Source organism: Bradyrhizobium retamae, assembly GCF_001440415.1.
Classification (GTDB): domain Bacteria; phylum Pseudomonadota; class Alphaproteobacteria; order Rhizobiales; family Xanthobacteraceae; genus Bradyrhizobium; species Bradyrhizobium retamae.
In genome coordinates this window covers 1-53,718 of record NZ_LLYA01000164.1, presented here as the reverse complement: position 1 = coordinate 53,718, position 53,718 = coordinate 1, and the positions used below count along the sequence as shown (strand labels likewise).

60 protein-coding genes and 1 pseudogene (1 of these 61 only partly in view) are annotated in these 53,718 nt (G+C 63.3%); 29 read left to right on the top strand and 32 right to left on the bottom strand.

Annotated features, from left to right (window positions below; all coding sequences use genetic code 11):
* Positions 1-1,336, top strand: partial view of an FAD-binding oxidoreductase gene (locus CQ13_RS23570; protein WP_057845223.1) — the 3' portion only. It extends 50 nt beyond the left edge of the window; the window shows 1,336 of its 1,386 coding nt (coding positions 51-1,386); its start codon lies beyond the left edge, outside the window; the stop codon is at positions 1,334-1,336.
* A 210-nt stretch (positions 1,337-1,546) separates the two neighbouring features.
* A complete protein-coding gene (gene aat, locus CQ13_RS23565) occupies positions 1,547-2,221 on the top strand; it encodes a leucyl/phenylalanyl-tRNA--protein transferase (RefSeq protein WP_057845222.1) in 675 nt (224 codons plus the stop codon).
* A 76-nt stretch (positions 2,222-2,297) separates the two neighbouring features.
* Here the strand turns inward: aat and CQ13_RS23560 are convergent, their stop codons facing one another.
* Together CQ13_RS23560 and CQ13_RS23555 are read right to left on the bottom strand one after the other, a co-directional pair.
* On the bottom strand, positions 2,298-3,332 hold the full coding sequence (locus CQ13_RS23560; RefSeq protein ID WP_057845221.1) for an aldo/keto reductase: 1,035 nt from the start codon (positions 3,330-3,332) through the stop codon (positions 2,298-2,300).
* 28 nt (positions 3,333-3,360) lie between these two features.
* Positions 3,361-4,542, bottom strand: a complete 1,182-nt coding sequence (locus CQ13_RS23555; RefSeq protein WP_057845220.1) for an MFS transporter — start codon at positions 4,540-4,542, stop codon at positions 3,361-3,363.
* Positions 4,543-4,645: 103 nt separating this feature from the next.
* Between CQ13_RS23555 and CQ13_RS23550 the strand changes: the two genes are divergently transcribed.
* A complete protein-coding gene (locus CQ13_RS23550) occupies positions 4,646-5,605 on the top strand; it encodes a LysR family transcriptional regulator (RefSeq protein WP_057845219.1) in 960 nt (319 codons plus the stop codon).
* Between the two features lie 34 nt (positions 5,606-5,639).
* Here the strand turns inward: CQ13_RS23550 and CQ13_RS23545 are convergent, their stop codons facing one another.
* Positions 5,640-6,620, bottom strand: coding sequence for a DUF2155 domain-containing protein (locus CQ13_RS23545; protein WP_057845218.1), 981 nt, complete (start codon positions 6,618-6,620; stop codon positions 5,640-5,642).
* A 285-nt stretch (positions 6,621-6,905) separates the two neighbouring features.
* Between CQ13_RS23545 and CQ13_RS23540 the strand changes: the two genes are divergently transcribed.
* From CQ13_RS23540 to CQ13_RS23520, 6 genes and pseudogenes are all read left to right on the top strand, one after another.
* A complete protein-coding gene (locus tag CQ13_RS23540; RefSeq protein ID WP_057845217.1) occupies positions 6,906-7,685 on the top strand; it encodes an SDR family NAD(P)-dependent oxidoreductase in 780 nt (259 codons plus the stop codon).
* A gap of 94 nt (positions 7,686-7,779) precedes the next feature.
* Positions 7,780-8,727, top strand: coding sequence for an alpha/beta hydrolase (locus tag CQ13_RS23535; protein WP_057845216.1), 948 nt, complete (start codon positions 7,780-7,782; stop codon positions 8,725-8,727).
* Positions 8,728-8,734: 7 nt separating this feature from the next.
* A pseudogene (locus tag CQ13_RS45825) lies at positions 8,735-9,059 on the top strand (citrate transporter); the annotation flags it as partial.
* A 155-nt stretch (positions 9,060-9,214) separates the two neighbouring features.
* Positions 9,215-10,096 (top strand): hypothetical protein, encoded by an 882-nt coding sequence (locus CQ13_RS23530; RefSeq protein ID WP_057845215.1) that lies wholly within the window; start codon positions 9,215-9,217, stop codon positions 10,094-10,096.
* Positions 10,097-10,196: 100 nt separating this feature from the next.
* Positions 10,197-11,039 carry an endonuclease/exonuclease/phosphatase family protein gene (locus CQ13_RS23525; protein ID WP_057845214.1) on the top strand — a complete coding sequence of 281 codons (843 nt, stop codon included), beginning with the start codon at positions 10,197-10,199 and terminating at the stop codon, positions 11,037-11,039.
* Positions 11,040-11,216: 177 nt separating this feature from the next.
* Positions 11,217-11,702: a hypothetical protein gene (locus CQ13_RS23520; protein ID WP_057845213.1), complete on the top strand. Its 486-nt coding sequence runs from the start codon at positions 11,217-11,219 to the stop codon at positions 11,700-11,702.
* 14 nt (positions 11,703-11,716) lie between these two features.
* Here CQ13_RS23520 and CQ13_RS23515 read toward each other — a convergent pair whose 3' ends face one another.
* Complete coding sequence (locus CQ13_RS23515; protein WP_057845243.1) at positions 11,717-12,655, bottom strand: GlxA family transcriptional regulator; 939 nt, start codon at positions 12,653-12,655, stop codon at positions 11,717-11,719.
* Between the two features lie 141 nt (positions 12,656-12,796).
* Between CQ13_RS23515 and CQ13_RS23510 the strand changes: the two genes are divergently transcribed.
* Complete coding sequence (locus CQ13_RS23510) at positions 12,797-13,501, top strand: DJ-1/PfpI family protein (RefSeq protein ID WP_057845242.1); 705 nt, start codon at positions 12,797-12,799, stop codon at positions 13,499-13,501.
* 486 nt (positions 13,502-13,987) lie between these two features.
* Here CQ13_RS23510 and CQ13_RS23505 read toward each other — a convergent pair whose 3' ends face one another.
* The 3 genes from CQ13_RS23505 to CQ13_RS23495 form a co-directional block, all read right to left on the bottom strand.
* The gene (locus tag CQ13_RS23505; protein WP_057845212.1) at positions 13,988-14,692 is read right to left on the bottom strand and encodes a hypothetical protein; all 705 of its coding nucleotides are present in this window, start codon (positions 14,690-14,692) and stop codon (positions 13,988-13,990) included.
* 51 nt (positions 14,693-14,743) lie between these two features.
* A complete protein-coding gene (locus CQ13_RS23500; protein WP_057845211.1) occupies positions 14,744-15,187 on the bottom strand; it encodes a MarR family winged helix-turn-helix transcriptional regulator in 444 nt (147 codons plus the stop codon).
* 74 nt (positions 15,188-15,261) lie between these two features.
* On the bottom strand, positions 15,262-15,672 hold the full coding sequence (locus tag CQ13_RS23495; RefSeq protein WP_028346327.1) for an NADH:ubiquinone oxidoreductase subunit NDUFA12: 411 nt from the start codon (positions 15,670-15,672) through the stop codon (positions 15,262-15,264).
* 256 nt (positions 15,673-15,928) lie between these two features.
* Here CQ13_RS23495 and CQ13_RS41380 point away from each other — a divergent pair, with 256 nt between their 5' ends.
* Entirely contained in the window at positions 15,929-16,633 is a 705-nt protein-coding gene (locus CQ13_RS41380) for a BA14K family protein (protein WP_082637600.1), read from the top strand.
* Between the two features lie 65 nt (positions 16,634-16,698).
* Here the strand turns inward: CQ13_RS41380 and CQ13_RS23485 are convergent, their stop codons facing one another.
* Positions 16,699-17,604: a DMT family transporter gene (locus CQ13_RS23485; RefSeq protein WP_057845209.1), complete on the bottom strand. Its 906-nt coding sequence runs from the start codon at positions 17,602-17,604 to the stop codon at positions 16,699-16,701.
* Between the two features lie 177 nt (positions 17,605-17,781).
* Between CQ13_RS23485 and CQ13_RS23480 the strand changes: the two genes are divergently transcribed.
* From CQ13_RS23480 to CQ13_RS23470, 3 genes are all read left to right on the top strand, one after another.
* Positions 17,782-18,189 (top strand): response regulator, encoded by a 408-nt coding sequence (locus CQ13_RS23480; RefSeq protein WP_057845241.1) that lies wholly within the window; start codon positions 17,782-17,784, stop codon positions 18,187-18,189.
* Positions 18,190-18,204: 15 nt separating this feature from the next.
* Positions 18,205-20,439, top strand: coding sequence for a CHASE3 domain-containing protein (locus tag CQ13_RS23475; RefSeq protein ID WP_057845208.1), 2,235 nt, complete (start codon positions 18,205-18,207; stop codon positions 20,437-20,439).
* A gap of 102 nt (positions 20,440-20,541) precedes the next feature.
* Positions 20,542-20,880 (top strand): HNH endonuclease, encoded by a 339-nt coding sequence (locus CQ13_RS23470; RefSeq protein ID WP_057845207.1) that lies wholly within the window; start codon positions 20,542-20,544, stop codon positions 20,878-20,880.
* Positions 20,881-20,956: 76 nt separating this feature from the next.
* Here CQ13_RS23470 and CQ13_RS23465 read toward each other — a convergent pair whose 3' ends face one another.
* A complete protein-coding gene (locus CQ13_RS23465) occupies positions 20,957-22,021 on the bottom strand; it encodes a ketopantoate reductase family protein (RefSeq protein WP_057845206.1) in 1,065 nt (354 codons plus the stop codon).
* Positions 22,022-22,189: 168 nt separating this feature from the next.
* A complete protein-coding gene (locus CQ13_RS23460) occupies positions 22,190-23,089 on the bottom strand; it encodes a DMT family transporter (RefSeq protein ID WP_057845240.1) in 900 nt (299 codons plus the stop codon).
* A gap of 789 nt (positions 23,090-23,878) precedes the next feature.
* Here CQ13_RS23460 and CQ13_RS23455 point away from each other — a divergent pair.
* From CQ13_RS23455 to CQ13_RS23445, 3 genes are all read left to right on the top strand, one after another.
* Complete coding sequence (locus CQ13_RS23455) at positions 23,879-27,625, top strand: vitamin B12-dependent ribonucleotide reductase (protein ID WP_057845205.1); 3,747 nt, start codon at positions 23,879-23,881, stop codon at positions 27,623-27,625.
* Positions 27,626-27,721: 96 nt separating this feature from the next.
* Complete coding sequence (locus CQ13_RS23450; RefSeq protein WP_156433831.1) at positions 27,722-28,642, top strand: hypothetical protein; 921 nt, start codon at positions 27,722-27,724, stop codon at positions 28,640-28,642.
* Positions 28,643-28,982: 340 nt separating this feature from the next.
* On the top strand, positions 28,983-30,164 hold the full coding sequence (locus CQ13_RS23445; protein WP_057845203.1) for a calcium-binding protein: 1,182 nt from the start codon (positions 28,983-28,985) through the stop codon (positions 30,162-30,164).
* Positions 30,165-30,554: 390 nt separating this feature from the next.
* Here CQ13_RS23445 and CQ13_RS23440 read toward each other — a convergent pair whose 3' ends face one another.
* From CQ13_RS23440 to CQ13_RS23425, 4 genes are all read right to left on the bottom strand, one after another.
* Positions 30,555-30,917, bottom strand: a complete 363-nt coding sequence (locus CQ13_RS23440; RefSeq protein WP_057845202.1) for a hypothetical protein — start codon at positions 30,915-30,917, stop codon at positions 30,555-30,557.
* Positions 30,918-31,030: 113 nt separating this feature from the next.
* Positions 31,031-31,951 carry a DMT family transporter gene (locus CQ13_RS23435; protein WP_057845201.1) on the bottom strand — a complete coding sequence of 307 codons (921 nt, stop codon included), beginning with the start codon at positions 31,949-31,951 and terminating at the stop codon, positions 31,031-31,033.
* Positions 31,952-32,298: 347 nt separating this feature from the next.
* Positions 32,299-32,604 (bottom strand): type 2 periplasmic-binding domain-containing protein, encoded by a 306-nt coding sequence (locus CQ13_RS23430; protein WP_156433830.1) that lies wholly within the window; start codon positions 32,602-32,604, stop codon positions 32,299-32,301.
* Entirely contained in the window at positions 32,559-32,954 is a 396-nt protein-coding gene (locus CQ13_RS23425) for a hypothetical protein (protein WP_156433829.1), read from the bottom strand. Before CQ13_RS23425 ends, CQ13_RS23430 begins: the two co-directional genes overlap by 46 nt.
* A 146-nt stretch (positions 32,955-33,100) precedes the next feature.
* Between CQ13_RS23425 and CQ13_RS23420 the strand changes: the two genes are divergently transcribed.
* The gene (locus CQ13_RS23420) at positions 33,101-35,170 is read left to right on the top strand and encodes an ATP-dependent helicase (RefSeq protein WP_057845199.1); all 2,070 of its coding nucleotides are present in this window, start codon (positions 33,101-33,103) and stop codon (positions 35,168-35,170) included.
* Between the two features lie 68 nt (positions 35,171-35,238).
* Here the strand turns inward: CQ13_RS23420 and CQ13_RS23415 are convergent, their stop codons facing one another.
* From CQ13_RS23415 to CQ13_RS23375, 9 genes are all read right to left on the bottom strand, one after another.
* Positions 35,239-35,499: a PepSY domain-containing protein gene (locus CQ13_RS23415; RefSeq protein WP_057845198.1), complete on the bottom strand. Its 261-nt coding sequence runs from the start codon at positions 35,497-35,499 to the stop codon at positions 35,239-35,241.
* Between the two features lie 238 nt (positions 35,500-35,737).
* Complete coding sequence (locus CQ13_RS23410) at positions 35,738-36,787, bottom strand: SH3 domain-containing protein (protein ID WP_057845197.1); 1,050 nt, start codon at positions 36,785-36,787, stop codon at positions 35,738-35,740.
* 200 nt (positions 36,788-36,987) lie between these two features.
* Entirely contained in the window at positions 36,988-37,995 is a 1,008-nt protein-coding gene (locus tag CQ13_RS23405) for a Bug family tripartite tricarboxylate transporter substrate binding protein (RefSeq protein WP_057845196.1), read from the bottom strand.
* A 572-nt stretch (positions 37,996-38,567) separates the two neighbouring features.
* Complete coding sequence (locus tag CQ13_RS23395) at positions 38,568-39,281, bottom strand: ROK family protein (RefSeq protein WP_057845194.1); 714 nt, start codon at positions 39,279-39,281, stop codon at positions 38,568-38,570.
* 219 nt (positions 39,282-39,500) lie between these two features.
* Positions 39,501-40,145 (bottom strand): FMN-binding negative transcriptional regulator, encoded by a 645-nt coding sequence (locus CQ13_RS23390; RefSeq protein ID WP_057845193.1) that lies wholly within the window; start codon positions 40,143-40,145, stop codon positions 39,501-39,503.
* Positions 40,146-40,453: 308 nt separating this feature from the next.
* Positions 40,454-40,723: a hypothetical protein gene (locus CQ13_RS23385; protein WP_057845192.1), complete on the bottom strand. Its 270-nt coding sequence runs from the start codon at positions 40,721-40,723 to the stop codon at positions 40,454-40,456.
* Positions 40,724-41,083: 360 nt separating this feature from the next.
* Positions 41,084-41,260 (bottom strand): hypothetical protein, encoded by a 177-nt coding sequence (locus CQ13_RS43275; RefSeq protein WP_156433828.1) that lies wholly within the window; start codon positions 41,258-41,260, stop codon positions 41,084-41,086.
* A gap of 27 nt (positions 41,261-41,287) precedes the next feature.
* Positions 41,288-42,262, bottom strand: coding sequence for an ABC transporter permease family protein (locus CQ13_RS23380; RefSeq protein ID WP_057845191.1), 975 nt, complete (start codon positions 42,260-42,262; stop codon positions 41,288-41,290).
* Positions 42,263-42,462: 200 nt separating this feature from the next.
* Positions 42,463-42,732, bottom strand: coding sequence for a DUF2312 domain-containing protein (locus CQ13_RS23375; RefSeq protein ID WP_057845190.1), 270 nt, complete (start codon positions 42,730-42,732; stop codon positions 42,463-42,465).
* Between the two features lie 109 nt (positions 42,733-42,841).
* On the opposite strand from CQ13_RS23375, the gene pdxY reads away from it, so the two are divergent.
* Positions 42,842-43,690 carry a pyridoxal kinase PdxY gene (gene pdxY, locus CQ13_RS23370; RefSeq protein ID WP_057845189.1) on the top strand — a complete coding sequence of 283 codons (849 nt, stop codon included), beginning with the start codon at positions 42,842-42,844 and terminating at the stop codon, positions 43,688-43,690.
* A 3-nt stretch (positions 43,691-43,693) separates the two neighbouring features.
* On the opposite strand, the gene CQ13_RS23365 is transcribed toward pdxY, so the two are convergent.
* Positions 43,694-44,284 (bottom strand): septal ring lytic transglycosylase RlpA family protein, encoded by a 591-nt coding sequence (locus tag CQ13_RS23365; RefSeq protein ID WP_082637599.1) that lies wholly within the window; start codon positions 44,282-44,284, stop codon positions 43,694-43,696.
* Between the two features lie 228 nt (positions 44,285-44,512).
* On the opposite strand from CQ13_RS23365, the gene CQ13_RS23360 reads away from it, so the two are divergent.
* Complete coding sequence (locus CQ13_RS23360) at positions 44,513-45,421, top strand: ketopantoate reductase family protein (RefSeq protein WP_057845188.1); 909 nt, start codon at positions 44,513-44,515, stop codon at positions 45,419-45,421.
* A gap of 19 nt (positions 45,422-45,440) precedes the next feature.
* Here CQ13_RS23360 and CQ13_RS23355 read toward each other — a convergent pair whose 3' ends face one another.
* A complete protein-coding gene (locus tag CQ13_RS23355) occupies positions 45,441-45,620 on the bottom strand; it encodes a hypothetical protein (RefSeq protein WP_245309278.1) in 180 nt (59 codons plus the stop codon).
* A 124-nt stretch (positions 45,621-45,744) separates the two neighbouring features.
* On the opposite strand from CQ13_RS23355, the gene CQ13_RS23350 reads away from it, so the two are divergent.
* Positions 45,745-45,969, top strand: coding sequence for a hypothetical protein (locus tag CQ13_RS23350; RefSeq protein WP_057845187.1), 225 nt, complete (start codon positions 45,745-45,747; stop codon positions 45,967-45,969).
* Positions 45,970-46,085: 116 nt separating this feature from the next.
* Here the strand turns inward: CQ13_RS23350 and CQ13_RS23345 are convergent, their stop codons facing one another.
* The 3 genes from CQ13_RS23345 to CQ13_RS23335 form a co-directional block, all read right to left on the bottom strand.
* Positions 46,086-46,265 carry a hypothetical protein gene (locus tag CQ13_RS23345; RefSeq protein WP_028346363.1) on the bottom strand — a complete coding sequence of 60 codons (180 nt, stop codon included), beginning with the start codon at positions 46,263-46,265 and terminating at the stop codon, positions 46,086-46,088.
* 120 nt (positions 46,266-46,385) lie between these two features.
* Positions 46,386-46,739 carry a hypothetical protein gene (locus CQ13_RS23340; protein WP_057845186.1) on the bottom strand — a complete coding sequence of 118 codons (354 nt, stop codon included), beginning with the start codon at positions 46,737-46,739 and terminating at the stop codon, positions 46,386-46,388.
* A 149-nt stretch (positions 46,740-46,888) separates the two neighbouring features.
* Positions 46,889-47,479, bottom strand: coding sequence for an NADPH-dependent FMN reductase (locus tag CQ13_RS23335; RefSeq protein ID WP_057845185.1), 591 nt, complete (start codon positions 47,477-47,479; stop codon positions 46,889-46,891).
* 42 nt (positions 47,480-47,521) lie between these two features.
* On the opposite strand from CQ13_RS23335, the gene CQ13_RS23330 reads away from it, so the two are divergent.
* Positions 47,522-47,716 (top strand): hypothetical protein, encoded by a 195-nt coding sequence (locus tag CQ13_RS23330; protein ID WP_057845184.1) that lies wholly within the window; start codon positions 47,522-47,524, stop codon positions 47,714-47,716.
* On the opposite strand, the gene CQ13_RS23325 is transcribed toward CQ13_RS23330, so the two are convergent.
* Complete coding sequence (locus CQ13_RS23325) at positions 47,707-48,060, bottom strand: hypothetical protein (protein WP_057845183.1); 354 nt, start codon at positions 48,058-48,060, stop codon at positions 47,707-47,709. The two genes, CQ13_RS23330 and CQ13_RS23325, sit on opposite strands and share 10 nt — an antisense overlap.
* Before the next feature lie 342 nt (positions 48,061-48,402).
* Between CQ13_RS23325 and CQ13_RS23320 the strand changes: the two genes are divergently transcribed.
* The 3 genes from CQ13_RS23320 (at position 48,403) to CQ13_RS23315 (ending at position 50,157) form a co-directional block, all read left to right on the top strand.
* Positions 48,403-48,636, top strand: a complete 234-nt coding sequence (locus CQ13_RS23320; protein ID WP_057845182.1) for a DUF6894 family protein — start codon at positions 48,403-48,405, stop codon at positions 48,634-48,636.
* A gap of 9 nt (positions 48,637-48,645) precedes the next feature.
* The gene (locus CQ13_RS44545; protein ID WP_197427409.1) at positions 48,646-48,801 is read left to right on the top strand and encodes a hypothetical protein; all 156 of its coding nucleotides are present in this window, start codon (positions 48,646-48,648) and stop codon (positions 48,799-48,801) included.
* A 285-nt stretch (positions 48,802-49,086) separates the two neighbouring features.
* The gene (locus tag CQ13_RS23315) at positions 49,087-50,157 is read left to right on the top strand and encodes a hypothetical protein (protein ID WP_057845181.1); all 1,071 of its coding nucleotides are present in this window, start codon (positions 49,087-49,089) and stop codon (positions 50,155-50,157) included.
* Positions 50,158-50,214: 57 nt separating this feature from the next.
* Here CQ13_RS23315 and CQ13_RS23310 read toward each other — a convergent pair whose 3' ends face one another.
* Positions 50,215-50,400, bottom strand: coding sequence for a hypothetical protein (locus tag CQ13_RS23310; protein ID WP_028346367.1), 186 nt, complete (start codon positions 50,398-50,400; stop codon positions 50,215-50,217).
* A 252-nt stretch (positions 50,401-50,652) separates the two neighbouring features.
* Between CQ13_RS23310 and CQ13_RS23305 the strand changes: the two genes are divergently transcribed.
* Complete coding sequence (locus tag CQ13_RS23305; protein ID WP_057845180.1) at positions 50,653-50,886, top strand: DUF6894 family protein; 234 nt, start codon at positions 50,653-50,655, stop codon at positions 50,884-50,886.
* 9 nt (positions 50,887-50,895) lie between these two features.
* On the top strand, positions 50,896-51,066 hold the full coding sequence (locus CQ13_RS44540) for a hypothetical protein (RefSeq protein ID WP_197427408.1): 171 nt from the start codon (positions 50,896-50,898) through the stop codon (positions 51,064-51,066).
* A 141-nt stretch (positions 51,067-51,207) separates the two neighbouring features.
* Here CQ13_RS44540 and CQ13_RS23300 read toward each other — a convergent pair whose 3' ends face one another.
* Positions 51,208-51,996 carry an SDR family NAD(P)-dependent oxidoreductase gene (locus tag CQ13_RS23300; protein WP_057845179.1) on the bottom strand — a complete coding sequence of 263 codons (789 nt, stop codon included), beginning with the start codon at positions 51,994-51,996 and terminating at the stop codon, positions 51,208-51,210.
* A gap of 153 nt (positions 51,997-52,149) precedes the next feature.
* Between CQ13_RS23300 and CQ13_RS23295 the strand changes: the two genes are divergently transcribed.
* Positions 52,150-52,581 (top strand): hypothetical protein, encoded by a 432-nt coding sequence (locus tag CQ13_RS23295; protein WP_057845178.1) that lies wholly within the window; start codon positions 52,150-52,152, stop codon positions 52,579-52,581.
* Between the two features lie 19 nt (positions 52,582-52,600).
* On the opposite strand, the gene CQ13_RS23290 is transcribed toward CQ13_RS23295, so the two are convergent.
* Positions 52,601-52,840: a hypothetical protein gene (locus CQ13_RS23290; protein ID WP_156433825.1), complete on the bottom strand. Its 240-nt coding sequence runs from the start codon at positions 52,838-52,840 to the stop codon at positions 52,601-52,603.
* 218 nt (positions 52,841-53,058) lie between these two features.
* Between CQ13_RS23290 and CQ13_RS23285 the strand changes: the two genes are divergently transcribed.
* A complete protein-coding gene (locus CQ13_RS23285) occupies positions 53,059-53,322 on the top strand; it encodes a hypothetical protein (RefSeq protein WP_057845176.1) in 264 nt (87 codons plus the stop codon).
* The last annotated feature ends 396 nt before the right edge of the window (positions 53,323-53,718 follow it).

The window sequence follows — 53,718 nt, the reverse complement described above, 5'->3', positions numbered from 1 at the left end:
CATCAGGCAAACGGATGCCGATTATGATGGTGTGCGGAGCCTCTACAACGGGATGATCGATAAGAATCCCGTGATCATTGCGCGATGCACCGACGTCGCTGATGTTGTCACTGCGGTCAATTTTGCAAGGCAGAACGATCTCCGGGTCGCGATCCGCGGAGGCGGGCACAACGGGCCGGGCCTCGGCAGCGTCGACGACGGGCTGATGATCGACATGTCGCTGATGAAAGGCGTGCGGGTCAATCCCACCGCACGCACTGTCCGCGTTGGTCCCGGCTGCACGCAGGGCGATGTCGACCACGCTACGCACATATACGGGCTCGCCGTGCCGGCCGGCATTATCTCGACGACCGGTATTGCCGGCCTCACGCTTGGCGGCGGCACCGGATACCTCACCCGCCAGCTTGGCCTCACCGCCGACAATCTGCTCGAGGCGGATGTCGTGCTTGCCGACGGTCGCATTGTCACCGCCAACAAGTCAGAGAATGCTGACCTCTACTGGGGCTTGCGCGGTGGCGGCGGCAATTTCGGCATTGTCACGAGCTTCCTGTTCCAAGCTCATCCGGTCAATATGGTCTATGCCGGTCCAATCTTCTGGGATCTCAAAGATGCCCGGACTGTCATGCAGACGTACCGGGATTTCCTGCCCGGCGCGCCCGAAGAGCTTGGGGCCTTTGTCGGGTTGAAGACCGTTCCGCCGGTAGACCCGTTCCCGGCGGAGCATCAGGGCAAGCGCGCCTGCGCGATCATCGCTTGCTACAATGGCCCGACAGAAGACGGTCAAGCCGTCATGGCCAAGTTGCTCGGAACGTTGCCCCCCGCGCTCTTTAATTGGATGGGAGAGATGCCTTATCCAACCCTCCAATCCATGTTCGATCCGTTCTTCCCGAAAGGCCTGCAATGGTACTGGCGCGGCGATTTTGTGAAAGAACTGACTGACGAAGCGATTGATGCCCATATCGCACAGGCTCAGAAACTGCCGAGCGCGCTCTCGCTCATGCATCTTTATCCGATCGACGGCGCTGTTCGTCGTATCGGCAAGAGCGACACCGCCTGGAATACGCGCGACGCGACCTGGTCGATGGTCATCGCCGGCATCGATCCCAATCCGCAAAAGGCGGGCGAAATCACCCGCTGGACCAAGGGATATTGGGAGGCCGTGCATCCTTACTCGGCTGAGGGCGGCTATGTAAACTTCATGATGGACGATGGAGATGACAACAGACTCAAGGCCACTTACGGTGACAATTACGATCGTCTCGTCGCCTTGAAAGCCAAATACGACCCGACGAATTTCTTCCGCGTGAACCAGAACATCAGGCCGCTGCACTCGTAAACGATCACGTCCGCGCGGTTCGAGTATGTCCAAGGATCGGAGCGTTCTTTCGTTTTATGGAACGAAGGAACGCTCAGGCTTCCCCCAACCATTTGCATCGGCGGCCCAATCTGATTGAGTTTTGACGGAAGGAACCCGCCGCAGCGATTCGGCCGTGGTCGTCGTTTCGGCACGTAGCGCGGGCGCGCTGCCTCCTGCTATCATCGACACATGACCTCGCGCGAGTCTGCTGCTTCCGAAATCACGCCCGAAGTGCTGCTGCGGGCCTATGCCTGCGGCATCTTCCCGATGGCCGAGAGTGCCGGCGATCCGACGCTGTTCTGGGTCGAGCCGGAAATGCGCGGCGTCATTCCGCTCGACGGCTTCCGCATCGCCTCGCGGCTTGCCCGCACCGTGCGTTCGGACACTTTCCGCGTTACCGTCGATACCGCCTTCAAGGCGGTCATCGCGGGCTGCGCGGCGCCGCAGCCCGGCCGCGACGACACCTGGATCAACAAGCGTATCCGCGATCTCTATCTCGGGCTTCACGAGCTCGGCCACTGCCACAGCGTCGAGGTCTGGCAGGACGGCGACCTCGCAGGCGGCCTCTACGGTGTCAGCCTGGGGCGGGCCTTCTTTGGCGAGAGCATGTTTCACCGCGCCCGCGACGCTTCCAAGGTGGCGCTGGTGCATCTGGTGGCGCGGATGATCGCAGGCGGGTTCGAGCTGCTCGACACGCAATATGTCACCGAACATCTGCGCAGCTTCGGCGCGGTCGAAATTCCAAGGCGCCGCTATCGCGCCTTGCTCGACAAGGCGATTGCGGGAGAGCCAGCGGACTTTACGCGTTTGCCGCCCAGCGTCAGCGGTGCCGACGCACTCGCGATCATCGCCAAACGCAATTGATTTGGTCCACCTTGTGCGCGCGGCGCCGGGCGATCGAGAGCTACTGGGCTCGTTGTGTCGCCCGCTTCCAATTGGCTCAAACCGGCGGCGGGTTTAACCGCGCAAAGCCTTCTTGGACACGATAAGGATAGTAGGGATAGCATGGCATCACCGCGCTCGCTTTGTCCAGGAGCGCGACCTGCTCGGCGGTCAGCGACCAGCCGACGGCGCCGAGATTGTCGCGCAGTTGCGCTTCGTGGCGCGCGCCGATGATCACGGACGACACGCTTGGGCGGGTGAGTAGCCATGCGATCGCGACCTGCGGCACAGTGCGACCGGTCTCGGTGGCGACGGCATCCAGGACATCGACGACGCGATAGAGCCGCTCCTCGTCGACTGGTGGACCGAACTGCGCCGTCTCGCGCAGGCGGCTACCAGCCGGCAGCGGCTGGCCGCGTCGTATCCTGCCGGTGAGACGCCCCCAACCCAGCGGGCTCCAGACCAGCGCGCCGACGCCCTGATCAAGGCCGAGCGGCATCAGCTCCCACTCATAGTCGCGGCCGACAAGCGAATAATAGACTTGGTGCGCCACATGGCGCGTCCAGCCGTGACGTTCGGCAATGGCGAGCGACTTCATCAACTGCCAGCCCGAGAAGTTGGAGGCGCCGATATAGCGCAACTTGCCGCCACGGACGAGCCCATCAAGCGTCGACAGCACTTCCTCGATCGGCGTGAAGGCATCGAAGGCATGGAGCTGCAGCAAGTCAATGTAGTCGGTTCCGAGCCGCCGCAAGGCAGCGTCCACCGCCGACACGAGACGATGTCGCGATGAGCCGGCGTCGAATGGACCGTCACCCGTCGGCAAGCTTGTCTTGGTAGAGATCAGCACGCTGTCGCGGCGGCCTTTGATCGCGGCGCCGAGAATCGCTTCCGACGCGCCGTTCGAATAGACATCGGCGGTGTCGAACAGGTTGACGCCGGCCTCGAGGCAGATGTCGATTAGCCGCCTCGCCTCCTCGGCGCCACTCCGGCCCCAGGCCGAAAATAGCGGCCCCTGTCCGCCGAACGTGCCAGTACCGAAACTGATAACGGGGACCTTCAGGCCCGAGGCGCCGAGGTTGCGATATTCCATCGTTGTGCTCCCTTTTGATCCTTTGCTTTCATTCCGCCGGGCACGCCGCAGCGGAAGGTACTGGACGGTCCAAATGCATGCTCCATAGCGCCAGCAGGAGTCCCGCCGCGGTGATCGCCGCCGCGACGAGTGGAAGCGCGGCAAGGCCCAAGCCGCGATCGATCGTAAGCCCGCCGGCCCATGCGCCGAGCGCATTGCCAAGATTGAAGGCCGCGATGTTGAGGCTGGATGCGAGCGTGCGCCCGTCGGCGCCGGCCGCTTCGAGCACGCGAAGCTGCAGCGGCGCCACGGTGGCGAAGGCGGCGATGCCGAGCAGAAAGATGAAGGCCACGGCGAGACCCTTGATCGACAGCACCGCCGCAAGCGCGACGAGGACGAGCGCAAGCGCGGCAAGCGTGCCGATCAAGGCGCGTCCGAGACCACGGTCGGCGAGCCGCCCACCCGCAACGTTGCCGATCGACAGGCCGACGCCAAACACGAGAAGGATCGGCGAGACCGCCGCTTCAGAGAAGCCGGTCAGCCGCGTCAGGATCGGCTGGACATAGGTAACGACGACGAACAGGCCGGCAAAACCGAACACCGTCATGGCGAGGCCGAGAAGGACCCGCGGACGGCCGACCACCGCCAGCTCCTCGCGCAGCGAAGTGGCTTTCTCATTGCCGCCCACGTTGCCGGGAACCAGAACGACCAATACGGCGAAGGCGACCAGCCCAATCACGGTCACCGCCCAGAACGCGGCACGCCATCCCAGCATCAGGCCGAACCACGCACCAAAGGGCACGCCGAGCAGAGTAGCCACCGTCAGTCCGATGAACATGGTGGCAATTGCGGAGGCACGCTTGTCCTCAGTGACCAGGCTCGTCGCCACCACCGATCCGACGCCAAAAAATGTGCCATGGGCGAGAGAGGTGAGGATCCGCGCCGCCATCAACAGCCGGTAGTCCGGCGCCAGCGCGCAGGCGGCGTTGCCGAAGGTAAAGATCGTCATCAGAGCAAGCAGCACCGCCTTGCGCGGCATCCGCCGCGTCGCCAGCGTCAGGATCGGCGCTCCCACGAACACGCCGAGCGCATAGCCGGAAATCAGGAGACCTGCCGCGGAGACCGAGACCTGCATGTCGGCGGCGACCTGCAGCAAGAGACCCATGATGATGAATTCAGTGGTGCCGATGCCAAAGGCACCGGCGGTCAGCGCAAGGACGGCGGCAGGCATGCGTTGCTCCGGATCGGGACAGGGTTGCTGCAACGCAAATAGCGGAAGGGCGGCAGAAGAATTAGAGTGCCAGCAGTCCAATCATTTGTGACGTGAAATCAACATGGCTCGACTCGACACCAATCGTTCCGCCGAGATGGAGGTCTTCGTCCGCGTCGTCGACCTCGGCGGGTTCACCGCCGCGGCAAAGAGCTTTCGCCTGACCCCATCCGGCGTCAGCAAGCTGGTATCCCGCCTGGAAGCCCGGCTCGGCGCGCGGCTCGTCAACCGGACGACGCGCAAACTCCAACTGACTGAGGAAGGCCAAGCCTTCTACCAGCGCTCGCTGCGCATCCTCGGCGAGATCGAGGAGGCCGAGCGCGAGGCCGGCTCCGGCGCAGCGCCGCGCGGGCATCTGATGGTGAACAGCAACATCCCGTTTGGGATGCAGCACGTGATGCCGCTATTGCCGCGCTTTCTCGTCGAGCATCCGGAGATCACGGTCGACATTGTCTTCACCGATACAATCATCGACCTGATGCAGGAGCGCGCCGACGTAGCCATCCGCGTCGGGCCGCTGGGGGCTTCGCGCCTCGTCGCGCGCAAGCTCGGAACCAGCCGCATGGCGGTGGTAGCCGCGCCGTCCTATCTTGCCCGTTTCGGCGAGCCGAAGACGCCGGCTGAACTCGCCAGTCATCGCGGCATCGGCTGGACTTTTCCGCGCAGCATTCGCGGCTGGCCGTTCAGGCGCGGCGAGCGGATCGAGGAGGTGCTGCCGCCGCCGGCCGCGCGCGCCAGTGACGGCGAAGCGGTCCGTCGGCTCGCCCTCGGCGGCGTTGGCTGCGCACGCCTGGCTCTATTCCACATCGGTCTCGATATCGAGGCCGGACGCCTGATTCCAATGCTGCAGAACTACAATCCCGGGGACCGCGAAGACATTCATGCGATCTACGTCGGCCACGCCGGACCGCTGCCGGCGCGCGTGCGCACCTTCATCGATTTCCTCGCAACGCACATCCGGATGAGCGATCCCACTCTACGGCGCACGGCCGACGGCAAGTGGAAGCTGCACGGCGCATATTAAGTGTATAAGTGCCCCGCGGGGGGCATGGACGCCGCTAATTCCCGAACAATCCACCAAACAACCCGCCCGGCCGCTGCTGCGGCGGAGGCGGTGGAGCCTGCTGCGGCTGCTGCTGGAATTGCGGCTGCGGCGGCGGTCCTGGCGGGCGCGGCGCCGCCTGCTTCGGCGGCGGCGGACGCTTGGCGGCCGCGGGTGGTGGAGCCGGCTTCGGATCGGGCTGCGCGCTGACGATGGTCTGGTCAGGGCCTTTGCAGTCGGTCAGCCAGATATCGTAGACCGGATGCTCGACGCCGTGCAGGCCGGGGCTGGCGGCGAACATCCAGCCCGAGAAGATCCGCTTCACCTCGCCCTGCAGCGTGATCTCGTCGACCTCGACGAACGCATCGGTGTTGGCGGCCTCCGTCGATGGGCGCGTGTAGCAAGCGCTGGTCTTCACGCGCAGTGCGCCGAACTGCACGGTCTCGCCGATGTCCTCGTCGAAATTGATGATGCGGCCAGTGATCTTGTCGAGACCGGAGAAGCTCGCCTTCTTGTTGGTGATCTTGGTGGCCGGCGGTTCGGACACGACCTCGTCGCCCGGCTGCAGGGTCGCCGGCGAATTGGGCACGCCCTTGGCGGGCGGCTGGCGCTGACCCGGTGGCGCGTTGGCGACGCCTGGACCTCCGGGCTGCGGCGGCTGAACCGCGACGCCCGGCTGTGTCCCCTGCGGAGGAGCGGTGGTGCCGGGCGGCGGCGCCAGCGGCTGCGACTGGAAGCTTCCCGGCGGTGGAGCGCCCTGCCCCGGCGGCGGACGGTTCGGGGTCGGCAGCAGGCGGCCGCGCGGTAGTTCCGGCACTTCCTCGTCGTCGTCGGGGAATTGTTGCTGCTGTTGATTGCCGCGGGGAATGGCGCCCGGCGGCCGCAGCGGCGGATCGGAAAAGATATTGCCGATCTGCGCCTGCGCGGGCGGCGCAAGCGAGGTCATGGTGGCGGCGATCATGGCCGCAAGACCGGTCAGGGCAATGGTTCGAAGCATCTCGCGCGGCTTTAACAGGCGAATCGGGCTCGCGACATAGTACAGACTTGTCCGCCGCTCGCGTCCCTCCCGGTTAACACGGTGAATACGGCGGGGAAAGGGCGGTTTGCCCCCATCCTGCCGCAGTGAATATCATGGCCTGGAAGGCGGAAGACGGTTTTCGGAACATCGCTCCATGATCTAGTCAGCCCCGCCTGCAGATGGAATAGTGGCCTGATCGCGCGGCCACGCGCGAAAACCACCAAAATCCGGGATAACCGGACGAGCCAGAGGAAACCTCAAGCTATGCCCGATCGAATTCGCCTCGATGGCCGAGTTGCCGTCGTGACCGGCGCGGCCGGTGTCATTGGAACCGCGACCATCCGCCTGTTGGCCGAGCGCGGCGCCCGCATCGTCGCCATCGACCGCAAGGAGCAGGATCTTGCGGCCGCCATCAAGGACCTGCCGGCCTCGGCCGAAGCGCTCGCGGTCGCGGCGGACGTCACCCGGGAGGAAGAAGTCGCGGAATATGTCCGCGCCAGCGTCGACCGGTTCGGCACCATCGATGTCTTCTACAACAACGCCGGCGTCGAGGGCGATATCAAGCCGATCCCGGAATATTCGCTGGAGAGTTTTCGGCGCGTGCTCGACGTCAACGTGGTCGGCGTCTTTCTCGGCATGAAGCACGTGCTGCCGGTGATGCTGAAGCAGAACAAGGGCAGCATCATCAACACCGCCTCCATCGCCGGCCTGATCGGCTCGCCGATGATCGCCGTCTACAGCGCCAGCAAGCACGCCGTGATCGGTCTCACCAAGAGCGCCGCCTGGGAATGCACCGGCACCGGCGTGCGGGTGAACTGCGTCTGTCCCGGCCTGATCGACAGCCGGATGCTGAGCACGATCCTGCAGGGCCGCAATCCCGGCAATGAGCCGCCGCCGACCGAAAAGATCGTCGACCGGATTCCGGCGCGGCGGCTCGGTCAGGCTACCGAAGTCGCCTCCATCGTGGCGTTCCTGGCCTCCGATGAGGCCAGCTACGTTTCCGGCTCCGCCTATACCGTCGATGGCGGCCGCACCGCCGCCTGACGTCGTTCCGGAGCGACGCGAAGCATACCTCGAGATTCCGGGTTCGCTACGCGCCCCGGAATGACGAAACCAACATTAGAGGTCATTCCCAATCATGCCCGTCACGCTCGATCCCGATGCCGCCGCCGTCTACAAAGCTTTCCAGGAGGCGGGCCGTCCCGCCTATGAGACGCTGACCGCGCCGGAAGCGCGCGAATATTATCGAAGCGCCCGTGTCGTCAGTAATCCCGAACCGCCCGCGCTCGAATCGACCAAGCCGCTCGCGATCCCCGCGCCGCACGGCACGATTCCGGCGCGCATTTACACGCCGAAGACGCTGCGCAAGAGCAACGGCCTTGCGCCGTGCCTGGTATTCTTTCACGGCGGCGGCTGGGTGATCGGCGATCTCGACACCCATGAAGTGGTCTGCCAGAAGCTTGCCCACGAGGGCGAGTTGATCGTGATCTCGGTCGACTACCGGCTGGCGCCGGAGCACAAATTTCCCGCCGCCGCCGACGACGCCATCACCGCGACGAAGTGGGTTGCCGCCAATGCCAGCCAGTTCGGCATCGACGCGGCCCACTTGCTGATCGGCGGCGACAGCGCCGGCGGCAATCTCGCCGCCGTCGTGGCGCTCGCCGCACGCGACGGCGACGGCCCGAAGCTCGCCGGCCAGGTGCTGATTTATCCCGCCACCGATTTTGCGATGACGCATCCCTCGCACAGCGAGCCAGAGACCAGCATCCTGCTGACGCACTCCGTGATCAAATGGTTCTGCAACCATTATCTGAACGGCGCGGCCGACATCGAGCATTGGAAAGCCTCGCCCGCGCGCGCGAAAACGCTCGCCGGCTTGCCGCCGGCCTATGTGCTGACCGCAGGCGCCGATCCGCTGCGCGACGAGGGCGCCGAATACGCCGCGCGGCTGAAGGAAGCCGGCGTGCCCATGACCTACCGGCATTTCCCGGGCCAATTCCACGGCTTCTTCACCATGGGCAAGCTGCTGCAGCAGGCCAACGTCGCCGTCAGCGAAATCGCTGGCTGGCTGAAAACGTTGAAATAACGCACATATGCCGGTCGAGCGGCTGCCGGTGGCATCATGGCCGACCGCGCTTGGGCCAGGCTTCGTCTCCGCGGTGTTCGACAACATTCCCCTCACCGCGCTCGCCCTGAAACAGGGCGGCTATGATTGGGCTTCCTGGCTTACGCCGTCGGGTTCGGCGGCTCGATGAGCTGGTTCGGCTCATCGGCCGGCGTCGCCCAGTCGAACATGTATTCGGAGGCGAAGTCGTCGGACGCTGGGTTAGCCATGGCTGGCCTGTGGCGGTGGCCTACGTCGTCGGTTTCCTGGTGATGCTCGCTATCCTGGGCTGGCATCCCGACGCGCGGGTTTAGCGCGGTCGAAAGTGGTTGCCGGCCTCGTGTCGGCGATCATCCATTGGCCGACTGGGCTGTACCGACTCAGGCCGCAATGTTATCCAAGTTGCGGACTAGCTCTCGCACGCAACAACTCTGCCGGTGATTCGGCAGCAATCCGCGAGGTGATTGCAATGGCATTTTTCAGGCGCGAGCTCGGCCCGATCGAGCGCTTCGAGGTTGCGCTGAAGGACAAGCTGACGGCGCGGCAGAAGTTGGCCGAGCGGTTGAGCGTCGCCGAATCGGAACTTGCAGAAAAGCGTGCCGCTGCCGAACGGCTGGCGGTAGCCGGTGCCGACAATTCCCGGCTCGATCGAGCCGAAGCCAGCATGCGCGCCGTTGAAGACCGCGCCAAGTCGTTGCGCGCCGAATTGGTGGAATTTGACGATCAGGTGGCCTCGGCCGAGCGCGCGCTCGCTGATGCCAAGACCCAGCGCGACCGCGACGCGCTGGCTGACGAGATCGAGGCGATGGCTGCGGCGATCGAGCGGGCTGCGCCCGGATTCGAAGCCGGCGCCACAACGCTCGTCGAAGCCGTTACAAAAAGCTCGCTGTCGATACCCGAAGCCACCCGGTTCTCGGCCAGCGTGGATGCGGTGCGTAGCGAAGTCCGCGCGGCGGCGGACTTGATCTGCTGGGAGCTGCGTTCCGCCGCGGTGCGCACGCGCGCGGGCAACGCCAACCTCGCCAACCCCGCGCCATCCCTGTCGGAGGAGCCGCGATCGGCAGAGTCCGAACGGCAATTGATGTACACCCTCCATCCCCTGCGTTGGCGCGAGGACGGCAAGGTGCGCAAAGTTCCCGCCTTTGCGTTGGTCGGGCTGCCCAAGGCGCTGCTGCCGGTAGCGCTGCAGCATCAGCATGTAGACCATCTCAATGCCCGCCGCGTACAGACGTTGATGCATCTTCACGGCAGCGCAGGAAACGGCGAACCACAGGACGACGATCCGCAGCTTGTCGATCTGGACGCCTTGCTCACCGAGGAAACGCAGAGCGCGCAAGCCGACGTTGCCTGAGCCGGCGCGGACGGCCGCCGACAAGCGCTGAACCAACCGCTCCAGCGGACGTTGTCTTGGTTGGTTCATCTTGGTTGGTTCATGAAGCCGGCTTACGAGGATGCGGCTACGCGTCGTCACGCTCAACGTCTGGAATCGGCAAGGCGATCCGAAACGAACCGGTCTGATCAATCTAGAACTGCGCCGGCTGGCTCCCGATCTCGTGTCATTCCAGGAAGTGGTCAAATCGCCGGACCATTCGCAACTCGACGAGTTGATCCACGACACCGGTCTGTATGGAACGCATCAGGCTGACGTGCTGCGCACCGTCCCGCCCCATGCCGATCGTTTTGGCGGAAGCGCCATCGCGACGCGATGGCCGCATCGCGTCGAGGAAGTCCTGGATCTGCGCATGTCGGATGCGAACGATGTCCCGTGGTGCTCGCTGGCAGTATCGGTGCCGCTACCCGGCGAAGACGATCTTTTGTTCATCGCCGCTACGACCTCGTGGCGGCTCTCCGCGGAATCGGCCCGGGAACGGCAGGTCGTTGCGCTGACGGATCTCGACGCGCGTCACCGGCGGCCGCTTCCCACCATCATCGCCGGCGACTTCAACGCAACGCCTGACGCGGCCAGCATTCGCTACCTTACCGGACTGCAGTCGCTCGGCGGACGAAGCGTCAAGTATCACGACGCCTGGGAAGTCGCAGGCGAAGGTCAGGGTTATACCTGGAGCGTCGACAATCCAAATGCGCAGTCGGAGATCGGCAGGATCGTCCGTCAGCCGCGTCATCGGCGAAGGGTCGATTACGTGTTCGTGGGCTCCTGGGACGCCCACCCGAACGCGAGTTGCGAGGTTCAGGCCGCCTCGCTCGCATTCGACCTGGCGGTCGACGGCATCTGGCCCAGCGACCATTTCGGCGTCGTGGCCGATCTGGAAATCAGCGCCGCTCCCTCCGCGTGAGGAGGTTACCCTGGCCCTTGCAGCCGGACACTGTTCGAAATCGGCTCTGGCAGCATCGTCACCACGGTTCCTTCGGGAATCGGGTGGCCGCGACGCCTTCATCTTGCGATCCAGAACGCTCACGAATCAAGCCGTGCCGCTGAACCAAGGCGGGGCGACTGCAGTTGGAGAAGGCCTATGAAATCCGAAGGCGATCTGACGATCCGAAATCCGTTCGGCGTCATGGACGTTCCAAATCCCGGTGATGACGACGTGACGCAGTTCGCCCGCATCACGATGCCGGAAGAATCCGCCACCGACGAGAATGCAAAGCCATGGAGCCCTGGTGATGCGAGCTACCAGCGCGGCACGATCGATGGTGAGTGGTCAAGCCGCTGGAAGGGTGCTGCGGACCCAACCATACCAGGCGATGCCCCCGATAAATGGAAACAGGGCCGGGGCGAAGCGAGAACCGTGGGAGACCGCGTGTACCTGTTGTTCGATTGGAATTCCGGCGCGCGCCGGGGACTGATCGAGGCACGGCGCGAAGGTCCGCGGCGGCTGGTGGGCAAGTATATCAACCTGAACAACCCCGAGATCACGGTGCCCTGGGTTGGCCTGGTGGTGAGTGATCAGCGAATAGACGGCTACTTTGCGCAAGGCCGGGTGGATTTCCGGAGGTAGCGGCTTCCGTTCACCTACCCTGCCCGCGCCGCGCGGCGCAGCGATTGCGGGGGCTGGCCGAAGGCGCGGATGAAGGCGCGGCGCATCCGCTCCGGGTCACGGAAGCCGGTGGTCTGCGCCACGCGCTCGATCGCCTCGCTGGAGGACTGCACGCGTTGCCGTGCCACCTCGATCCGCAGCCGCTCCACCGCCTTTGACGGCGTGGTGCCGGTCTCGGCCATGAAGGCGCGGGTGAAATGCCGCGAGCTCATGCCGGCCTGCTCGGCGAGATCCTCGACGGTGAGCGGCGCATCGAGGTTTTCGCGCGCCCAGGCCAGCAGCGGCCCGAAGCGGCCGTTCGGCGCCTTCAGTTCGAGAAGCGAGGAGAATTGCGACTGGCCGCCGCTGCGGCGGTGATAGAGCACGAGTTGCTTCGCGGTCTTCTGCGCGATCTCGTCGCCATAGTCCTCCGCGATCATCGCCAGCGACAGATCGATGCCGGCCGATATTCCCGCCGACGTCCAGACGTCGCCGTCGCGCACGAAGATGCGATCGGGCTCCAGCTTCACCTGCGGATAGGTTTTCAGAAAATGCCGCGTGCGCTGCCAATGAGTGGTGGCGCGGCGGCCGTCGAGCAGGCCGGCTTCTGCGAGGACATAGGCGCCAGAGCAGACGCTGGCGATGCGGATGCCGCGCTTGGCAATCGTGCGCACGAAGCCGATCGTCTTCTCGCAGGCGGCGGCCTGCCGCACGCCCTCGCCGCCGGCGACGATCAGCGTCGTGATCGCAGATGCCGACTTCAAACCTTTCGCAACGATTTCGACGCCCGACGACGAGCGCACCGGCCCCGGCGTCACCGCCAGAACCCGGATCGCGGACGCCCCCTCGGCAAAGCGCGCCGCGATCTCGAACGCCGATATCGGCCCGGCCGCGTCGAGCAACTGGAAATCCGGAAACACGAGAACGCCGATCATGCTGCTTGCCTGTTTTGGGCCGATGTCCTGAGGTGAGATGTCCTGAAGTGGATGTCCTGAAATGAGGGAAATATGCCATTTCGGACGCAAGGCGACCATGGCAGGATGCCCTTCGTCAAGCCAAATTTTCCGGAGGTCACGATGTCCGCGCCATCTCAACCATCCATGGCACTTCAGATCGGTCTCGTGCTGTTTCCGCGCGTCACCCAGCTCGACTTCACCGGTCCCTTGCAAGTGTTCTCCAGCCTGCCCGGCGCCAACGTGCATTTGATCTGGAAACGGATTGAGCCGGTGACGAGCGATTCCGTGCTGGTGCTGACGCCGACCACGAGCTTTGCCGACTGTCCCCAGCTCGACGTGATCTGCGTGCCGGGCGGGTTCGGCACCGACGACATGATCAACGACGAGGAGATGCTGGCCTTCCTGCGCAAGCAGGCGCCTGGCGCGAAATATATCACTTCCGTCTGTACGGGATCGCTGGTGCTGGGCGCCGCCGGCCTGCTCAAGGGCTTTCGCGCAGCGACGCACTGGACGGCGATGGATTTTCTGAGCGCGTTCGGCGCGATCCCGACCAAGACGCGCGTGTGCGTCGACGGCAACCGCGTTACCGGCGGCGGCGTCACCGCGGGGATCGATTTCGCGCTGACGCTGGTCTCGCTACTGCACGATCAGAAGACCGCGGAGGCGATCCAGCTCCGGCTCGAATACAACCCGGCGCCGCCGTTCAATTCCGGCTCACCCGACACCGCCCCGCCGGAAGTGCTTGCATTCATGAAGGACAGGATTGCGCAAGCGCAGATCCGCCGCGGCGAGATGATCGACCGCGCCGCCGCACGGTTGGGGTAAGCTCGCACTCGTGTCCCGGACGCAGTGCGGCACGCAAGTGACGCGCTGCAGAGCCGGGACCATCTGCGTGTGGCTCAGCGGAGCAGCGTACCGGACGATGCTTCGCATCGCCGGGAGAACGCTGCACCGCGCCCGGGACACGGAGCAACTGGCAGTAACATGAAAAAGGCCGCCTGGTTTCCCAGACGGCCTTTCCTAATCCTACGGCAGCCACACATTAGCGGGCGATTTCAGAACCTCTGCACCGGGGGCCTATCTCCCGGCCGTGTCCTACTCGGTGACCGCTGCAAATCGGGGCAGTCGCGACTGGAGCCCGACACCGACGCGATGGTTTCCCATCTCCGTAAGATGTCCCCATTGAGCCGCGATAACGCGGAGGATGCAAGGCGGCGTTGACCGATGTCCCCGCTGTTACCGTTGTTCACAGGCCTCGGAGCAAGTCGAGACTTCGGGCGTAGGCGGATGGCCGACTTTGCCAGCGCACGACTATCGCTGCGAGGCCTCCGCGCCGTGGCTGGCGCGGGCCAGTTGCCTGAAAATGACGGCATGCACAATCAGGAACATCGGCACCAACACGGTCGGAATCAGCGACCACGGCAGCACCTGCACCGCTTCCGAGCCTGATCCGGCGTGGATCACCTGCAGGGGCGAGCCATTCGCCGAGATGACGCCGAGGGCGATCGCGACCACGAGATCGAGCATGCCGAATGCGTTCCAGCCCCAGACCAGCGCTTTGCCTTGCCCGCGCAGCGCGAGCCAGGCCACCGGCAACGCGAGCACGCCAGTGATGATATCGCCCCAACCTGCCGAATATGGAAATGGTCCGCCAAGCCGGCCTTCGGCCGCGAGCAGGATAAAGAGTCCTCCCGCCACGCGCCAGACGTTGAGACCGATCAGAAACGGCATCGACATTCCGAGCAGCGACGCGCGCACCGGCGCAGAGATCGCGGTGACAACCGCAGTCGCCATCAGCGGGAGCGCAATGACTGCGCCGATCATCAGCGGCCCCAGCGGACTGGTGCCGCGGAACTGGTTGGTGGCCGCGAGTGCGGCAGCCAGCCCCGTCCACAGACCGGCGCCGACGGAAACGGCGACACGCTGCGATGTGCTGATCGGCATCGCTCCGGCAAGCGCATTGATGCTAACGATGATGGCGGCAACGAGCACGATGGTTCCGATGAAGTCGAGCATGACATCTCTCCTTGCGTGTAGTTACACCTATCAAGATGAACGAAGCACGTCTCATCCCAAATTCCGGGACTCCAGCAGCTTCAGCGCGGCTTGGCCGTCAGCGCCGAGCAGCTTGCCCATATGCGCCTGCGCCTTCGACCAGAACGGAAAGCTGCGGCGCACCACGCTCCTGCCCTGCCCGGTGATGCCGATCACCCGCGCGCGCGGGTCGTCGCCGGCCTTTATCGAAATCCATTTTTGCTGCTCGAGCACCGCAAGATTTCGCGTGAGCGTCGTGCGCTCCATGCCGAGAATGCCGGCCAGCCTGCCCATCGGCATCTCCCCTCGCAGCATCAACTGCGACAGGATGGTGAATTGGGTGCTTCGAATTCCGGATTCCTGCATGTACGAATCGTACAGCCGCGTGATCTTTCGTGCAGCCTGCCGCGACGCCAGACAGAAACAGCCGGCAGCGGCCATGTAGTCAGCGGTGTCGGGGTCGCTTGGCTGCTTCATGAGATAAGTGTGTCTACACCTATTTGCATCCGCAACCGCACCCCCAAGCTGTTCCCGCTAAAATAAACGTGAAGTTAGCTTCCCGGCGTCCAGGGCTGATAGTCGCCGGTCGCCTTGGGGCGGCGGCCGCTTGCCAGCGTCGAGCCGGAGGGGCGGTAGGCCGCGGGCGTGCCGGTCAGGTTCGGAACGTGTGGCTTCTCCCACTCCCGAGGCGTGTAGCTCTCTTCGGTCGGCGCGGTATCGACAACGTGATGCAGCCAGCCATGCCATGACGGCGGCACCCGGCTCGCCTCCGCAAGCCCGTTGTAGATCACCCAGCGCCGCTCGAAACCCAGCGTCGGATCGATCTTGCCGCCCTTGGTGCGGTAGTAGCGGTTGCCCTGCTCATCCTGGCCGACCAATTCGCCGAACCGCCACGTCCATAATTGCGTGCCGAACGTTTGGCCGTTCCACCAAGTGAAAAATTTCAGCAGAAACAGCTTCATGAGGGCTCGGCCGGTTCGAGATATCGTACCGCTCTGATGCCACCGGCCGGACGGATTGTCCAGACAGAGGCTGACACTCCGGCCCTGCTGGACGGCGGCTTGCTGCCCGTCCATAGTCGCGGAATCGGCGCAATCCGTTCATCTCAATACAGTTCCGCGAACCGACAGGCTGAACTCGCGTGCAATCAACGCGCGGGCTCTGGAACGTCCGCCCCTTGAGCGGGTTAGGGCCTATATCCCGCAAATGGAGCCTAAAATGATCAGTCTAAAGGTTTTGAGTACCGCGGCAGCGATGGCGCTTGTGTTGCCGGTGGTCGCGCCAAGCCTCAGCGCCGTTCAGGCGCAGGATAGAGGCGGTGGCGGTCCGTCTATCGGTGGCGCCAGGGGCGGCGGCGGTGGCGGCGCGGCTATCGGTGGCGGTGGCGGTGCGGCAGTCGGTGGCGGCGGTGCAGCTATCGGTGGCGGTGGCGGCATGAGAGGTGGCGGCGGTGGCAGTGCAGCTATCGGCGGCGGTGGCATGAGAGGTGGTGGCATGGCGGTCGGTGGCGGCGGCGTTCGAGCCGGCGGCCCTACGATTGGGGGCGATAGAGCTTTTGCCCCAGGCGCACCTTCTGCCGGATTCCGCCCGAGTCCAGGCGTCGGCGGCCCAGCCGTCGTGGGCGGCGGTGGTCGGGGGAATTATTATGCTGGCGGTCGCTGGCACGGCGGTCATCACTATCGCCATCGTCACGGCTTCTGGCCGGGCTTCGCGATCGGTGCCGGTATCGGATCGGCCTATGGCTATTACGGTAGCACCTACTACGATGACCCCTATTATTACGACGACACCGTAGTTGCCGCAGCGCCCGTGGTCGGTGATGATGCCGTGGCGTATTGCATGCGAAGGTACAAGTCCTACGACCCGGCGTCAGGAACGTATCTCGGTTATGACGGGCAACGTCATCCCTGCCCGGCGCAATAGCAGGACGTCGTGAGTTCGAAGGGCGGCGCATTCCGGTGCGCCGCCCTTTCTTCGTTTGAAATTACTTACGAGCGCAGCGCCACCGCGACGCCGCCGAGCGTGAATACCAGTGCGGCGATCTCGCGCAGGCCGAGCGGCTCGCCCAGCATCGCCGCCGCTGCGAGCACCCCGACAACGGGAACCAGCAAGGTTCCGATCGAGGCCGTCGCCGCCGGCAACCGCTCCAGCGCGGCAAACCAGCACACGTAGCACATGCAGAACTGGACCAGCGTCATATAGAGCAGCGACGCCCAGCCGATGGATGATAGATCCGCCAGTTGCGGCTGTTCGACCACAAGGCCCACGATCGCGATCGGCAGGCAGCCCAGCCCGATCTGCCAGGCGGCCAGCGACAGCGGTGGCATCGCCAGCGGAAAATGCTTGGTCAATACGGTGCCAAGCCCAACGCACACAGCGCCTGCGAGCGCGCAGGCGATGCCCGGCAATTTCTCGACGCTAGCCTCGATGCCGTTGCCGCCAATCAGCACGGCGATGCCGGCAAGCGCGACCATCAGCGCGACGGCGCGGAGCGGCGACAGCCGCTCGCCGAGGATCGGCCGTGCCAGAAACGCCACCCAGACCGGGATCGATATCCCGAGCACGGCGGCCTCGCTGGCGGTGAGCCACAATAGCGCCAGCCCCATGAACGCGACCCAGCCGCCGATCGTGAGCATCGAGACCAGGAGCAACCGCAGCCACATGAGACGCGGCACGCTCAATTTCTGCCGCCGCGCGAGCGCAAACAGCGCCAATGCCGCGGCGCCGACGATGCCGCACAGGCCGCGCGAGGACAATGGCGGCCATTCGGTCAGCAAATGTTTCATGATCGGAAAGTTGAGGCCCCACCCCACTGACGTAACGGCGAGCAGGATGAGCCCGAGTGGCGACAGCCGGGCGGCAGCGGCACGCCTCGCATGGTTGATTGGCGACATGACGGGATTGGGTCCGGAACCGGCGGTTGAATTTGTTATCGTTCTGATACAGCGAAACGGAATTGCCCTCGGCAACGTTTATGGGCACTCTACCATGCAGACGACCTGTCGACGTTTCGACTTAATCGTCACATGGGACGCGCGACTTGCCGCCGCCCCGAGGAAGAAGGAATCATCGTGCCGCGCGTTCTCGTGGTCGATGACGACCCGATGGTGTGCGTTGCCATCGAGGTTTGTCTGACGCGCAAGGGTTTCGAGGTCACCGTTGCCGACGGTGGTGAAGCGGGAATGCGCGCGCTCGAAACTTCCGATTTCGACGTCATGCTGATCGACGTGTTCATGCCGCATATGCGCGGCTTCGAATCGATCCGGATGTTCCACGAGCGCAAGCCGGATGTACCTGTTATCGCAATGTCGGGCTACGCCTTCGCCAACAGCGAACGCGCACCAGATTTCCTGCGGATGACCATCGAGCTCGGCGCGGCATGCTGCCTGCGCAAACCGTTCACGCCGGACGCGTTATTGACCTCGGTCAATCAATGCATCGCCAAACCGAAAGCTTCCGCGCAGCAGTCGAAATCGTGAAGTAAACAACTGGCAATGCCCTCGCAGCGTATCATCCTTGGAATTGGCCTCGCTATCCTCCTCATTATCGGCGCTGCCTCGATCGGTCTCGACCTCAAGTCGCGGTCCGACGCAGCCTCGGTCGACCGTGCGCTTGGAATTCTCAGCAAAATCTCGGATATGCGCCCGCTGCTGCGCCGGACGGAAAGCGCGGCGCGCGCCTTTGCGCTATCGGGCGATCAGGAATTCGCCAGGGAATACCGCGAGGCCAGCGACGCGACCCTGCCGGCGCTGGCGGCACTGGTCGAGGCGGTCAAGGATAATCCCACCGAAAAGCGGCTGATCGAGGAAACCAAGGCACTGGTCGAGCGGCAGATTGCTTTCAATGGTGAGTTGATCAGGCTCCGGACCGCGGGAGATAGCGCCGCTGTCGCGGCGCTCGTCAACCAGGAGGACCGTGCGGCGACGGCCGCAATCACCGAAAACCTCGAGAAAGCGGTTGCGGAAGAGCGCAGGCTGCTTTTTGCCAGACGCGCCGAATCCGAAACCAACGGGACGCTCCTGCTGGCGATCGATCTCGCCGGCGTCCTGCTGATTCTGTTCCTCGCCATCCTTCTGACGGTCTCAACCCGCCGGTCGCGCCGGCAACTGCAGGATTCGCTGAGCGCCACCAAGGCCACCAACGAGGCGCTGGAGGCCGCGGTCGCCGAGCGCACCGAACATCTGGTCGCCGCGCATGAGGAACTCAGGCTTTCGGCCGTCGTCTTGCGCAGCACCTTCCACAGCATGGCAGAGGCCGTGCTCGTCATCGACACCAGGGGCGAGGTTTTGCTCTCGAACCCGGCCGCCGAGAAGATGCTGCGCTACCGGCCGGGCATGACGGTCGAGCACTTGCGGTCGCTCAGCGCGGTTTTCCATGCCGACGGCGTCACGCCGCTACCTGTCCATGACATGCCGGCCTCGCGCGCGCTGCGCGGCGAAGCGTTCGACGCCAGCGAAATCGTGTTGCGCCCGGTTAGCGGCGATCCGCCGGTTCACCTCGTGATCAGCGGCCGGCCGCTGCGCGATGCCTCGGGCGCCATCAGCGGCGCGGCGCTGGTCTACCACGACATCACGGGATCGCGCGAAACCGAGCACAAGCTGCAGCAAGCGCAAAAGCTCGACGCCATCGGCAAGCTCACCGGCGGCGTCGCGCACGACTTCAACAACATGCTGACCGTGATCACCGGCACCACCGAAACGCTGGTAGCCAACCTTGCGCATGAGCCGGCGTTGCAGAAGACCGCCGAACTGATCGACCAGGCGGCGGAGCGCTGCAGCGAGCTGATCCAGCATCTGCTCGCCTTCGCCCGCCGCCAGCCGCTGCAGCCGCGCAATGTCGACATCAACGCGACCGTGCTCGATATCGCAAAACTGCTTCGCCCGACGCTCGGCGAGCAGATCGAGGTCAACTCCATTCTCGAACACGAAGTGGCGATTGCCCATATCGACGCATCGCAGCTCGCCAACTCGCTGCTCAACATGGCGATCAACGCGCGCGATGCGATGCCGAATGGCGGCAAGCTGCTTTTGGAGACGCGCAACGTCGTGCTCGACGAGGCCTATGCGCAGGCCAACCCGGACGCAAAGCCCGGTCCCTACGTAATGCTCGCGGTCAGCGACACCGGCGCCGGCATGCCGCAGGAGGTACTGGACAAGGTGTTCGAGCCGTTCTTCACCACCAAGGAGGTCGGCAAGGGCTCAGGCCTCGGCTTGAGCATGGTCTACGGCTTCGTCAAGCAGTCCGGCGGGCACATCCGGATCTACAGCGAGGTCGGCCACGGCACCACGATCAAGCTCTATCTGCCCCCTGCCCGCGGCCAGGTCGAGGCCGGGCCGCCGGCCGCAGCGCCGCTGCCGCATGGCAACGAGACCATCATGGTGGTGGAGGACGACGCGCTGGTGCGTACCTTCGTCACCACGCAATTGCAGAGCCTCGGCTACCGCACGGTGGCCGCCGCCAACGGACCGGCGGCGATGAAACTGATCGAAGGCGGTCAGGCGTTCGATTTGCTGTTCACCGATGTCATCATGCCCGGCGGCATGACCGGACGCGAACTCGCGGACAAGGTGCTGAAGCTCCGGCCCGGCATCAAGGTGTTATATACGTCCGGCTATACCGACAACGCGATCGTGCACCAGGGCCGCCTCGATCCCGGCGTGCTGCTGCTGACCAAGCCGTACCGGAAGTCGCAGTTGGCAAACATGGTGCGCCGCGCGCTGTCGGGATAATCAAGGCGCAAGCCTCCCCTGCTGCGGCGTCGTTTTCAATGCCAACTTGATGTATGAAGGGTGAGACTTGGACGAAGGGATTCGGGGGAAGAGCCAAGGCTGATGGCCGACGTGATCTACAAGCGCTGCTATTTCGATTGGGGCGGACGATGCGCCTACTGCGACGTTGCACTCGCCCGGCAAAAGACGGGCGGCAAGGTCAAGGCCAGCATCGACCATTTCATCCCGCTCTCAAAGGGAGGTCAGAATGGCAGGAGCAACCGCGTGCTGTCCTGCTACCCCTGCAATCTCGCCAAGGGCGACACCAACCCGCGCGAGACGAACCAATGGCGCCACGTCGAACAGCGCCTCGCGGAGATCGCTGCTTCGCCGCTCATCAGTCACGCGAAGCTCAAGCAGCTTATTCCCGAATTGGTGAAACAAGTTGCCGTAGAGGCATGATCCGCACCAGGGCCGCGTTGAATGCGGATCAATGTCGAGTTCTCCTGCAGCGCCGAAGCGGACGCGCCATTTGCGCCTACTGCGCGCCCGATCCCCCAGCGACGATCTTCTCGTTCAGCTTCTGATCGACGATCTCGACCGTGCGGTCGATCTCGGCGCTGGGCGCGCCGAGCTGGTGCGAGATCAGCTTCACGAGCAAGTCGACGCGTTCGATGAACGGCGCGCCGGCGGCGACCGCGCGGGCCGCCGATGACGGCTTGAGCAGGCTTTCGGCCGCCTTGGCATACTTCCCGAACGGCACCTGATCCTGCGGATCGGCGCCGAGGCGGCGAGCGATGCCGTCGACGTGGTCGTAGATCGACTGCGACAGCTTGAGATCGCCGTGCACCGCGTCGCGGATCGACTGCGGATCGTTCGGCGTGATGCAGCGGTAATTGCCGGTCAGCAGCATCGACCATTTGGCGAGCGGCACGAACAGCGAGTCGAACACTTTCAGCTTCACCGGGACATCGTGGCCGTCGAGCTTCACCGCGTCGATATCAGCTTCCAGCTCGCGAAGCAGCTTGTTGTGCTTCTCGTCGGCAAAGGCGGCCGCCTTGAAGTTGGTCGGCAGGCCGACATGCAGCACGTTTGCCGCCTCTTCCGGCGGACGGAAGGCCTGCGGATCGGGCGAGCACAGCGTCACCAGCCCGGGCTGGAAGCGTTCCCACACCTGCGCGTTGGTATAGGCCTCTTCGAGGTCCATGTCCGCCAGCGCCGGGATCCGCTTGAGATAGGGTAACGGCGGCATGTTCATGATCGACAGACAAGGCAGCTTCGCCTCGGCGATCTTGATCATCAAAACCCGGATCGTGTGGTTGGTGTATTGCGGCTCCTGCATGGCGAGGCCGACCAGATCATAGCGGGAAAGATCGACCTCGGCGGGCGTGGTCGCGTCCAGCTTGCCCGGCAGGTCGCGCGAGAAGATCGCGCGGTGCACTGCCTCGTCGCGCAGCTTGATGCGGACTTCGGTGCCATCGCGGTTGATGAGCTCGGCCGTCTTCTTCCGGCACACCAGGGTCACGTTGTGACCCGCCATCAAAAGCTTCGTCGCCAGCAAGGAGCCATACGAGGCCCCCAGGATCAGGATGTTGCGCGCCATACTCTCTCTTTCACAGGTGATACTGGAATTTGCCCCGACGACCCCGGGCGGGCCGAAATTTCGTCCGTGGCATACAACGAATTGATAGGCGTTACAATCACATAGCGTCCCGCATATTCGGTTGCACCTCTCCCCGCCTGCGGGTGAAGAACGGGGAGAGGGAGAAGCTCACGACCTTGTCGCCAGCACGACGCCGGCGAGCGTGAACACCAGCGCTGCGATCTGGATCAGGCCGAGCGGCTCGCCGAGCGCGATGGCCGAGGCGACGACGCCGATCACGGGCACCGCCATGGTGCCGATCGCGGCGACTGATGCCGGCAGACGGGCGAGCGCGGCGAACCAGCTCACATAGGCGATGCAGAACTGGATCACGGTGGAATAGATCAGGAGCCACCAGCCGAGCTCCGTCACCTTCTCAACATGCGTGGTCTCGACGGCGAGGCCGATGATGACGATCGGAAAACAGCCGAGCCCGATCTGCCAGGCCGCGGCCGGGATCGGCGGCAGCGGCACCGGCAGTTTTTTCGCCAGCACCGTGCCGAGCGCAAAGCCGAACGCGCCGCCAAGCGCCATCACCATGCCCGGCAGTTTTGCGGCGGTCGCGCTAAAGCCGTTGCCGCCCATGATGGCGGCGAGCCCGGCGAATGCCATCACCAGCGCCACCGTGCGCAGAATAGTCGGCCGCTCGCCGAGCACCGGCCAGGCCAAGAGCGAAGCCCACACCGGCATGGTGTAGGCGATCAGCGCGGCTTCGCTCGCCGGCAGCCACAACAGCGCCAGACCCATCAGCACCATCCAGCCCGTGACGTTGAGCAGCGCGGAGAGCATCAACCGCGGCCACAGATGCCGCTCGACCTTGAGGCTCTGCGAGCGCGCCAGCGCCAGCACGGCCAAAAGCGCCGCGCCGATCACGCCGGTCGAGCCGCGCAGCGTCAGCGGCGGCAGCTCGCTCAGGAGATATTTCGTGACGGGCCAGTTAAACCCCCAGCCCACCGAGGTGATGGCGAGGAACATCAGGCCTGCGGGCGCGATCCGCATCGGCGCGCTGGTCGGTTTTGATTCTGTCATGGAGCCCGGCAGGGACGGAAAAACGGTGGAATCGGCCGCACCTTGCCGCTTATCGGCGGGCGCGACCACGGGCTCGCCGGCATGCCAGCCCTCCCCGTTCCGTAGCGTTACGTGAGTCTTCCGAACGCAATCCCGAAGGGAGAAAAAATACCTGCCCTGTGAACAGCGGGACGAAGCCTGTTTCCACATGCGAGGAACAAATTTTTGGGTTGGGAATCCCTGAGGACTCACCGATACTTGGCACTATCGCAGGCGCGGGAACACCCCTGTTATCCCTCACTTTCCACCATATTTAGTATTTGATTCAGGAACTCGTACTACTCCTTGACGGGCGCAACGGGTTTGGCCTAGCCTTATTGCTGGACGGCGCGAGTTAAGTTCTGGGTCCCGCCGATCGCTCCCAAAAGGGTTCCGAACGAACACTCCGTCAGCCGGTTGAGGCACGGATCGAGGGCTTGTCTGCCCAAAATTCGGGGGCGATCCGGGCCTTAAAAACGAGCCGAATGGCTCAAGGCGACGAGTTGCGGCGTTGAGTTGGGAGCATGGTCCGGAAAAGTGGGTACCGGTTTTCCGAACAGACCATGCTCAAACGAAGGAAGGGGTTGGCCTCGCCGAAAGGCGGACGAGCCCTTGGGGTGGCGAAGACAGAAACAGGGCCGGGTCCACCGGTAGAGCTTGCGGATCTCAGGTCCAAGGTTGTCTTCAACCTTGGTGCCGATGGTTCGCTCACTGAAACATCCGGCAACCGCAGGAAATGCGGACCGGGCAAGAAGACGGGGCACGACAACTATGCGAATCGAACGGCGCAACACCACTTCCGGCCAGTCACCCTATGCAGGGATTGATTTCAGGCTGACGACATCGGAGATCCGCAACCCCGACGGTTCGGTCGTGTTTCGGCTCGAGAATGTCGAAGTGCCCCAGTTCTGGTCGCAGGTCGCCTCCGACGTGCTGGCGCAGAAGTACTTTCGCAAGGCCGGCGTCGCCGCGCGCCTGAAGAAGGTCGAGGAAGAGACCGTCCCGTCCTGGCTGTGGCGCTCGGTGCCGGACACCGAGGCCCTCGCCCTGCTCCCTGAAAGCGAGCGCTATGTCGGCGAGACCAGCGCAAAACAGGTGTTCGATCGCCTCGCCGGCTGCTGGACCTATTGGGGCTGGAAGGGCGGCTATTTCTCGTCCGATGAAGACGCGCAGGCGTTCTACGACGAGCTTCGCTACCAGCTCGCAAAACAGATGGTCGCGCCGAACTCGCCGCAATGGTTCAACACCGGGCTGCATTGGGCCTACGGCATCGACGGCCCCGGCCAGGGCCACTATTACGTCGACTGGAAGACCGGCAAGCTGACGAAGTCGAAGTCGGCCTACGAGCACCCGCAGCCGCACGCCTGCTTCATCCAGGGCATCGAGGACGACCTCGTCAACGAGGGCGGCATCATGGACCTCTGGGTGCGTGAGGCGCGCCTGTTCAAATACGGCTCCGGCACCGGCTCCAACTTCTCGCGCCTGCGCGGCGAAGGCGAGCGCCTGTCCGGCGGCGGCCGCTCGTCCGGCCTGATGAGCTTCCTCAAGATCGGCGACCGCGCCGCCGGCGCGATCAAGTCGGGCGGCACCACGCGCCGCGCGGCCAAGATGGTCGTGGTCGATGTCGATCACCCCGACATCGAGACCTATATCGACTGGAAGGTGAAGGAGGAGCAGAAGGTGGCGGCTCTCGTCACCGGCTCCAAGATCAACCAGAAGCACCTCAAGGCGGTGCTGAAGGCCTGCGTGAACTGCGAAGGTTCGGGCGACGACTGCTTCGACCCCGAAAAGAACCCTGCGCTCCGCCGCGAGATCAAGCTGGCGCGCCGCGCGCTGGTGCCCGACAACTACATCAAGCGGGTGATCCAGTTCGCCAAGCAGGGATATAAGGACATCGACTTCCCGATCTACGACACCGATTGGGATTCGGAAGCCTACCTCACCGTCTCCGGCCAGAACTCCAACAACTCGGTCTCGCTGAAGGACGATTTCCTCCGCGCCGTCGAAACCGACGGCGAATGGAATCTGATCGGCCGCACCAACAAGAAGATCACGAAGACGCTGAAGGCGCGCGAGCTCTGGGAGAAGATCGGCCACGCCGCCTGGGCCTCGGCCGATCCGGGGTTGCACTTCAACACCACCATGAACGACTGGCACACCTGCAAGGCGTCGGGCGACATCCGCGCGTCGAACCCGTGCTCGGAATACATGTTCCTGGACGACACGGCGTGCAACCTCGCCTCGGCCAATCTGCTGACGTTCTATTCGACCACCACCAAGCGGTTCGATGTCGAGGCCTACGAGCACCTGTGCCGGCTCTGGACCATCGTGCTCGAAATCTCCGTGATGATGGCGCAATTCCCGTCGAAGGCGATCGCCGAACTCTCCTACGAGTTCCGCACGCTGGGCCTCGGCTTTGCCAACATCGGCGGCCTGCTGATGACCATGGGCCTGCCCTACGACTCCAAGGAAGGCCGTTCGCTGTGCGGCGCGCTGACCGCCGTGATGACCGGCATCGCCTACAAGACCTCGGCCGAGATGGCGGCTGAGCTCGGCACCTTCCCCGGCTACAAGAAGAACGCCCAGCATATGCTGCGCGTTATCCGCAACCACCGCCGCGCCGCCCATGGCCATGCCTCGGGCTACGAGGCGCTGTCGGTCAACCCGGTGCCGCTCGACCACGCCTCCTGCCCGCAAGGAGACGTCATCGCGCATGCGACCAAAGCCTGGGACGACGCCCTCGCCCTCGGCGAGGCCAACGGCTTCCGCAACGCGCAGACGACCGTCGTGGCGCCGACCGGCACCATCGGCCTCGTGATGGATTGCGACACCACCGGCATCGAGCCTGATTTCGCGCTGGTGAAGTTCAAGAAGCTTGCCGGCGGCGGTTACTGGAAGATCATCAACCAGGCCGTCCCCGCGGCGCTGCGCGCGCTCGGCTATCGCGAAAGCGATATCGCGGAGATCGAGGCCTACGCTGTCGGCCACGGCTCGCTCTCCAACGCGCCCGGCATCAACGCCACCACGCTGAAGGCCAAGGGCTTCACCGACGAAGCGCTGGCCAAAGTGGAAGCTGCATTGCCGACCGCGTTCGACATCAAGTTCGCCTTCAACAAGTGGACGTTTGGCGAGGATTTCCTGCGCGACACGCTGAACCTTGCGCCGGAAGCGATCGCCGCCCCCGGCTTCGACCTGCTGGCCGCGCTCGGATTTACAAAACGCGAGATCGAGGCCGCCAACGTGCACATCTGCGGCGCGATGACGGTCGAGGGAGCTCCCCACCTCAAGGCAGAACATTACGCGGTGTTCGACTGCGCCAACCCCTGCGGCAAGATCGGCAAGCGCTATCTCTCGGTCGAGAGCCACATCCGCATGATGGCGGCGTCGCAGCCGTTCATCTCGGGCGCGATCAGCAAAACCATCAACATGCCGAACGACGCCACGGTGGAGGATTGCAAGGCGGCGTATCTCCTGTCCTGGAAGCTCGCGCTGAAGGCCAACGCGCTCTACCGCGACGGCTCGAAGCTCTCCCAGCCCTTGAACTCGCAGCTCATCGCCGACGATGACGACGAGGACGATGCGGTGGAGGCGCTCTACGAGAAGCCGATGGCCGCGCGCACCGCGCAGGTCTCGGAAAAGATCGTCGAAAAACTGGTCGAGCGCATCGTCGTGATGCGCGAGCGCGAGAAGATGCCGGATCGCCGCAAGGGTTACACCCAGAAGGCGGTGGTCGGCGGCCACAAGGTGTACTTGCGAACCGGCGAATATGACGACGGCCGTCTCGGCGAGATCTTCATCGACATGCACAAGGAAGGCGCAGCGCTCCGCTCCTTCATCAACAATTTTGCGATCGCCGTCTCGCTCGGCCTGCAATACGGCGTGCCGCTGGAGGAATATGTCGACGCCTTCACCTTCACCCGCTTCGAGCCGGCGGGCCCCGTGCAGGGCAACGACTCGATCAAGTACGCGACCTCGATCCTCGACTATGTGTTCCGCGAGCTCGCGGTCAGCTACATGTCGCGCTTCGATCTCGCCCATGTCGATCCGACCGAGTCGAATTTCGACGCGCTCGGCAAGGGCGTCGAGGAAGGCAAGGAGCCGTCCGACCAGGGCCAGCAGGCCACCAAGTATCTGTCCAAGGGCCTGACCCGCTCGCGCACGGATAATCTCGTCGTCATGCGCGGCGGCGATGTGGATGCCCGCGGCTCCCACAACGTCACCGCAATCGGCGGCCACGGCCCCAGCGCCCGCGTCTCCGACGCACATGAAGGCGCGGTGGCCTTAAGGCAAGAATCCCAGCACGACCTGTCCCCGACAGAAAAGCTGGGAGCCCTGCAGTGGAGCAAGTCCGGCAGCGCGGCCGTGGCGGTCGCCCCGAGCAAGGCCGAACGCCGCGCGGAAGCCAAGGCCAAGGGCTACGAAGGCGAGATGTGCTCGGAGTGCGGCAACTTCACGCTGGTACGGAATGGGACCTGCATGAAGTGCGATACGTGCGGCAGCACGACGGGGTGTTCTTGACAGTCACCTGCAGCAATAAGCAAAGGCCGCTCGGAAAGAGCGGCCTCATTGCATTAGATGAAGAAAAGGGAGTTCTTGCTAACTTGGAAACGGCCGATGATTTTGGAGCTAATACTTAAGCATCTAAAGGACATTGTACTTACGGTAGTCGGACTTGTGGGCGGGGGAATAGTATCGTTATTCTTCTATCGAAGGGCCCTGCAACGCCGTGAGATCAGCTACGCAACTGACGTAGATAGATTGATATGGTCGAGGGGCTCGGCATTTTCGGATATCAAGCTCCTATACAAAGGCCGAAAGCTCTTTGATCCACGAAAGACAATTTATTACGTATGGAATAGCGGCAATTGCGTTTTGAACGCGAGTGATGTTGCGTCCGGCAATCCACTTTCCATCGGCGGAAGCAATGTTCGGGTTCTCAGTGCGGAAATAGCATTGACGACGCGAGAAGTAATACGAGCGCGTCTCGATCGGAGCTCGAACAGCGAAGTAATACTTGACTTCGACTTCCTTGATCCGAGCGATGGATTTGTTGTCGAGCTCTTTTACGATATCGACATCAGCAACAAAGAAGCCACTCGAGTTCCGCGACTTCGCGGGACTCTAAAGGGTTCTCAAGAACCTCCCGTTTCGCGTGAGGTCAGCTTCCAGAGCAGCCTACTAAACCGACTGGGCAGGTCTGTTTTCTTGTTAGGAGCCTTTCTGTTAGCTGGCGCTCTTCTAATATTCCAAGCCTATGAGATAGGGTCCGAACCCACTTGGCTGCTAATCGTCCCCAAGGTACTTACTGCCCTGCTACTGGGGCTCGTGGCGATTGGTGTGCTAATTGCGATTGTTTATAGCTGGCGAGCTTATCGGATTCCGATCGGGCTGAAGGCAGAACGGCATAAGGGCCCCTTGCCCCTCACTTATACTGAAATGACCGAAATGCTCGATCGTGTGAATGAGCGAGACATCTCCAAAATCCATGATTTGGAGGAACGCCTCACGGAGGTAGAGTCCAAAAACTTGGGGTGATTAGCAAGCGTAGGGCGGATTAGCCGAAGGCGTAATCCGCCGTACCGAGTGACCAAGTCGGCGGGTTACGCTTTCGCTAACCCGCCCTACTCGCTGCGGTACCCTGCTCCTGGAGCTCTGGCTTTTCACGACAACTGAGAACGACTTCCCGCGATACGATTGCCCGGATCGAGAAGCGGATCAGTGGGCGCGACGACGCGGACTATGCTCCCTTCCGTGTAGACGGAGGCGCGCGGCTGGCCCAAGCTCGAATGCCGGCTCGGTGCGGTGGCGATGCTGGCGGCCGGGTCAACAACGCATTGTGGAGATTTGTAATTGACGGATATTTAGGGAGGTATTCATGGCACTCGGTTTTGATTATTCAATCGAGATCAGCGATCCAGATAATCTCGCTGCCGGTCAGCAAAAGGCTCTCCTGAAGAACCTCGATGCAGCCATTGCCAATTGGGCGCACTACATCAGCGGCGCTGGGTCGATCGATGTCCAGTTGATCATCGATCCGAGGCCGGACTTCGGGGCAGCCTCCGCCAGCGCGACAAATATTGCAATCGGCCAATTCGACAGCAAAATACTGGTCAGGGAAGGCGTTCAGCATGAGTTGCTTACCGGAATCGATCTCAATGGCGATGCTCCTGACGCGTTCATAACCGTTGGGGCAGAATACCTGTCCAACTTTATCTGGCTCGATCCGAGGCCGTTTTCCAGAAACCTTCCCGTCCCCTTCGACAAGAACGACGGCGTTAGCCTTTTCATGCACGAGTTCGGCCATGTTCTCGGGATGAATGGGTTCGGCGAAAAGAACGGTGAACTCACCGGCACGACTGCCAGTGTCTATGATAGCCACGTCACCTTCGAGGGCGGGCTTCCGTTCTTTGCGGGCGCGGCTGTCGAACAGCTTTACGGCGGGCCCGTTCCTCTCTCAGGCTCCGACGCGGACGAGAATACGTACACACATTACGGTCACGAATCCGCCGACCAGCTCGATCTTGCCTTGATGCAGGGAAATGCGGGTTTCTTCTTCGGCCAGCGATACTATGTCGACAACATCGACCTTGCCATCATGCAAGACATGGGCCTTTCCACCAGCCACCAGACGGAGAGCCGTTGGAACGACTTCAGTTCTGGGTTTGCAGGAAATGACGTTTTCAGAACTGGACGGGGCAACGACACCTTAAAAGGGGCTGGAGGGGATGACGGTCTCTATGGTGGCGCTGGAAACGATCGCCTGAGCGGAGGAGACGGTGAGGATCTCGTTGCTGGAGGCAAGGGAAACGATTGGCTCAGTGGCGGCGCTGATGCCGACACTTTCGTTTTCGGGAAAGGCGGCGGCAAGGATCTTGTCACTGACTTCGAAATCGGCGTCGATCAAATCCGGCTCGAGCATGGAGCGTCGGTCCAAGAGGTTGGCGAACGTGACTTCAATGAGGACGGTGTACTCGACACCGTCTTGACGCTGAGTGGCGGCAGCGTTGTGAAGCTCCTGAGCGTGCATGGCGCGCATCACGATGACCTGCTTATCTAAGTCTCACTGCCAAATTAAAGTTACGGTGACAGTGCACTTAATCTGCCGATGGCGAAGTGCAGTTTAGTGCATTGTCACCGTAATCGATGACCGATCGATGTCTCCGGGCCCCATGCGCTCATGGAGGACGCGGAGGTATTGCTTTTCGGAGGCGCTAGGCTTGCTCACCCATCGCGACTTCGCTCTTTAATCGTACTGAGCATAGCCTTCGAGCGTGATAGCGTCGTGTTCCCGCAACTGTGCAAGCCGGCTTCCGTCATCCAAATTGTAGATGGTTCGCCCATGTTGTCCTTATCGCCTGTTCACAGCCGAGCGTACAGCGGATGCCCATTAATCAATCTGCTTATGGTTATCACCCATCCACGCTTTCCCTGGGGTTCATCAGTCCCATCAGCCACGAACAGAACCCGGCGGGCACACAAGTGCCACATAGAACCACTCCTGCCGGAAGATCTTCGCATTCTCTGCCGCCGAGGGGCCCTCGTGCATGAGGCCGTAGTACAGGACGAAGGCGATTCCGAAGCCCGCCAGGCCACAGGCGAGTGAACGCCACCATCTGTCTGACAGTCGGCGGTCCACCCACGCGGTAAAGAGCATGGGAAGAATCGAGAACGCGTAGCAGACCATGAACGACGGCAGCCAATACCGCCCATCCTCGAAAATCGGCCCGTCAGTCCGGGCGGCGAGAAATGCGATGCAGTAGAGCCAGGCAAGAAACGGCCCGAGGGCGGCAAAGAGCCGAAGCCTTGTCATGAGGTCACCATGGCAGCGATTTCCTTTTCGGACTTGGCTGGATGCTTTCTCGCCAACCCGATAAGCCTTTGTCGCTGCGAGGCCTTCTCTCGTTCAGGCTCTGGGTTTCTGCCTCACCGCTGCCTTTGCGCCAGATAGAAGCCGAACAGCACCGTGACCAGTCCCGCCGCCTGCAGCGAGGTCGGGGGCTCGCCGAGCAGAAGCCAGCCGGCGAGTATCGTCAGCGCCGGCACGGTCGCGGGAAACACCGCAGCGCGGGCGACGCCGATGGTCTGGATCGAGAACGCGAACAGATACAGCGCGGCGGGGCCGGCCAGGATGCCCTGTGCCAGCGCCTGCAGCGCGTTTTCGCCAAGGCCCAGCGCCGCCACGCGGGCAAACCCACTGAGGCCCGCATAGAGCGGCAGCAGCGCGAGCGACACCACGCTGATGACGGTGGCGGCCGAGAACGCCGAGACGCGCCAATGGCGGAGCAGCGTGCCGAACGCGGCGAACATCAATCCGGTCATCACGAACAGCAAATCGCCCAGCACGCCGTCTGAACCAATATGCCCGATCGACTCGGCGCCGATCACCGCAAGCCCGCCGACGATGACGAACGCCCCGAGCACGCGCGAGGGCGGAACCCGCTCGCGCAAGAACACCGCGGCCAGCAGCAGGCCGCCGAGCGTCGCGCTGGAAGGCTGGATGACGCTGCCATGGCCGAGCGGCACGAACAGGAAGCCGGTATAGCTGATGAGCGACATCACAGGCCCGCCCAGCACCATCAGCACCAGTGCGCGGCCCCATCCGATGCCGCTGAGATTGGCGATGCCGGCGCGAAGCACGAACGGCAGGAACACCAGCCCGGACCACACGAAGCGGTGCATCAGCAGGTCCGGCGGCGTGAAGCCGACCTTCAGCCCGTGCCGGGTCGCGACAAAGCCGAGCGCCCAGAACAGCGCCGCACCGGCGCCGCACGCGACCCCAAGCAGGGCCGGTTTCGTGTCAGGTTTCTGGGCTGGAGCATCGCCGCCGCTGGTCGGCTGGTTCATTGCGGACGCTTACGTCAGCCCAAGCCACTGTTCAACCCACGCCCATGCAGGGCTGACGGGCGCGCCGCCGCACGCACAGGGCGAGAACACGTCGCAGGTTTTGCAAGCAAGCGCAGGACGAGAAGGCGTCATCCGCCCTGCGCTCGCTACTTTGCATGGGGTTGTTTTCGCGATTTTGTGTCCGGGCCCTGCGGTGTACTGCGGAAGAGTATCTGCACCGGGTCCGGGAGGCGATATCGTCAGCAAGCAGTAAGTAGCCCGGATGAGCGAAGCAACATCCGGGACAACTCTAGCACCGCCCAGATATCGCTTCGCTCATCCGGGCTTCGGCGCCACTCACTATTCACTTACTTCGCCAGCCCGAGCGACTTCAGCGCCTTGCCGTTATCCTCGTTGTCCGCCTTCATGAACTCCGCGAAGCCAGCCGAATCCAGATAGATCATATCGAAGCCGCGCCTGTTCATGAACTCCTTGAACTCCGCGCTGTCCCAGACCTTCTTGATCGCGGTCTCGTACTGCGTGGCAATCTCCTTCGGCAGGCCCTTGGGCGCCGCAACTTCCGGCATCGAGCACGCGACGAAGTCGACGCCGCCGGCCGCGAGATCGGTCAGCCGCAATTCCAGATCGGCCCGATCGGTGTCCGCGTCCAGCACGGGCCGAAGCTGCCGCCATTGTAGCGACCACCGTAGAAGCCGGGCCGGCCGAAATAGCGCCAGTTGCCATCATACCCGTAGTAACTGGGGACCGGGTCAATGTACCAAGGGCGCCGGTCGCGGCGTGCCAACCGCCGTATCGTATTTTTCTGGGCGTAAGCTGGAAGGCTGTTGTTCAGCGGCTGCTGGTAACCCGGCAGGAAGCCGTAGCCGTGCCAGCGCGGAGCCGGCCGCTTATGCACCGGCGCGGCCAGCGCTGCGACGGACAACAATGACAGGAGGACAGCAGTCAATAGACACACAAGGCGGGTAATGTGCACACCATAGACAGTCGACTGTTGAGAGGCCATTCAAATCCAGGTGCAAAGCTCGTAGGGCGGAGGATTTTCATCTCAATGCCTTCGAACTGCGTCGGTTCGCGGCCTGGCTTGTTCGGACATTCATCGTTGCGACCACCCCCGAATCGGCAGACTCTCCGATCGCCATGGGGTGATTCGTGCTCGCTGAAAATACCGATCAATATCTGGAAAGCCTCAATGCGGAGCAGCGCAGGGCCGTCGAGCACGGCATCGGCCCGGATGGAACCATAGGCTCGCCGCTTCTTGTCATTGCCGGCGCAGGATCCGGAAAGACCAACACGCTCGCGCACCGGGTTGCCCACCTCATCATCAAGGGCGCCGACCCGCGCCGCATGCTCCTCATGACGTTTTCGCGCCGTGCCGCCTCCGAGATGACGCAACGTGTCGAGCGCATCGCGCGCCGCGTCCTCGGCGATAAGGCCGGCATCATGACGGATGCGCTGACCTGGGCAGGGACCTTTCACGGCATCGGGGCGCGACTGCTGCGCGAATACGCTGACAGCATCGGCTTCGATCCGGCCTTCACCATCCATGATCGCGAGGATTCGGCTGATTTGCTCAATCTGGTGCGCCACGAGCTCGGATTTTCAAAGACCGAGAGTCGTTTTCCCACCAAGGGCACCTGTCTTGCGATCTATTCCCGTTGCGTGAACGCGCAGATGCCTCTCGAGACGGTGCTCGGGCAGCATTATCCGTGGTGCTCGGGATGGGCTGATGAGCTCAAGCAATTGTTCGCCGGCTATGTCGAGGCCAAGCAGAAGCAGAACGTGCTCGACTATGACGATCTGCTATTGTGGTGGGCGCAGATGGTATCCGAGCCGGGAATCGCGCACGAGATCGGTGGCCGGTTCGATCATGTCATGGTCGACGAATATCAGGACACCAATCGGCTTCAGGCGACGATACTGCTAGCGCTCAAGCCGGATGGCCGCGGCTTGACAGTGGTGGGGGACGACGCCCAATCGATCTATTCGTTTCGCGCGGCCACTGTCAGAAACATTCTGGATTTCCCGGATCATTTCATCCCCAGAGCGGAGATCGTTACGCTCGACCGCAACTATCGCTCCACTCAGCCGGTTCTCGCGGCCGCCAATGGCGTGATTGGACTCGCCAGAGAGCGGTTCACCAAAAATCTCTGGACGGAGCGCCATTCGGCTCGGCTGCCGCGTCTGGTCACAGTTCGCGATGAGGCCGACCAGGCGCGCTACATCGTCGAGCAGGTGCTGTCGAACCGCGAGGAAGGATCGCATCTCAAGGAGCAGGCTGTTCTGTTCCGGACGTCATCGCATAGCGGCCCGCTCGAAGTCGAGCTGACGCGGCGCAATGTTCCCTTCGTCAAGTTCGGCGGCTTGAAGTTTTTGGACGCCGCCCACGTAAAGGACGTGCTTGCGCTGCTCAAGTTCGTTGAGAACCCGCGGGACCGGGTTGCGGGTTTTCGCGTGCTTCATTTGCTGCCCGGCATCGGCCCGGCGTCGGCCCAGCGCATTCTTGATCAAACCACCGTCATGGCCGATCCGATTTCCGCGCTCGCAGCGCTTCCGACGCCTCCCCGCGCCGGCCAGGATTGGACCGCCTTTGTCGAGACGCTCACGAACCTCCGCTATTCGGAATGGCCGGTTGACATCGAACGCATCAGGCTCTGGTACACCCCGCATCTGGAGCGCATCCACGAGGATGCCGAAGTGCGGCTGGCCGATCTATTGCAACTCGAGCAGATCGCCTCCGGCTATCCTTCCCGCGAGCGCTTTCTGACCGAGCTCACGCTCGATCCGCCTGACGCGACCAGCGATCGCTCCGGGCCACCACTGCGAGACGAAGACTATCTGATCCTGTCGACCATCCACTCCGCAAAAGGGCAGGAATGGAAGTCCGTATTCGCCCTGAACGTCGTCGACGGCTGCATGCCGTCTGACCTCGGCGCCGGCACGACGGCTGAACTCGAAGAAGAGCGACGTCTTCTGTATGTTGCGATGACGCGCGCCAAGGACGATCTGCATCTGATCGTGCCGCAGCGCTTCTTCGTACACGGTCAGCAGGCACGCGGCGACCGGCATGTCTATGCGTCCCGGACGCGCTTCATACCAGATCACCTGGTGAAGCTGTTCGATCGGCAGACATGGCCGGCGGCGACTCCGGCAGCACGCTCGACGCCAAATCAAAGCGTGCAGATGGATATTCGCGAGCGCATGCGCGGCATGTGGCGTTAGCAGCGTAGCCGGACGAGCGACCCGGTTGGCTCATGCAGGCTGCTTGTTACTCGCCGGTGAGAACGCAACTACCATCCGCGATTGAGATGGCGCACCTCGCCGGTTCGCGAGTCGACATAGACTTCCATCCAGCGGCCCGCGCGGTCGCGACCTTTGATCTCCCACTGATCGCCTTGGAACTGGGTATAGGACACCGTCATGACGCCGAGACCGGTCGCGACGTCGAGCGCGGTCTCCATCGAAATCTGGTCACCGGAATCGAAGGCGACGGCAGGTGTCGCTGCACCAAGCGCTAAGGCAGTGACAATTGGAAGAATGGCATTTCGCATGGACACTCCTGTCGAGCGCGTTGAGCTGTTACGCCAGTTAGAACGAGCGGCAGGGTACTGTGTTCCGACACCAGAGATCGCGGAACAGCATGAAATTTCGGCAGTTGAGGCGATTTCGCGGCGGTTCCCGCTCGCTAACTAACTCGCGATACACGCTCGGAGCAGCGTAGTACCCAAGCGCGGCCCGGATGATCGTCGCGCAAAAGAAAAGCCCGGCTCAAGGCCGGGCTTTCGTTCATTAGCGCCTGTCCTGGCCGGGGCCTCCGCCACCGCCCGGTCCACCGCCACCGCCACCACGCGGTGCGATCTGCGCGCCGCCGCCCTGCGGCGTCGCGGGCGCTGCTGCGCGCGGGGCGGCCGGGGCCGGCATCTGCTGCGCGCGTGTGCTCATCGGCGGGCCGCCACCACCGCGCGCCGCATCGGGCTGCGTCATGCGGGGCGTGGCACGCTCCATCCGCGGCGCAGCCGCACGCGGTTCGTCATGGCCGCGCGCCATGACCGGCGGTGTCTGCGGGCGGGCGCGAGTAGTCGGCTGCTCGCGCACCGCCGCTCTTGCGTTCTCACGCGTCATCCGCGCGCTCTCACGCGCCGTTCGCGCGTCTTCGCGCGTCATGCGGTCCTGCACCACCGCGCGTTCGCGCCCTTCGCGTGCGCCACGCGTCGTGATGTCCCTCTCCCGCGTCGCGCGTTCCGTCACGCCGGCGCGGCTCCGCTCCGTCACACCGGCGCGCGTCCGTTCCTCAACACGGGCGCGCGACCTCTCCTCGACACCAATACGGGCATTTGCACGCGTCCTTGCGTCGGGGAGCGCAGCGTCGCGCGCGACCGCCGCGCGGCCGATCCGGGCCGCCGAGCGGTCGATCGTCAACCGCGTCGCGACACCCTCATGCGATCGCCAGTAGCCGCTCCAGTGGGCGCGGCGGTGATACCAGGGACGTCCCGCATAGTGGCTCGACCAGTACGTGGTCAGCACGAACGGCACGATAGGAACGTCGATCTCATCGACATAGTTGGGCAGATAGACGTAGCGGTTGCGGTAGAGATATTGCAGATACCGCGACGACACCCAGCCACGATCCTCCGACCAGCTCACGTCGCACCAGGCCTTGCCTCTGAAGCACCCGTGGATGTTGACGCGGGTGCCGCCGGGAATGCGGTCGACCGTCGGAAAGCCTTCACCGGGCCCGGCCTTCAGGCTGACCGTGGTGGTAACGATGCCCGGCGCCGCGAGTGCGGCGGCCGGCATCAGCAGCACGGCTGCTGCAATGAACAATGCTCTAAATTTCATGGCGAATTCCTCCTCACGAGCAGGAACGCCGCGGCGAAACAGGTGTTCCCTGAGCAGGGTCGCGTTAGCCGAAGGATGCAGGTATCTCGCAAGCGCGAGACGCGGCGCTTTCGCCCGTCGCTCGCTTGTTATGGCTCTGCGCAAACTCTCAGGGCGATCTCGGCAGGTGAAGCCGCGGAGACCACGAGCATCCCTTCCCCTTACCCACCTTCCGGCTTAATTCCCGCCGCCTTCATGATCGGCAACAGTCGCGCTTCCTCGCTGTCGCGATAAGCCGTGATTTCCTGCGGGGTGGTCGGCCACGTAGTGGCGCCTAGGTCGGCGTAGCGCTGTTTGAGCCAGGGATCGTTCAGCGCCTTTGCGGAGAGCGCGTTGATCTGCGCGACGAGGTCGGGCGGCATGTTGGCGGGGCCGATCAGCGCGGTCCATGAAGTCATCTCGTAACCCGGCAACAGTTCGGCGAACGCGGGCACGTCGGGCAGCTCCGCGATCCGCTTCTTCGCGGTGACAGCGACGGGGCGGATCGCGCCGGAGCGCACGCTTGGCAGCGAGCCCGGCAGGTTATCGAACAGCAGATCGACATTGCCGCCGAGCAGGTCGTTCAGCGCTGGAGCTGCGCCGCGATAGGGGACGTGGCGGACCTGGACGCCGGCCATGCTGTTCATCATCTCGCCGGAGAGATGCAGCGTGGTGCCAAAGCCGGCGGAGGCGTAGGTGTATTTGCCCGGCTCCTTCTTGAATGCCGCGAGCAACTCCTTCAGGTCCGCGGAGAACAGGTCCTTCTTCGCGGTCAAAATGTTCGGCAATTGCCACATGCCGGAGATGAAGGTGAAATCCTCGCGCGGACGATACGGCAGTTTTGCGTAGCTGCCGATCGCCAGCACGTTGGAGGCGATGCCGCCGAGGCCGACCGTATAGCCGTCCGCCGGCGCCTTCGCGACCGCATCCGCGCCCAGCACGCCGCCTGCCCCGGCCTTGTTCTCGACCACGAAGGACTGGCCGGACAATTCGTTCATCTTCTGGCAGAGCAGGCGCGAAAGCGTGTCGGTGGCGCCGCCGGCCGGAAAGCCGTTGACATATTTTACCGGCCGGATCGGCCAGGCCTCTGCGGCGCGGCCGGCTCGCGGCGCCAGCCATGGCGCGGCAAGGGCGGCAAGGGATGAGCCAAGGAGCGCAAGCGCGCGGCGGCGGTCGATCGACAACGGCATCGGTGTCCTCCCGTTTCCAGGCCATGCGCCGCCTTGCAGCTTTTCGCTGCTCTCTTCTCCTTCGCTCGGGTCCTCGATCGGCGTTCCGCGATGATCTCTGACGAGAGGTGGGGCGCGTTCGGCTGACACAGCTTACGGGCTGTGCGCGATGCTGAAAACCCGCTCACTAAACAAAAGCCCCGACGATGTCGCGGCTCCCTCACCCGGGGCACTCGATCCGGATCTGTGATCTGGCCCATACGCGGTTCAAACCACCTACCCTACCCTTTCGCCCATGGTGCTCGAATTCCGGGGACGGATATGGACGACGAATTTTGCAGGGAAAGGGCAAGGACCGTCAGGGCCCTCGCCGAGCAAGCTGATCCGTTGGTCAAGAGACGGCTGCTGCAACTGGCCTCCCACTACGAGCGCAGGATCACGCGGCCATCCGACATCCGAGGCAGCCAGGCGGCGGCAGTGTCCCGGCCGTTGGAGGGCGCTTGTGGGCAAGAGGTCGAACAATCGACCGAACGAGCGGACCCTGACCCTCAATAGCCTGCCCCTGCTCACTGACGCCGCCGGGACGGCATTCTCTATCGGCGTGCACCGCGCGGTTTGACTGCCCCCTTCTTCCACAGCCGAAATCCACCCTCGAACGCGTTGGTGTTGGCACCGAGCCGGACCTTGCGTGGTAGCCTGTCGATCTTGTCGGCGTTGCCGCCGCCCAGCATGACGTAATCCGGCTCCAGTGCGGCGAGCAGACGCTTCAGGACGTCATCGACCGCGCGTTGCCATTTCTTCCTGCCAAGGCGTTTGAGGGCTGCGGCGCCGACGCATTGCTCGAACGTCTTGCCGTTGCGGTACGGCAGGTGCGCGAGCTCCATCGGTTCCAGAATGCCATCTACGATCATCGCGGAGCCAAGGCCCGTCCCGAGCCCTAAGAACAGCATCCGGCCGCCCTGGTAGCTGCCGATCGCCTGCATCAGCGCATCGTTGACGACCTTCGTCGGGCGGCCGAAGGCCTTTTCGAAATTGAAACCGGCCCACCCGAGACCGAGATTGTGAGGCTCCGACAAAGGCCGGTTGTTGACCACAGGTCCCGGATACCCGATCGCGATGACGTCGTAGGACCAGTCTTTCGTCAGCGCCTTGACCTTCCTTACCATCACTTTCGCGGAAAGAGCGGGACCGGACGCAAACGCGCGCCTCGTTCGCTCTTTGTCAGTCATGAACTTCACGCGCGCACCGCCGATGTCGATCGCCAGGATCGTGTGTCGCGGTGCACGCTTGCCCGTTTTCTTCACCATGAATTCGAGCCCTGCGCTGTCAGACGAGCAGAACTGTAGCCGATACTCTGCCGCGTTAGAGAAACAAACAGCACCACAGCTTTGTTCTGCATCCGACTCTATTTTGTTCGCAAGGAACGAATCGGAATCGTGCAAATCAGCGCGAGCCAATTCTTAACAACGTGTTGCTTCGTGGTTGCGTAGCACGGATGCCGTGCTCGGCCCGTTGGCTCATCCGCGCTACTGCTCAACGTCATACTCCAGCCCCGGCCGCAACGCCCGCATCTTCCCGGCCAGCCGCCTGCTCCCCGTCTCCTCCGCGCGTGCCAACTGGTTGGCGACCGCGACATGATCCTCATCGCTCTTGTGCTGATTGAGCTTTGCCTGTCCCTCGATCTCATCGACGACGAGGTCGATGACGCGGATGGAGGCGAGCATCGTCTCGCGCTTGGTGGGCTCCATTCTAGCAAGATCCCAGGGCGGTTTCGGCAGGCGCGCCTCGGCGGCCGCGAGCAGCGCGTCGCCGTGGGCGCGGTTCTCGTCACGCTCGGCTAAATGCGCGACGCCTGCGAGATGCACGGCCTCGTAGAGCCAGGTCGAGACGTTGTCGCGCGAGGTGTACCAGTCGTTGGAGACATAGGCGTCGTCGCCCGAGACGATCAGGAGAAAGCGCCTGTTGCCGTCGGCGAGTTGAACAAGCGGATTTTTGGCCGTGAGGTGGATCTGGACGATCACGCGGTCGTCGCGCTGCTCAATGACAAACGGCACGTGCGACGCGCGCGGACCGCGCTCGGCCGCGGCGACGATCACGCCAAAGCCGCGCTCGGCCGCGAACGCGAGCGCGCGGCTCTCCTCGATACGAAACTGGGGGCGAAGAATGTGCATGGCCAAGCGCTCGCTGGAGGATGTCGGCTCAAGCGAGGCTAGCCTATTCGCTCTTGGTCGTCATCGGTCCGGCCCAGCACGACAGCTTCGTTCTCCATCCGACTCCATTTTGTTCGCAAAGAACGAATCGGAATCGCGAGAAATCAGCGCGGGCCAATTCTTAACAACACGTTCGCTTCATACTTGCGCGCGGATGTCTTGGAGAAGGCGCTCATCACGAAAAAGCCCGCGAGGACATCGCGGGCTTTTGAAACTTGGGGCAAGGCGCTCAGTCAGCGCCAGCTCAGGCGCCGATCAGACGGCTACGCTCAGCGAATGGCGCGACCGGTGGTGTCGGTCTGGCCTTGTGCGGTCGTGATCCTGTTCCGCGGCGCCAGGACGCTGAGCTGAAACGGCGTGGCCGAATTTGCGACCGGCGACGCCTCCTGGACGTTTTCAGCGCCTAGCACCTGAACCTGCACGGCCGAAACCGGCACGCCCGCCCTTTCAAAAGCCGGCAACTCAGCCGCGACAGCGCCGGTTGCAGCCGGAATCGCGAGCAGAGCGGCCGCAGCGATGGACAGGGAAATCTTCTTCACTTCAGTTCTCCATAATAGCTTGAAATACGGACCTAATGTCATTTTGCTGCGCTGCAATAGCACATTGTTGCAATGCACACATGCGAGGATAGAATGCGGAACCGGCCGTTGGTCGCACGATCAGCCGCAAAGGTTCCGTGGGAATTTCAACCCAGGCCTATCCAGATCAGGGTGCTTTACCCGTCGCGGTACCGCGATACGTCTATTTGAGACACGTCTATTTGATGAGAAGTGGCCGGTCGGTCCCACCCAGTTCCGGCGGCACTCGAATCCGATGCTGATTCCGTCCACGCGATGAAATGACTTACATCCAATCGACGTTGCCTGGTCGAGGGCAACCTCGCCGCTCCCCGGGTCTTCCTACCGCCCCGCCTTCTCCCGCCGCACCTCGTCCTGCATCTGCTTGAAGGTTGGCATGTTGGGGTTCGGCTGCATCGGGGTCACCTTTACGGCGACCACATTCGGACTGGTCTGAAACCAGAGTATGCCGGCTACTGACATCAATCCGGCCACGGCGATGGCGATGAGTCCCTTCATCGTGATCCCTCTGAAATGCGAGTAGCGCTAGCTGGAGAGAATAACACCGTGCTGCCGCCTGGACGGATGATCGGCGCCGACCAACGCCTGCGCGTCGGTTGCGATCACGACTTCCGGCAAGGGCACCGGCTCTATTCCGGCAAAGCGGCGGTACAGCGCGCCCATGATGGCGCCGTTGACGAGGGCCGCCGGCAGCAGCAGGACTATCATTCCGGATATGATGGGCGTGAGCAGCACGGCGCATCCTGCGGCCACCAGACTTCCGATCGCCGCATACTCGCCTCCGCGGCTGCGGCCAAACGCCCTCGCAATGTGATGGACGGCGAGCAAAAGGATAGCTGATGGTACGGTGGTCGCGATCAAAACCGTCAGGAACACCTGTGCGGGAAGTGCCGCGGTGATAATCGAGTCAGGGCCTGCCGGTCCTAAAAGCGCTAGGACCATAAACGCCAGTACCGCCGAAAGCGCAGCCGGCACGGTCACGGCGATCGCGATCGCGCCAACCGAAGAGCGAACACGGACCGGACCGTCGAATACGCGGGGTGGGCTCGCAGCGATCTCGGTAGCCGCGGGCTGCGGAGTTGCGGCGATGGCCTCAAGTCCGGCGAACTGGCCATAGAGGAAGCCGGCGAGCATACCTGCCGCGGTCGGCAGCAAGCCCGCCGTGATTTCGCTGCCAGGCGGCGGCGGGAATAGCAACAGGCCGTTGCGCATCGCCAGCAGGTAGCTCGTTGCAGCCATGACGCCGCCGATCAGCGCATAGGCGACCCGGTTGCAGATCTTGAACTGCCGCAGCACCGAATGGCCGGCGAACAGCAGAACCACATCCAGCGCCAGACGGCCGGCGTACGGAAACACGAGCTTGTCCGGCGGCGGCATGATGGCCTGCGCCGGCACGGTCTGCGTCGTGAGCACGGCCATGGCAAGCAGGGCAGCGTGCACCACCGCGAGCGGTACCAGCGCCGCGAACAGCGCGCGCGAGGAATTTCGGACAACATACATTGGTGTGACCCCTGAAGGTGTCACATCCTAGGCGGGAGGCGTTACCGGTGGGTCCCGCGAACTGATAAAATTGTAAACGAAGCGTGTTTGCTTCAAGAAGAGAGACGTCGATGGCCGGGCATAGGCGAGCGCAAGTGACGCCGTCCTTTGGACGGCTATGCCCGGCCACGACGAAAAGCAAAGTCGTATTCAGTGTTGTATTAGGCCGCCTTCGCTTGCTTTTCCGGCGGCGCGGTTTCCATGGCGCGCATGTAGAGATCGAGCAGGCTTTCTCGCTCGTCGCGCTCGTCCTGGTCCTGCTTGCGCAGCTTGATGATCTCCTTGAGGATCTTCACGTCAAACCCTTCGCCCTTGGCCTCCAAAAACACTTCCTTCTTCTGCTCGTTCAGCTCCTGCAATTCGCTGTCGATGTTCTCGATCCGCTCAACGAAAGAACGAATCCGCCCGCCGGGAATGGTGATGTCAGACATGGTGCCTCTTTGTTGAATAGGATCGTGAAAATGCCCGCAAACAAATGACCAATGTGTTAACCTCGGCAGGTTCCCGTCCGGCAATTCGGCATTTCCCAGACTTATCCGCATGAACGTGATTTCGATTCAGTCGCAGGTCGCCTTCGGCCATGTCGGCAACAGCGCCGCGGTGTTTCCGATGCAGGTGCACGGCATCGACGTGGTGGCGGTGCCGACCACGCTGCTTTCCAACCGACCGGGCTATTCGACCATCCGCGGCCGCGTGCTCGATGCAGATCTCGTCGCCGATCTGCTGCGCGGCATCGAGGAGCGCGGCGCGGTAGATAGCGCGCAGATGATCTTATCGGGCTATCTCGGCTCGGCCGAGAACGCCAACGTGGTTGCGGACTTCGTCGCGCGCGCCAAGGCAAAAAATCCCGCGCTGCGCTATTGCTGCGATCCCGTGTTAGGGGATCGCGACCGCGGCCTGTTCGTTCACGCCGACATCCCGCCGCTGGTGCGCGATCTTCTGTGTCCGCTCGCCGACATCATCACGCCCAATCATTTCGAGTTGGAATGGCTGTGCGGGACGAGGGCCGCGACGATCGATCAGGTGGTAAAGGCAGGGCGCGCGTTCATGGCGCGCGGGACAATCGTCGTCACCAGCGCCGAGCTGGCCGATACGCCCGAAGGCGAGATCGAGACGCTGGCCGTCGAGCGCGCAAAGACGTGGCGCGTGCGCACGCCGAAACTGCCGATCAGCCCTAACGGCACCGGCGATCTCTTTGCCGCGCTGTTGGTATCCGCCCGCCTCCGCGGCGCAAACACGCCGGAAGCGCTCAGCCACGCCGCCTCCGCCATCTTCGCCGTGCTGGAGCGCACCGTGGCCAGCGGCACCGAGGAAATGCGCATCGTCGAGAGCGCCGAGCTGCTGACGCATCCGCCGCGCAAATTCGAGTGTATTGCGATTATCCGGTAGCCGCTACTGCACGACGTCGAGTTTGACCTTGGCAACACCTTTCCCCACCATTCCCAGCGCGTCGGCCGCGGAATAGGAGACGTCGACAACGCGCCCCCGAACATAGGGACCGCGGTCGTTGACCCGTACCGTCACCGACTGGCCGCTCGCGACGTTTGTCACGCGCAACTTGGTGCCGAACGGCAACGTCGGATGGGCGGCGGTCATTTCCATCGTGTTGAACTTTTCGCCGCTCGCGGTCTTCGTTCCCTCGGTGTAGAAGCTGGCAATCCCATGCGAGGCCGTCTTGGTGCCGCCTGCATCCCTGCGCGACGCGGACCGGGTGTGCTTTCTCACGGCGGCCACGCGCCGCTTCATCATGGACGATGTCGTTCGATCCTGATTGAGCGACGCCTGCCGGCTGGCGCGAAGCTCGGATTTGTGGGTGACGACCGAGGATTGCGCGCAAGCCGCGAGCGATGCCGCTCCCAGCGTGACCGCAAGCAGCCGTATGAATTTGCTTGCGCGTGCGGCCGTGATTGATGGCGCTTCAAATCGGGTACGGCCTGCTCTGACGTCGACGCACGAAGTACTGGTGCAGCCAATAGAAGACATGTTGCAATCCCCCGCTCGCGCCCCAGCCCAAGCCGAAAATCAACACGGGGTGATCGCGGGACCGAATCCGGGCGGAAGCGTGGCCGACGCCGATCAGGCAAGGCTTCCTCAGCGCAATTCGGTTCGAGTGTGGTGATTGGGTCACAGGAATTAGGAGGTCAGCCACAGAATTGCGGCATCGGCTCAGATCAGCTACCCGACCCACTCAGCCGAACGGGAGAGAAAACCATGCAAGTCGCAGTCGTCGGTGCCGGAGCGGTCGGATGCTATTATGGAGGACTGCTGCTCAAAGCCGGGCATGACGTGACGTTCATCGGCCGGCAGCCGCATGTCGACGCCATCAACGCCCATGGCCTCTTGCTGGATACTAAGCGTTTCAAAGAGTACCTGCCCGCCCGCGCCGCAACCGACACGACTGCTCTCGCCTCACCCGATCTGATGCTGGTCTGCGTGAAGTCGGCCGATACCGAACAGGCCGGCCGCTCGCTCGCCGGACACCTGCGGCCGGATACCTCCGTGCTCAGCCTGCAGAACGGCGTCGACAATGCACAGCGTCTCTCTGCCGTCACCGGCCACGCCGTCATTCCCGTCGTCGTCTATGTCGGCAGCGAGATGGCCGGCCCCGGCCACGTCAGGCATCACGGCGGCGGCGATCTCGCCATCGGCCCCTCGGCCGCGAGCGCAGCGCTGGCCGAAATGCTTCAGGCCGCCGGCATCGGCATCACGATCGCCGACGACATCGACCGGACGCTGTGGAGCAAGCTGATCATCAACTGCGCCTTCAACGCGCTGTCTGCGGTGGCGGGTATCGCCTACGGGCCGATGCTGGACGTCGCAGGCACGCGGGATGTCGTCACAAGCGCGGTGCAGGAAGCGATATCCGTCGCCCGCGCCAGCGGTGTTTCGATTCCAGACGACCTCCTGGCGCGTATACTGAACATCCCCGCCATGATGCCGAACCAGATGTCGTCCACCGCCCAGGATCTTGCCCGCGGCAAGCCCAGCGAGATCGACTTTCTCAACGGCCATGTGGTGCGCAAGGGCGCCGAGCTCGGCATCGCGACGCCGACCAATCAGGCGCTGCAGGTGATGGTGAAGCTCGCGGAGCGCGGCAAGGAGATATCGCGGCGGTCGTAGCACACTGCTCCGCGCGCTCTCATCCACCCATCACATTCCCCCAGCCGTCGAACACATATTCCCGCCACGCCACCGTGCCGTCATCGCGCGCGCGGCTGAAGCGGCGGAAGTCGTCGGCCTCATCGCCGATCCAGGTGACGATCTGGTCGCTCACGCGGTCGTGCAGGACTGCGGGCTCCGATGGGTTGAAGGCCGCCATGGGGTGCATCGTCGGGTGTTCTGTCATGTCGTTCCAACGTTTTCGCAGCGGCGAAGGTTGCGCATCCTTCGCAACCTCCTCCCCGCAACGGCGTTGTCGCAGATCTCTCAAGGAGGCACGCACCATGCGGAACAAGGCGCCAAACTCGCAGAGCACAAAGTCGCGCTCGAACGCCCAGATGCAGGCGGCCAACTCAATGCTCAATCCCGGCGATGAAGCAGCTCCCGGAACGCCCGGCACCGGCGATGACATCTGCCCCGAATGTCACGGCAAGGGCCGCATCAACGGCACTCCCTGCCCCAATTGCGGCGGCGGCGGAACGATCACCCGCGCCATCGGCGGGGCGTGAATATGCGTGTGACATCTCGTAGGGCGGACTAGCGTCAGCGTAATCCGCCAATTCGTCACGCGCGCAAGAGGCCGGCGGATTACGCTGACGCTAATCCGCCCCACACATCGTGCCGCCTACGCGGTTCGCTTTTCGAGGATCTTGCGGAAATCCGTGGCCAGGCTCGCGTAGTAGCCGGCGAGCCCCTCGTAGAAGGCCTGCTGCGCCTTGTCCGTGGCCTCCTTGGCCTTTGCTTCGCACTTGCCGGCCCGGCTCTCGTACTTCTCCACCTTGGTCTGAAGTTCAGCCACTACCATCGTCACTACTCCCCGCCACCATACATGCTCATGATGCTATGCCGGCAAAAGTCGAAAAGATGGCCGCGTCGGGGAGATTTCGCAGCGTTGCCGTGAGCAAGCGATGGCGGCGCTCGAAGCCTATCGCGACGGCACCGGCGCCGGCGGACGCATCGATGATCGCGACGCGGCTGACGCTGCCCGCGGCTTCGCCGCGACGTGCTTTCCGCTATCGATGGATTCCAGGTAGGACGTCAGCGCCCAGGCCGAGCTCGCGCCGGTGGAATAGTGCTTTTGCAAAAACAAATAGAGCGTGAGGTGAAAGCGGCCCTTGGCGAGCCCACGCGGGCTGCGATGGCAGGACGCGCAACCTTCGGCAAACAGTTTCGACGCCGGTTTGCCCTGATCGAGATTCTGCGCGACAGCCGCCGGGCCGGAGAGCGCGGCCATCAACACAAGAACAAGCAGGCCGCAGCGCGCTTTCGTTGGCGACATCAATTCTACCCGAGCATGGAGCAAATGGACGAGCTGCCTGCGGCAGCTCAAGAAAGGCGGAAGATGGCAGAGAATTCGCAATCTGCTGTCCAGCCGTGGCGAAAAGTGGGTGCGTTTTCGCCAACATTGCGCTCCATTCGGGGCATGCCTCAGTACGGCGGCTTCTTGCGCTCCCGCTGCGCCCTTGCGGCTTCCATCCACCACACGAGATCATCGGCGAAGCGCGGAAACGCGTGCGCCAGCGCCTTGCCACCCTCGCCGATCGGCTTGCCGTCTTCACTCAGCGTCTGCGCGATCGGCCCGACCGCGACCGAGCTCGAAATCACCACCATGCCCATTTCCGAAAGCGTGCCGTGCCAGGCGAGCGCGGCGCGTGCGCCGGAGAAGCGGCCGGCCGAATAGCTCGCGATTGCCACCGGCCGCCAGAACCATTCTTCCAGAAAATGGTCAGTGAGATTTTTCAGCCCCGGCTGCATGCCCCAATTATATTCGCCGGTCACCAACACAAAACCGTCGGCGCTGCGGATCTTTCCCGCAAGTTCTTCGAGCGCCGCGGGCGCATCGCCTTTCGGATATTCCTTGTACATCCGGTCCAGCATCGGCAAGCCGATCGCCTTGGCGTCGATCAATTCGACATCATCGCCGCGCGCGCGAAACCCCTCGACGACGAACTGCGCGAGACGAATGCCCATGCGGTCGGAACGGTAGGAGCCGTAAAGGACGAGAATACGGTTGCTCATGAGACCTCAACCCTCAGGACATTGGATGATGACACTGGAACCATGCGCGCCATTCTCATGCAAGGCCTGAGCCGCCTCGATGGCCTTGGAAAGGCGATCGAGCTCGTCCTTGGCGCGACCGTGCTGAACACGATCATCTTCCTCGCGCTGCTGTTTCCGACGCCGCCGCTTGCTCCATCAAAAAAGCGGCCTCGCGGCCGCTTTTTTTTGCAGTTGCTAGTCCGACTCTACCAATAGCCGGGCCCGTCATAATAGGCATATGAATCGACGAACGGCGCGCCCGCGATCGCGGCTGCCGTTCCGACTGCGCCAGCCGCCACGCCGGCAGCCAAGCCAACCGGTCCGCCGATATAGGCCGGGCGATGATACACGCGCGGGCCGTAATAGGCGCGAGGCCCGTAGTAGTAGCTATAGTCATGGCGGCTCGGCGTGCGCACGCCGTATCCGCCGAGCAGATAGTCGGAGTTCGGGTGGGAGAACCCGACCATGCCAGGTTCCTGGGTGGCTTCCTGCGAGAGCGCAGGCGTCGCGAACCCCATCGCAAGGACGGCGGCCGCGCCGAGCAGTGTCAGTTTCGTCATCGCTCAATCTCCATGTGAACATGAAGAGCGAACGGGCACGTAAGATGCTGGTTCCGGAGGCGAATTCACAGCGCCGTGAATACCGGCGACGATTTGCTGCGGGTGGCCAGACGATTTGCTGTCGCAAAGAGAAAAGGCCGACGGGCGTTACGCCGCCGGCCTTCTCTTGCAACTGCCGGCTCGGGTGGTCCGGTTCCGCTGCGATTCCATGCCTAAAATTTGACCATTACAGTCTTAACAAAATCCTAACGACGCGACCGTGACGCGCATCACGGAGCGCCAGAACCTTGTCCGGCTAGCCTGCGACCAACAATGCAGATCGCCTGCAACAGGAGGCCCGACATGACCCAGGTCTATTTCCACTGCTCAAACTCCCGGGAAGTCCGGCTCGACCGATCCGGTGAAGCGGTGAGCGACCTCGCCGAGGCGCGCGACCGCGCCGCCTGCATCATTCGATCGCTCATCATGGGGCGGGACGCGGAAGATTGGCGCGACTGGGTCGTGCATGTCAGCGACGATTTCGACGAGGAGCTCTTCGTTCTGCCCTTCGCCTTCGTCCTCGGCAAGCCGCACTGAGAGGTTGCCATGTTGCTCCGCCGCCTGGATGCGATCATGGCACGGTGGCACCACCTGATCGAGCGCGCCTGCGACCCCTATCGTCCCGAGCGGCACTACATGCGCGGCCCCGGCCCAAAGTGGCACGCCAGGCATCCGCATGGCACTGCAGGCGCCGTCCTCTAACCTCACTGCGTCATAAGCCCCTCATAATGAGGAGCGCCAACGGTCTCCGCGTAGCGCGGCGGCCCGATGACAGGCTCCGCGCCCGGGCCCGGCCGCCTGCAGGTAAGATCGCTGCGCCCGGGTTCCAGCCCGGCGGGGGAGCCATGGCCCCAACCTCTCCACGCTCTCGCCTTGCTTTGGTCAAACCTCGCTGGCCGTGTGGTGGCCAGGGCAGAGGTTTTCCACGCAGCAGAGCATGCTTGCCGCCCCGATCCGGGTGACATTGGACTGAGTAAGGGACCGCCAATGCAATCCACGCCAACACTGAAAGAGGCTGATCCGCACGACGTTTTTGCGATCGAAACGGTGCTGGCCGCGCACGCCCACAAGGCACCGCCGCTGGCCCACGATCCGGCCACCTCTCCTGTAGCGCCGCATGTCCATCCGGTAGCGCCGCAGGTTCATGTCGCGCCGCAAGCTGAAGTCGCGGCAAAGCCGCAAGTCCAAGCCGCGGCCAAGCCACAGGTTCACGTCGCGCCAGCGATTTCGATCAGCGCGCCAACGGCGCAGGTCGAACCGACGTTTCGCGCGACCGACATGCGCGATGTCCAGATGCGCGATGTCCAGGCTGACAACATCAGACCGGGCGAGGAGATCAACCTGGATGGCCTGAACGCCGCCAGCGAGCGGCCGATGGCCAAATGGACGAAGCGCGTGGTGATGGCGCTGGTGGCCCTGGTCGGCGCCATTGGTGCCGCCGCCTGGCAGCATTATGGCGATCAGGCCAAGGCGATGGCTGCCGAGTGGGCGCCGCCCTTCGTGCTGGCGGCCTTGCCTTCGGCAGCCAAGCCCGCCGTGGCCGAACAACCGAGCGCGCCGGCCGCTCCCGATCAGGCCGCAGCGGAGCCGGCAGCACCGGCTCAACCCGAACCCACAGCTACGGTCGCGGCTGCTCCCTCCGCGGAATCGACCCAGTTGCAATCGATGGCGCAGGATCTCGCCGCGATGGGCCAGCAGGTCGAGGAGCTGAAGGCGACTATCGCGCAGCTCAAGGCAGGCCAGGCGCAAATGGCGCGGGAATTTGCCAAGGCTACCGACAAGGCTGCCGAAATGAAAGCTTCGGAAGCGAGGGCTGCGGAGGTCCGACCCGAACAGAATTTTCGTCCGAGGGTAACAGCCGCGCCGCCGCCCCGATCCGCGAATGCGCCCGTCGCGCCTGTTCGGAAGCCAAAGCCGGCTTACTATCCACCGGCTCAAGCCACCTATGTCTCCCCTCCGCCAGCCGCCGCCCCTGCGCCGCTGCCGCCGGCACCGCCGCAGCAAACCATGGCTGATGACGGCGAGCCGGTGGTCCGCCCGCCGATGCCGCTGCGGTAGGTAACTGCGTGTCCCGGATGCCGCGCGCTGTGCCGCGCCGCATCCGAGACAAATCCGCTAGCTCTGATGCGGGCCTCGCATCAGCTTCATGGCGTCTTCGATATGGCGCCATTCCTTGGCTTCCTCGATGTCGCCACTGCTCTCGCAAGCCTGTGCATTGTGTGCGGCTTGTGCGATCGCGGTGAGGCCGTGCTTCTCCATCATCTGTCGTGCAATCGTGTGGATCTGCATTTCCGACATCATGTTGCTCTCCCGGGGTTGCATCCGTCCTCGCCGCAGCGATTCGAATGTCGCGGCTTCCTCGTCAAAACGGCCGAACCGAAAATCTCGTTCCTCCTGCCGCAGTAGATAATTTTAGGACAAGTCCAGGGATCGCGCGGTTCCACCCGAGGCCGCTCTTCCCCCGTAATATCCCGGCCCGCAATCTCCCCGAATATCAAGCCGATCTTCCGGCTGATATTTTTTCAGCGTGAATCGCAATCGGGGGAGTCGGACATGGCACTGGTCTATTTCCACTGCTCCAATTCCGAGGGCGTATGCATCGTTCAGCGTGGCCTTGCCGTCGGAAATCTGGCCGAAGCGCGTGACCACACCGCCCGCGTCGTGCAGTCGCTGATTACGGCGCAGTGCCCGGAAGACTGGCGCGACTGGACGCTGCATGCGAGCGACGACCTCGACGTCGAAATCTTCGCCCTGCCGTTTTCGTCCGTGCTCGGCAAGCCGCATTGAGAGGTCGCCATGCTGGCCATGCAATCGCTTCTTCGATACCTGAACCAGGTCGCCGCGCGATGGCAGGTTCTGCTCGACCTTGCTCGCAACCGCTATCGCCCCGAGCTGCACTACATGCGCGGCCCGGGCCCGAAATGGCACGCCAAGCACGCGACGCTCAATTCGTCGTCTGTTTTGTAGGGTGGGCAAAGCCAACGGGTCGTGCGAATGCGCGCCCAGCGACGAGCACAAGGTCGCTCGCGGAGTGATGACAGGCTCCGCGTGCCCACCAAATGTTATCCCTGCTGACAGATGGTGGGCGCGGCGCTAGCCACAGCCCTCTCACAAATCCCCCAACTCCGGCGGCTCGAACCAGTTCGTCAGCGATAGTCCGCCGTCGACCACGATCGCGGCGCCCGTGACATAGGCCGATATCCGATTCGACAGCACCGCCAGCGCCAGCGGAGCAAGGTCTTCAGCCTGGCCGAGCCGGCCGAGCGGAATGTGTCTTGCGAGCGCGGGATCGGCAACGAAGCCGCCGGCCGCAATCGCGCCCGGCACCAAGGCGTTGACGCGAATGTTGAAGCGGCCGAACGTCTTGGCCAACTCCTTCACCAGCATCGAAAGCCCCGCCTTCGCCGTCGAGTAATGCGGCAGGTTGCGCGGCGTGCCTGCATGCAGCGAGGTCAGCAGCAGGAACGAGCCGGGCGTTTTGTCGGCGATCAGCTTGCGCGCCAGTTCGCGCGCGAGGTGGAATCCGGCGTCCAGGTTCACCGCGTGCATCTGCGCCCAAATCTCCGTCGTGACGCCGAGCGCATGATCGGCTTCGCGCCGCGGCGGCGAGGCGCTGTGCACGAAATGTGTCACGCGCCCGACGGCAGACGCAGCGTCAGCCAGCAGCGCTTCGCGCGCCGCGGGATCGGCGAGATCGCCGACCCAGGGCAGCGCCAGCTCCGGCCGCGACGACGCTTTGGCTGCCGTCGTGACCGTGTCCCGATTCACATCGGCGAACACCGTGCGGACGCCCTCGCCCACCAGCGCCTGCGCAATTGCGCGGCCGATCCCGTTGCCCGCGCCGGTGACGAGCGCGGCCTCGCGCGCGGGATCGAATGGTGTACCCAACAGGCTCATGTTTGCGTCTCCCATCGAAACAGGCCGAGCCAATTCTACAGACCGACCGCATATTGCGCTGGATCAATTCGACGACCATCTGCAGCGCTAGGTTGCTTCCAGCTTGCCTGAAACCGTCCTAAGCTCTCTCTCATTACCGGCGGGCTCACCGTCATGCAAACCCGCGTTCGAAAGGTCGCCCACGTTCTGGAACGCCTAGGGCTTGCCATGGCAGGCGCGGCGAGCGGGTTGTTTGTGGCAGCTCTCGTAGGGACGAGCCACGCCGTACTCACCAATCAGGCGTTCCTGCTGCTAATGATGGTCGGTGGCGCAATCGGCTTTTATCTCGGAATCGATACGCCGCTGCGCTCCACCGCATCGAACGACCGGCCTCCCGATGACGCCTGGGTCGACAGAGTGGACACGCCGGACCTGCTAAGCTCGATCGGGACCTTCCTCGCGGCGTTCTCGGCGTTTGCCTGCGTCGGCCTAATCGTGCTGCGCCACGATCCGCATTTGGCATGGATTTGGATGATCATGGCCGGATGGGTGCTCGGCGTCGCCATGCAGATCACCGCCGGCACGATCGCCCGCCTGCGCCGCTGATCGGGCGGTCCGTCCGACCTCAGCCCTCGTCTTCCAGCGTCAACACCAAACCGGTCAGCGCTGCGCCGATGCCGAACATCAGCCCGTAGGTCGTCACCAGCATCACCGTGGTCTGAACAGGTGCGTCGCTCTTGGCGACGAGGTCTCTGACATGGAAGGCATCGATGAGGCCGAGCAACAGGACCAGTGTTAGTCCAAGCGCCACGCCCATCAGAAAATGGGTGAGCAGCGCATTGAAGAGTGACTTTTCCCGACGCATGGAGGCCGCGCCTCTCGGCATGATGCCAAGCCAACGCACGGCCGAAGAAACTAGTTCCATACCGCGAGAATAGAATCCGCCTTGCGCTGCAGCGCGTCGGCGGCCTTCAGGCGTTTGCAAAACGTTAAGCAAGTGCCGGTACGTCCATCGGCATTTCCCAAAAAATTCCACAATCCTTTTTAGGAAGGACACATCGTTTTCGACAAAGGAGAATTTCCATGCGGTTAGGGCAAGCGATCTTCTTCGGTTCGGCGGCCGCCCTCCTCACTTTGGCAGCGCCGACGCTCGCCAGGAACTCTAACACGAACTCCAACACGAATTCCCAACCGGCAAAGACGAGCGAAGCGCCCGCTTCCGCCTCCTGCCATGCCTATCAGCAGGCGGCCGACGGCTCATGGACGCAACTGCCCTGTCAGGAAACGGGTTCAAAGGCGCCGCAGCCGAAATCCGCATCGAAGAACGCGGAAGAGCAAACGCGCTGAGTGCTTAGCCGGTGACTGATGGAGCCGGCCCTCCCCGGTGCAATCCGCCGCGGGCAAATCACTTCGGATTTTCAGAAATGGTGTCAAGCCCCACAATCAAAAAGAATCAAAAATATTTCGCTTAACGTGCAGGCCAAATCACCTGCATAACTCCGCCTGTCTCACCCGATGGAGGGGCGGCTCGCGATCGTCACGAACGTGCGGTGAGATGCGGTGGACGCAGATGGCGCGCTAGACGTACGCGCGGGAAGCGTACGGCGAAGTCGTGCGGTTCGGGCGCCGCGGTGTTGGCGCTAAGCTGCGTGAAACTATTTGCGCAGCGATGGAGGCAAGAAAGCCGCTCTCCGGGAAGCAACTGTATTTTTGAAGTAGCCCGGTGATCGGCCGGGCTCAAGG

Excerpts from the sequence above, each read along its gene's own strand:
- CQ13_RS23290 (WP_156433825.1), bottom strand. The coding sequence starts at position 52,840 with ATGCGTCGGGAAAAGTCACTCTTCAATGCGCTGCTCACCCATTTTCTG.
- CQ13_RS23520 (WP_057845213.1), top strand. The coding sequence starts at position 11,217 with ATGAAATCCGAAGGCGATCTGACGATCCGAAATCCGTTCGGCGTCATG.
- CQ13_RS23470 (WP_057845207.1), top strand. The coding sequence starts at position 20,542 with ATGGCCGACGTGATCTACAAGCGCTGCTATTTCGATTGGGGCGGACGA.
- CQ13_RS23315 (WP_057845181.1), top strand. The coding sequence starts at position 49,087 with ATGCAATCCACGCCAACACTGAAAGAGGCTGATCCGCACGACGTTTTT.
- CQ13_RS23450 (WP_156433831.1), top strand. The coding sequence starts at position 27,722 with ATGATTTTGGAGCTAATACTTAAGCATCTAAAGGACATTGTACTTACG.
- CQ13_RS23330 (WP_057845184.1), top strand. The coding sequence starts at position 47,522 with ATGCGCGCCATTCTCATGCAAGGCCTGAGCCGCCTCGATGGCCTTGGA.
- CQ13_RS23410 (WP_057845197.1), bottom strand. The coding sequence starts at position 36,787 with ATGAAATTTAGAGCATTGTTCATTGCAGCAGCCGTGCTGCTGATGCCG.
- CQ13_RS23485 (WP_057845209.1), bottom strand. The coding sequence starts at position 17,604 with ATGTCGCCAATCAACCATGCGAGGCGTGCCGCTGCCGCCCGGCTGTCG.
- CQ13_RS23415 (WP_057845198.1), bottom strand. The coding sequence starts at position 35,499 with ATGCGAAATGCCATTCTTCCAATTGTCACTGCCTTAGCGCTTGGTGCA.
- CQ13_RS23515 (WP_057845243.1), bottom strand. The coding sequence starts at position 12,655 with ATGATCGGCGTTCTCGTGTTTCCGGATTTCCAGTTGCTCGACGCGGCC.
- CQ13_RS23550 (WP_057845219.1), top strand. The coding sequence starts at position 4,646 with ATGGCTCGACTCGACACCAATCGTTCCGCCGAGATGGAGGTCTTCGTC.
- CQ13_RS23505 (WP_057845212.1), bottom strand. The coding sequence starts at position 14,692 with ATGCTCGACTTCATCGGAACCATCGTGCTCGTTGCCGCCATCATCGTT.
- pdxY (WP_057845189.1), top strand. The coding sequence starts at position 42,842 with ATGAACGTGATTTCGATTCAGTCGCAGGTCGCCTTCGGCCATGTCGGC.
- aat (WP_057845222.1), top strand. The coding sequence starts at position 1,547 with ATGACCTCGCGCGAGTCTGCTGCTTCCGAAATCACGCCCGAAGTGCTG.
- CQ13_RS23405 (WP_057845196.1), bottom strand. The coding sequence starts at position 37,995 with ATGCCGTTGTCGATCGACCGCCGCCGCGCGCTTGCGCTCCTTGGCTCA.
- CQ13_RS23305 (WP_057845180.1), top strand. The coding sequence starts at position 50,653 with ATGGCACTGGTCTATTTCCACTGCTCCAATTCCGAGGGCGTATGCATC.
- CQ13_RS23475 (WP_057845208.1), top strand. The coding sequence starts at position 18,205 with ATGCCCTCGCAGCGTATCATCCTTGGAATTGGCCTCGCTATCCTCCTC.
- CQ13_RS23365 (WP_082637599.1), bottom strand. The coding sequence starts at position 44,284 with ATGTCTTCTATTGGCTGCACCAGTACTTCGTGCGTCGACGTCAGAGCA.
- CQ13_RS23355 (WP_245309278.1), bottom strand. The coding sequence starts at position 45,620 with ATGGCGGCCTTCAACCCATCGGAGCCCGCAGTCCTGCACGACCGCGTG.
- CQ13_RS41380 (WP_082637600.1), top strand. The coding sequence starts at position 15,929 with ATGATCAGTCTAAAGGTTTTGAGTACCGCGGCAGCGATGGCGCTTGTG.
- CQ13_RS23535 (WP_057845216.1), top strand. The coding sequence starts at position 7,780 with ATGCCCGTCACGCTCGATCCCGATGCCGCCGCCGTCTACAAAGCTTTC.
- CQ13_RS23320 (WP_057845182.1), top strand. The coding sequence starts at position 48,403 with ATGACCCAGGTCTATTTCCACTGCTCAAACTCCCGGGAAGTCCGGCTC.
- CQ13_RS23460 (WP_057845240.1), bottom strand. The coding sequence starts at position 23,089 with ATGACAGAATCAAAACCGACCAGCGCGCCGATGCGGATCGCGCCCGCA.
- CQ13_RS23445 (WP_057845203.1), top strand. The coding sequence starts at position 28,983 with ATGGCACTCGGTTTTGATTATTCAATCGAGATCAGCGATCCAGATAAT.
- CQ13_RS23555 (WP_057845220.1), bottom strand. The coding sequence starts at position 4,542 with ATGCCTGCCGCCGTCCTTGCGCTGACCGCCGGTGCCTTTGGCATCGGC.
- CQ13_RS23350 (WP_057845187.1), top strand. The coding sequence starts at position 45,745 with ATGCGGAACAAGGCGCCAAACTCGCAGAGCACAAAGTCGCGCTCGAAC.
- CQ13_RS23345 (WP_028346363.1), bottom strand. The coding sequence starts at position 46,265 with ATGGTAGTGGCTGAACTTCAGACCAAGGTGGAGAAGTACGAGAGCCGG.
- CQ13_RS23455 (WP_057845205.1), top strand. The coding sequence starts at position 23,879 with ATGCGAATCGAACGGCGCAACACCACTTCCGGCCAGTCACCCTATGCA.
- CQ13_RS23310 (WP_028346367.1), bottom strand. The coding sequence starts at position 50,400 with ATGATGTCGGAAATGCAGATCCACACGATTGCACGACAGATGATGGAG.
- CQ13_RS23510 (WP_057845242.1), top strand. The coding sequence starts at position 12,797 with ATGTCCGCGCCATCTCAACCATCCATGGCACTTCAGATCGGTCTCGTG.
- CQ13_RS43275 (WP_156433828.1), bottom strand. The coding sequence starts at position 41,260 with ATGAAGGGACTCATCGCCATCGCCGTGGCCGGATTGATGTCAGTAGCC.
- CQ13_RS23435 (WP_057845201.1), bottom strand. The coding sequence starts at position 31,951 with ATGAACCAGCCGACCAGCGGCGGCGATGCTCCAGCCCAGAAACCTGAC.
- CQ13_RS44545 (WP_197427409.1), top strand. The coding sequence starts at position 48,646 with ATGTTGCTCCGCCGCCTGGATGCGATCATGGCACGGTGGCACCACCTG.
- CQ13_RS23465 (WP_057845206.1), bottom strand. The coding sequence starts at position 22,021 with ATGGCGCGCAACATCCTGATCCTGGGGGCCTCGTATGGCTCCTTGCTG.
- CQ13_RS23285 (WP_057845176.1), top strand. The coding sequence starts at position 53,059 with ATGCGGTTAGGGCAAGCGATCTTCTTCGGTTCGGCGGCCGCCCTCCTC.
- CQ13_RS23440 (WP_057845202.1), bottom strand. The coding sequence starts at position 30,917 with ATGACAAGGCTTCGGCTCTTTGCCGCCCTCGGGCCGTTTCTTGCCTGG.
- CQ13_RS23495 (WP_028346327.1), bottom strand. The coding sequence starts at position 15,672 with ATGAAGCTGTTTCTGCTGAAATTTTTCACTTGGTGGAACGGCCAAACG.
- CQ13_RS23380 (WP_057845191.1), bottom strand. The coding sequence starts at position 42,262 with ATGTATGTTGTCCGAAATTCCTCGCGCGCGCTGTTCGCGGCGCTGGTA.
- CQ13_RS23425 (WP_156433829.1), bottom strand. The coding sequence starts at position 32,954 with ATGGCCTCTCAACAGTCGACTGTCTATGGTGTGCACATTACCCGCCTT.
- CQ13_RS23360 (WP_057845188.1), top strand. The coding sequence starts at position 44,513 with ATGCAAGTCGCAGTCGTCGGTGCCGGAGCGGTCGGATGCTATTATGGA.
- CQ13_RS23525 (WP_057845214.1), top strand. The coding sequence starts at position 10,197 with ATGCGGCTACGCGTCGTCACGCTCAACGTCTGGAATCGGCAAGGCGAT.
- CQ13_RS23300 (WP_057845179.1), bottom strand. The coding sequence starts at position 51,996 with ATGAGCCTGTTGGGTACACCATTCGATCCCGCGCGCGAGGCCGCGCTC.
- CQ13_RS23375 (WP_057845190.1), bottom strand. The coding sequence starts at position 42,732 with ATGTCTGACATCACCATTCCCGGCGGGCGGATTCGTTCTTTCGTTGAG.
- CQ13_RS23295 (WP_057845178.1), top strand. The coding sequence starts at position 52,150 with ATGCAAACCCGCGTTCGAAAGGTCGCCCACGTTCTGGAACGCCTAGGG.
- CQ13_RS23390 (WP_057845193.1), bottom strand. The coding sequence starts at position 40,145 with ATGCACATTCTTCGCCCCCAGTTTCGTATCGAGGAGAGCCGCGCGCTC.
- CQ13_RS23335 (WP_057845185.1), bottom strand. The coding sequence starts at position 47,479 with ATGAGCAACCGTATTCTCGTCCTTTACGGCTCCTACCGTTCCGACCGC.
- CQ13_RS23395 (WP_057845194.1), bottom strand. The coding sequence starts at position 39,281 with ATGGTGAAGAAAACGGGCAAGCGTGCACCGCGACACACGATCCTGGCG.
- CQ13_RS23530 (WP_057845215.1), top strand. The coding sequence starts at position 9,215 with ATGGCATTTTTCAGGCGCGAGCTCGGCCCGATCGAGCGCTTCGAGGTT.
- CQ13_RS23500 (WP_057845211.1), bottom strand. The coding sequence starts at position 15,187 with ATGAAGCAGCCAAGCGACCCCGACACCGCTGACTACATGGCCGCTGCC.
- CQ13_RS23325 (WP_057845183.1), bottom strand. The coding sequence starts at position 48,060 with ATGACGAAACTGACACTGCTCGGCGCGGCCGCCGTCCTTGCGATGGGG.
- CQ13_RS23560 (WP_057845221.1), bottom strand. The coding sequence starts at position 3,332 with ATGGAATATCGCAACCTCGGCGCCTCGGGCCTGAAGGTCCCCGTTATC.
- CQ13_RS23340 (WP_057845186.1), bottom strand. The coding sequence starts at position 46,739 with ATGTCGCCAACGAAAGCGCGCTGCGGCCTGCTTGTTCTTGTGTTGATG.
- CQ13_RS23545 (WP_057845218.1), bottom strand. The coding sequence starts at position 6,620 with ATGCTTCGAACCATTGCCCTGACCGGTCTTGCGGCCATGATCGCCGCC.
- CQ13_RS23540 (WP_057845217.1), top strand. The coding sequence starts at position 6,906 with ATGCCCGATCGAATTCGCCTCGATGGCCGAGTTGCCGTCGTGACCGGC.
- CQ13_RS44540 (WP_197427408.1), top strand. The coding sequence starts at position 50,896 with ATGCTGGCCATGCAATCGCTTCTTCGATACCTGAACCAGGTCGCCGCG.